Genomic DNA, 56,072 nt, shown 5'->3' on the forward strand with positions numbered 1-56,072 from the left:
GCCGGAGCTGCGGGCGCCGGTGCAGCCGCGGGCTCGGCCGCCGCCGGGGCGTCGCCGCCGCCGCCGTGATGAATCGACTCCGGCGGAATTTCGCCGACGACGTCGATGACCGCGAGCGGATCGCCGACGTGCGACACGGTGCCTTCGGCGACTTTCAGCTCGACGATTTTGCCGGTTACCGGGGACGGCACCTCGACGACCGCCTTGTCGTTTTGCACGTCCATAATGATTTGATCTTCTTTTATGTCATCGCCGGGCTTGACGTGCCATTTCACGATTTCGCCTTCGTGAAGACCTTCGCCGAGCTCCGGAAGTCTGAATTGCCAGATCGCCATAATGATGCCTCCTGTCGGATCGCCCGCGCGCATGCCGTTCGCGGCCTCCTGGGCCCGAAATCGAAATGCCGGGGCAATGGTTCGAAGCGATAACGGGCTGTTTCCGCTATGACCGGAATTCCCCTCTATTGTCCATCAGTTGCGAAACTTTATTCCGCTATCGGCCGATTTTCGCGCCGGCAGGCGGCGACGTCGCGCAATTAGCGGAAACCCGGTTCCATGAACAAATGGATAAACGGTTCCGGGCAGGCCGATGACGGAATCGGGTTCCGTGAATCGCGCCGCCGGAGCCGTAAACGATATCAGAAATTCAACACCTGGTTGATGCCGTCGATGACGCGGGCCGGCGTAGGCAGCCATTCGTCTTCGATTTGCCCGAACGCGTAAACGGTGTCCGGCGCGGCCACGCGCAGCACCGGCGCTTCCAGGTGCAAAATCGCCTTTTCGTTCACCTGCGCGATCACTTCGGCGGCGATGCCGGCCGTCTTCTGCGCTTCCTGAACGACGATGGCGCGGTTCGTCTTCTTGATCGACTCGACGATCGTCTCGATATCGAGCGGCATGAGCGTCCGCAGGTCGATCACTTCGACCGAAACGCCCTGCGATTTCTCGATGTCTTCGGCCGCCTTCAGCGACGTATGGACCATCGCGCCGTACGTCAAAATCGTAACGTCCTTCCCTTCGCGGACGACGTTCGCCTTGCCGATCGGCACCGTGTATTCGCCTTCCGGAACTTCGGCCCGGAATGCGCGGTACAGCTTCAAATGCTCCATGAAAAAGACCGGATCGTTGTCGCGAATCGCCGAGATGAGCAGCCCTTTCGCGTCGTACGGGTTCGACGGAATGACGACCTTGATGCCCGGCGTTTGCACGAGCATGCCTTCGAGGCTGTCCGTGTGCAGCTCGGCCGCTTTGACGCCGCCGCCGAACGGCGTGCGGATGACCATCGGCGCGTTGTAACGGCCGCCGGAGCGCCAGCGCAGACGAGCGGCTTGCGCGACGATCGAGTCCATCACTTCGAAAATAAAGCCGATAAACTGCACTTCCATAATCGGACGGAAGCCTTGCGTGCACAAACCTACGGCCAAACCGCCGATACCGGATTCGGCGAGCGGCGTATCGAACACGCGATCTTCTCCGAATTCCTTCTGCAGCCCTTCGGTGGCGCGGAATACGCCCCCGACATGGCCGACGTCTTCCCCGAAAATCATGACGTTCGGATCGCGCTGAAGCTCCACCTTCATCGCATCGTTAATTGCTTGAACCATCGTAAGCTGTGCCATGACTTACTTGCCCCCCTTGCCCGCGAACCATGCTTTTTGCTCTTCCAAATGCGCCGGAGTCGTTTCGAACATCGTGTCGATCAGGCCGGGAACGGTCATTTTCGCCGTTTCTTCGGCTTTTTTGATCTGCTCGTTCACGTGCTCCTTCGCTTCCTCGATCACTTTGTTTTCTTCCTCTTCGCTCCACAAGCCTTTGCCGGTCAAATAGGTGCGGAACCGGACGAGCGGATCGCGCAGCTCCCAATCGCCGGACTCTTCCTTCGTTCTGTATTTCGACGGATCGTCGCCCGACATCGAGTGCGGGCCGAACCGGTACGTGATCGCTTCGATCAGCGTCGGCAAACCTTCCAGCGCGTGAGCGCGCGCCTCGGATACCGCCTTGTACACCGCGAGGACGTCCATCCCGTCGACTTGCACGCCGCGAATGCCGGCTGCGACCGCTTTTTGCGCGATCGTTTCGGCCATCGTCTGCTTGGCGCGCGGCGTCGAAATGGCGTAGCCGTTATTTTGCACGAAAAAGACGCAGGGCAGCTTGAACGCGCCGGCGAAATTCATGCCTTCGTAAAAATCGCCCTGCGAGCTGCCGCCGTCGCCCGTGTAGGCGATCGCGATATTCGCTTTGCCGCGGCGCTTCAGACCCATCGCCACGCCCGGAGCTTGTACGATTTGCGCGCCGATGATGATTTGCGGGAGCAGCACATTGACGCCCTCGGGAATTTGTCCGCCGTGCTGATGGCCGCGGGAATACAGGAACGCCTGATACAGCGGCAGTCCGTGCCAAACGAGCTGCGGCATGTCGCGGTAGCCCGGGCAAACCCAATCTTCTTTGTCGAGCGCGAATTCGCTGCCGATCATGGAAGCTTCCTGACCGGATACCGGCGCGAAAAATCCGAGCCTTCCTTGACGGCTCAAACTGACGGCGCGCTGGTCCCACGTGCGGGTGAACACCATGCGGCGCATCAGTTCCTTCAGTTGATCGCCTTGCAAGTTCGGCAGAGCTTCGGGATTTACGATCTCGCCGCTCGGAGAAAGAACCGACAACGGCTTGATTTCGTCGATCCGAACTTCGGACAATGGCTTGCTCATCGCTTTTTTCACCTCTACATGTTTTTGCCTATCTTGTTATACAGAGTAGCTAACTGTTATAGTATAAGTCTCACTCTGTTTCATAACAACGACTGTTCCTCGGCTTAGCATCGCTTGCTTTGCGAGCAGCATCATATGTAACAGAGCACTTTCATTATATAGTACAGTTCAACAAAAATCTACACCGTACCGCAAACTTTTTCGTTCCGGGCCGGCCCGGAACGGGCGCCGCGGGCTAGTAGCCGGCAAGCCGAAAAACGCCGCCGGAGACGGCCGCGCCCGCTTGCTTTTCTTTTTCTTCCCTATCGCTGTTATAATTATTTTACACGTATCGAAGCAAATTCAACCGGAGGCGAACCCGCTGCATGGACGACACCCGCTATACGAAACGAACGATCGTGAAGGAGGATGTTCCTTCCGCCGTATTGAACGAAACCCGGAATGTGAAAATATACCTTCCGCCCGGCTATAACGAGCTGCTTTCTTACCCGGTGCTGTACTGCCAGGACGGAGAAGATTTTTTTAATTTCGGCCGCACCGCCACGCACATGACGAAGCTTATATTGGACGAAGGGCTGGAGCCCGCCTTGATCGTCGGGGTCGACGTCGACAAGAAGCTGCGGAACGACGAATATTCGCCGGAAGGCTCGCGATTCCGTACATACTGCCGATTTTTCGCCGAGGAGCTCGTGCCGTACGTCGAAGCGCGGTACCCCGCCAGAAAAGACGCGGCTTCGCGCGTCATCGCCGGCGATTCGCTCGGCGGAACCGTATCGCTGCATATCGCGCTCGATTACCCGGAGCTGTTCCGGCGCGTGCTGTCGCTGTCCGGCGCTTTTTTCCCGAGCAGCCGGGAGCGCATCGCGGAGGAAGACGATTTGTCGTGGCTGCAGCTGTATATGCTCGTCGGGCTGCAGGAAACCGCCGTCGAAACGTCGCGCGGGACGTTCGATTTTTTGGAGGAAAACCGGCGGACGCGCGAGCTGCTGGAATCCCGCGATGCCGATCTCGTGTACGAGGAGAAAGACGGCAAGCATCTATGGGGCTTTTGGCAGAAGGAGCTGCCGGGCGCGCTCAAACTGTTTTTCGGCTAAAACGGCCGGGGCCGCTCCCGAAACGGCCCCGGTTCCCGCCGCCCTTCGAAGTCGGGCGGCTGTAACTTTTCGCCGATACCGAACGTCTGTTATGTTATAAAACGTTATCGTCATTGTCAGGAGGACTTATACCGATATGAAAACGATGAGGCATACGGCCGCCGCCGTCGCATTGGCCGGCAGCTTGTTTGCGCTTGCGGCATGCGGGGGCGGCGGCGCGGCGCCGGCGGACGCGAAGCCGCCGGCCGATACCGGGACGGCGACAAGCCAACCGACGCCCGGCAATACAGCACCAGGCAATACGGCGGGCGGCGGACAGACGGGCCAGCCGTCCGGCGACAAATCCGGAACGCAGGCTCCCCCTTCCGGCAATGCGGCCGGCACAGGGGACGCGGGCAAATCCGGACCGGGCGAAGCGAACGGCAAAACGGGCGGCGCGGCGGCACCCGGCGGAACGAAGGCGGGCGGCGGAACGAACGCGCCCGACGGCAAAACGGTGCAGGTCGTCGGCAAGCCGGCCGATATCGCCGTGCTGGTCAACAAAACGTACAAGCTGCCCGACAACTACAAGCCGGACGATTTGGTCGAGCCGGACATCCCGTTTATTTTCAAGGAAAAAAGCGAGAAGCGGCTTATGCGCAAAGAAGCGGCCGGCGCGCTTGAAAAGCTTGTAGCCGCCGCCAAAAAGGACGGCATCGCGCTCGCCGGCGTGTCCGGCTTCCGGTCGCAGGCGACGCAAAAATCGCTGTTCGACAATTACGTGAAGAAGGACGGCGAGGAAGCCGCGCGCATGTATAGCGCCGTTCCCGGGCACAGCGAGCATCAGACCGGTCTGGCGATGGACGTCTCGGGCACCGACGGCAAATGCGCCGCTTCCGACTGCTTCGCGGGCACGAAGGAAGCGAAATGGCTCGCCGAGCACGCCGACGAGCACGGGTTCATCGTCCGCTATCCGAAAGGGAAGGAATCGATCACCGGCTATCAGTACGAGCCATGGCATCTTCGCTACGTCGGCGCGAAAGCGGCCAAGGACATCGCGGACAAAGGACTGACGCTGGAGGAATACGTGCTGAACGCCGTACCGGTGTCGAAATAAGAAATGCTTCCGTCGAAGCCTGTCGATGATGCGCATTCGTGTTCCGGCGGCAGCTTGTTCTTGGTACGGAAAGTCGCGTTCGCTTAATATTTTCAACGGACTTAGATTTTCCGTAACGATAAAAATACGCCGCCTCGTTCCCGGTTGTTTTCGGGCGGTGCGGCTTTTTTCGTGCCGATTCGCGGGTAATCGCTTCACTTTCCGCTTTCGGCAATCATTTTGTTGATTTCTTCCTCCGCTTTGGCAAGCGCCGTATTGACGTCCATCTGGTTTTCGAGAAACTGGTTGAAATGATTTTGCAGGATGGCTTCCGCTTTCGAGCGGAATTGCGAGGAAACCGGGTACTGCACCGGCTTGCTTTTGAAAATGCTCGCCAGCCTTTTGCCGCTCAAGTAAGGAACGTCCGATCCGAACGCCTTCTGAACGTCGGGATTGTTGACGGCCGGCATCCAGCCCTTTTTCGAGCTGATCATTTGAAATTCGTTCGACGTCACCATGTTGATCACTTGCATCGCCTGATCTTTATATTTGCTCGACTTCGTGATCGCCATCGCCTGCACGCTCGCGTTGCCGTACGTATTCGGCCGCTCCGGATAGCTCGGGTATTGGGCGATGTCCCAGTTCAAGCCTTCCGCCGTCGGCTTCTCCATTGCGCTCAGCATGTTCAGCTGAAGCTGCATGGCGAGCGTTTTGTCGTTCAGAAACGCATCCCCTTTTCGGTCGTTGCCCGGGATCGAATAAATCGCTTTCACCAGATTGAACACCTTTTTCCAATCCTCGGTATTGACGGACGCCTTCTCCTTGATCGGATCCACGGCGGCCGCCGACAACGGCTGCGCGATCCAAAGGACGCCGTTCCCCGTATCCAGGCCGCGGTATTGAACGCCGCCTTCGTTTCTCGTCACCCGCTTCGCCAAATCCAATGTTTGATCCCAGTTCATTCCGTCCTGCGGGTAAGGGACGCCGAATTTATCGAACAAGTCTTTGTTGTAGTAGAGCGCATGGAAGTTCAGGCTGAACGGCAGCGCGTAAATTTCGTCCTTCAACGACGCGATGCGGATGTCGCGAATGATGCCTGCGTCGAACCGGTTCAAATCGACGTTATGCGTTTTCAGCAGCGGCGACATGTCGTAAAGCAAATCCCGGTCCCGGTACGACAGCAAATTGCCGTTGAACGTGAGAATGATGTCCGGCGTCTCTCCGGCGACGATCAGCTCGTTCAGCGTCGTCCCTTTTACCGGCTGATAAATTTTCAGCGTTATATTCGGATGCTTCTGCTGCAATTGCTGCACGATCAGCTCCTGCAGCCGTTCGTGGACGCTTATGCCGTCGATCGCCGCCGTCAGCGTAACCGGCTCGCTGCTGATTGCGGGGACGCCATGTTTTTCGTCCGCGCCCGCCCCGCCGTCCGTTTTGCCGCATCCGGCCGCGACGGCCGCCATCATCGCCATCCCTATGAATAAAGCGCTTTTGTTCATGGTTGACCCTCCTTGCAAAATGGTTATCGAAGCCGGTGCAACCGGATATGAAGCGTTTTCACGTTTATCTTTGGTTCGCGGATCCCGTCCGGCTATGTCGCCGGCCGCTTTCGATCCGAGTCGAAAGCGGCCTTTTTCCGTTTCCTTCCCCTTATCGATACGTGAAAATCGCCGTCGCCCGCATGCTCCGGTCGGCTATGACCCGAACCCAATGCGCCGAATAGCCGGCCGGAAACGTCAGCTTGAACGTTTCGTTCGGCTGCACCGTCACCGTTTCGTAGCGCGACCAAACGCCGCTGGCCGCAAAATCGACCTCGATCGTGAAACGCGCCGCATCCGGCGAATTATGGCTCAGCTCGACGTATTTGTCCGAATACCCGGCCATCAAGTAAGGGTCCGACGGAACGCCGGCCTCTACCTCCGTCCGCTCCCACGGCCCGCCTCGCCCTGCCGGACGGCCGAATTTGCGCAAATCGTCGACATTGCCCAGCCATAGCCGCACCGCTCCGTCCTCCGAAACGATCGTATGACCGTCCGGCTCGCCGTCCGCCGGCAAGCCGGATAAAACGAGCATGCCGCGCCACGAGCAAAAATCGTAAATGAGCTTGTTATGCGTGCAGACGGGCTGCATTTTGCGAAAGCCGCCCGACCGTTCGTCCGGCAGCTCGTAGAACGAGCCGTGAACGTTCATCAGCTTGCGCTCCGTCACGACCTCGCGAATGCCGCGCCTTGGGCCGAATGCGGAGGGCCGGTCGAAATCGTCGTGACCTTTCGGAAGCCGGTACCGGTTGCCGGACGGATCGGTGACGACGACCGAGGCGGCGTCGACATCGAAGTCGCAAACGGGAGCGAGCCGGCCCGTCAGCGCGGCCATCGCCGCGTCGTCGTTCTTTTGGCGGAACGTCATGTCGCCCTGCACTTCGTAGAACCCGGTCTCGACGATGCGGCCCCGTTCGTCCAAGCGCGCGGCCGCCACGTGCAGCGGCAAGCTCATATCGGCCGAGGCGTACACGACGGCGTCGCTGCGTCCGACGCTCGTTCCGGCGTCGGCGAGCCGGCTCGTCATGTGCGGATCGGCGGCGTTCCCCTCGGCCGGACCGTAGGCGAATGCGGCGGATGCGGAAGAAACGGAGCTTTCCGCAGCGATGCGGACCCATTCGGCGGCCAGGTCGGCCGGGAATAGATAGAACGCATAGCCGCTCTCGGGTACGTCGATCGTCCGATGCGTCGTCCAGCGGCCGCTTCCGTCGTTGTCCGTTTCGATGCGGAACCGTACCGGGCGCCCCTCCCGGTGCGACAAATGAACGACCCGCCGGTCGAAGCCGGCGAACAGGAACGGTTCGGACCGCTCCTCCGCGCGGACGGGCTCCTCCGCCCAAACGCCGCCCCATCCGGCAGGTTTGCCCATCTGCCCCAGCTCGTCCGCGGACGCGAACAGCAGGTTGGACTGGCATCGCCCGAGCAGCTCGTTCCCCTGGATCGAGGCGTCGTTGCAGCCGAAAACGATCCCCCCGTTCCATCGCTCGAAATCGACGATCATTTTATGATGGACGGCGATCGGCCGTATGCCCGCCGTGCCGGCTGCGCCGAACGTCGGCGGAAATTCGTACAGCATGCCGAACATGTCCATCAGCCATCTGTCGCCGACGCTGCGAATGCGCGGCCATTCCGTAAACCAGCCGTCGTCGGCGCTGTGCGTGTAGCTTCCCATCGGCAAACGGAACCGCTTCCACTTGCCGTCCAGGCAAACGTTCAGCAGCACGGATTTGTCGTCCCAGCCGAGCGCCCAGAGCGGGGACGTCTCGTCCGGGGAGCCGTACAAGCCTCCCGGCCCGGTTATTTCCGTATACTTGTTCGCGTCGACGATCGTCCAATTGCGCGACTGCCCCGGATCGCCTTCGCCGGTCCATTCGGCGAGAACGCCGCCGTTCCCGTTGTTGGAAACGACGAGCCGCCCTTGCCCGCTGTACGCGCCTTTTCCGTGCTTGCCCGGCAGCAGCCTGAGGTCCTCCTTCGTTCCGTTCGGATCGGCGAACCAGACGCGCACGTCGAGCGAATGGACGTCCACTTCATACAGCCCGGATTCCATCGTGTAAAAAATCACTTTGTTCGCCGGATCCTGCAAATGCCGCGCCACTCCCGTCAGCCGTCCCTTCATCTTCTCGGGCGGCACGACCCGCACGTTCCCGGCTTCGTCGATAAAGTAAGGGCCGATAATAAGCTGCTTCGATTCGGCGTGAATCATTCGGCTCGCGTGCGTGCCGCCTACGCTGAGCGGATGCGCCGCGGCGTTCAAATCGTCGTCCAGCGAGTACAGCTTGTCGTGGCTGCCGCTGTAACTGTGCGGCGGATATGTCAAATACCACAGCTTTCCGGCCCACGCCACGACGGCACCGGCTCCGCATTCCCAGGCGCCGGCTTCTTCCGTCCCGTTCGTCCAGCTCAGATGCGGATAAATGCCGCTGTAGCTCCGCCGCTCCGTTTTTGCAAGTTTGCTCAAAATGGTCGCTTCCCCTTTCCGCTTACTCGTGTAAGTTCATTTGCAGTATAGCCGATTTATCGACCGCTGCAAAACGCCGTTTCGGACCGTTCCTCCGTTCGAACCGCCGTTTTTCTCCGGTTTGCTCGCGATTGCGAATCGGCTTTTACTTACTCGTGTAAATCGGCGTGTTGTCCGGCGTTTGCGTTTCTTGTACAATACAGGGAAAGAAGCCGAACGACGACGGGAGGACGCAATGACAACTCGTGAAGAAGTCGCCCGCAGGGCGGGAGTATCCGTGGCGGCCGTTTCGTATGTCCTCAACAATAAATCGGGCGTGAGCGACGCCACGCGCCAAAAGGTGCTGGACGCGATTCGGGAGCTGGACTACAAGCCCAGCTATGCGGCCCGAACGTTAAAAACGAAAAAAACGGACCATTTGACCGTATTCGTCAATTATTTGGGCGATCCGTTCGAAGCCGGTATTTTGAACCATATCGAGGAAGAAGCGAGAACCTTCGGCTATTTCGTCAATTTCCAAACGTACCGGCCGGAGCAGGAGGAGCAGCTGAGCCATTTTTTTCCCGGTCGGATCGACGGGGTGTTCCTGCTCGGGCAAAGTCTCCGTCCGGAAACGCTCGAGGCGCTGCACAAGATCAACATCCCGGTCGTCTCCATCATGAAGCCCGTGGAAGCCGGACCGATTACGGCGTACGTCGATATCGACTGGACCGGCTCGATGCGCAAGCTGATCCGGCATTTGAAGCGGGCGGGACACCGGCGCATCGGATTTATGGCCAACTTCAGCCCGGCGCATGCGCACGAGGCGAGAAGGCTGGCGTTTATCCGGGCGATGGAAGCGGAAAGCCTGCCCTGCGACCCGGACGATTTTCTCAGCGGCAGGGGGAGGCTCGAGCATGCGAAGCAGACGACGGCCGATTATCTGAAAAACGGTCGGAGCGACCGTTATACGGCGTTTGTGGCGGCCTCCGATTTGATGGCGATCGGGATGCTGACGGCATGCCGGGAGGCGGGCGTTGCCGTCCCCGGGCATCTGGCGATCGCGGGCTGCGAAAATATCCTGATGACGCTGCAAACGACGCCGACGGTGACGACGCTGCATTATCCCCGCCCCGAGGCGGCCGTGTCGGCCGTGCGCACGATGGTCGAGTCGCTGCGCGGCGAGCCGGCGGAAAGCAAGCTGCTGGAGGCCGAGCTGCTTGTGCGGGGATCGACCTCGCCGGAAGCATGACCCCGCGCGTTCGCAGGCCGAAACAAAAGGTGCGCCGTATGCCCGGGGGGCTTGCGGCGCACCTTGCCTTTTATTCGTCCTGCCCGCCGTCGCGCCGGTCGTAGCGGCCGCGCAGCGTCGCGGCCATCCGCTCCAGCTCCTGCATCGACGGCTTGTCCGGATGGCGGCCTACCGTGCCGCCCCAGGACGTCAGCGTCTCGATCAGCGCCTGGACGAACGTCCGTACGGTCGCGCCGTGGCCGCCCACTTCGGCAAGCGTCGCCATCGTCTCCGGCTCGATGCGCGGCACGTCCGCTTCGGCATTGCCGCCGGTCGCGACTTCATAAAAGGAGCGGACCAGCTCGCCGCGGCGGTACGCATGCCCTTCGGCGGCGATAAACGCGTTCACGATATACGCCTTCGTCTGCCGCCGCTGCGAGATGCCGCATATTTTGCGGCCGTTGACGCTGACATCGTATTCGCCCGGGCAATACGAGCCGCGCACTTCCCCTTTGGCCGCTTCCAGGCCGAGCTTCGCGAAGCTTTCGCGGATGAGCGCATACATCAGCTCGAAATCTTCCTTGAACTCCAGCCGCCCGCTCGGGTTCGGCATGACGATCGACACGTTGACGACGCCCGGATCGAGCGAAACGACCGCCCCGCCGGAATTGCGCACGCCGACCGCGTAGCCGTGCAGGCGCAGCCACTCCATCGCCTGCTCCACGTTCGGCAGCCGCCGGTCGCGCAGCCCGAGCACGACCGCTTTCTCGTGCCGCCAAATATGGACGAACGGCGGCGCCCCTTCGCCGATTTTGCGGCACAGCAGCTCGTCGTATGCGAACGGAAACAAAATATCCCCGACCAACGTCGTTTCGCTCGAATTTTGAATGTAAAAAGGAGACGGTATGCGTCCGTTCATCGTTCTCTTCTCCTTGTATGAAAGTGGACAAAAATTCAGTAAGAGAATACCACGAAACGGCGAATTTGTACAATTGGACGGCGTACCGTCGGCGATGGTGCGCTTTGGAGCGCTATCCCCGCCTTCCCTGCGACGGCTCGGGGCGGATAGCGCTCCTTCGAGCGCTATTTGCCTTCACCCGGCCCCTCCCCGGTCAGATCGAAACGCCTTTCGGCTTTTTGCCCGGCACCCAGGCGTGCTGATCATACCCGTTGCGGCCCCAGAAGCCGGTATGCTCCTCCGCGATCAGTTCGATCCGCTGCAGCCATTTGACCGACTTGTAGGCGTACATTTTCGGCACGATCAGGCGGACCGGGCCTCCCAAGTCGCGGACGATCGGCTTGCCGTCCATCAGCACCGCGACCATGACGTCGTCCAGCAGCGCCTGCTCCATCGTCAAGCTGTCCGTATATACGCCGTCGCCCGAGTAAAATTTGACGTATTTCGCGGCGCTTTTCACGTCGGCCAGCTGAAGCAGCTCCTTCAGCGGAATCCCTTCCCACGTCGTGCTGTAGACCGACCAGCCGGTGACGCAGTGGAAGTCGCTCACCTGCGCCTTACGCGGGATGGCCAGAAACTGCTCCCAACTCCACTCCTGCGGCTTGTCGACGAGCCCGTTCAGCCAAAACTTCCACGATTCCGACACGAAATGCGGCATGTCCACGACCGTGTAAATGCGAAACTCTCCCTTGCCCCCGCCTCCGATCGGCTGAAGCGATTCGGCCAGCGGCGTCGGGGCCGGAATCATCCGGTTGTCGTCGACGATCGGAGCCCCCGGCGACAGCGTGCCGGTCCCCGCGCCGGAAAACAGCCATCTGGCGAATTTCGGCCCGACGAGCGCGAGCAGCAGCCCGGCGAACGCCCATGTCAAAAAAGCGCGCCGCGTATACACCGTATCGCGCAGCCAGCCGCCCGCCCGGCCGAGACGGACGCGTATCGGCACGACCGGCAGCGGCTCTGCGGCGCGAACGGCGCCGCCGCGCTCCTTCGCTCCCGCCCCGGGCGTTTTGACGCGAAGCCAGCGGCTGCGGGTGACCGCGTGAAACGCCGCGTACGGCACGCCGACCCACGTCAGCAGATCGTGCGTCCAAAGCGCCGCGTTCGTCAGCGCCGGAGGAAGCGACCGAAACTGCCACAGCACGTTCCCGGAGACGATCCAGCCGGCAAGCAAAGCGAGCACGACGGCCAAATTCCACTGCTGCCGCCTTTTGCCCCGCAGCTGCTTCAAATGTCTACCCATCGCCGGTATGTACAACGCGACGACGACGGCCGAGACGAGGCCGAGAACGATATGCGACTGCTTGAGCGCCACGCGGACGACGCCGAAGTCGCCCCGCAGCGCCGGCACGAACAGCACGATTCCCGTAACCGCCAGCAGCAGCACGAGCCATCCGTTCCACGCGTGCAGCCGCAGCAGCTTTTTGCCGAGCGCCCCGTTTCGCTTGCTCCGATCCCGTTCCATCGCTTGCCCTCCTCGTTTCAAAAAGATTCGCGGATGCCGGTTTCCGGCCGTACCCCCTCTTTATTACAGGATACGCAAGCGAGCGTCATTCAGTTTTTGCCCGAGCCTCGGTCCGGGCGGGACGGGGCGGACGGCCGGAGCGGCGCCTATCGGTCGAATTCGGTCCGCCCGATCGGGATAAGCGGGCGGCATCGCCTGAAACGAATCGCCCGCTACATCAAGAAATGACGCGCTTCACCTTGACGATCCGCCCCTTCCAGCGGTCGTCCAGCTCGGAAACGACGACCCCGATGCCGGTCCGGTACGTATGCAAAATTTTGTTGTCGCCCAAATAGACGGCGACATGGCCGATCCGCTCGACGCCCGACTTGTCTTTCCGCTTCGGCGTCGTGAAGAAGATCAGATCCCCTTTGCGGATTTGGTCCAAACCCGTTTCGGCGCCGATTTCGCTCTGCTCGCGGGAGTTGCGCGGCAGCTTGACGCCGTTTTTGCCGAATATGTGGTTCATGAACGAGGAGCAGTCGAACGTCTCGGTTTGGCCGAGTTTCGCCCCGAAGTCGTAGGGAGTCCCCATATACGTCATGCCGAGCGAAATGATCGCGTCGGCCTTTTTCTCCCACGCGGGCGCGTCTCCTTGCGCGGGAACGTATTTGTAATTCGGATAGTTGCCGTTCGAGTCCGGCTGATCGGCCATCGGATCGTCTTCGTTTTCCGACGTCAAAATCGCCGTTTTCGTCAAATCGTTCCACTGCACGTTATACCCGAGCGACTGGGCGGCGAGACGGATCGGCACATAAGTCGTCCCCATATAGTTGAGGCTCGACGGCAGGCTGAGCTCCCCGTCTTTGTACGGCGTCTCCGAGCTGTACGTGCTGCCGCCGACGATCCAGCGGAACGGCACGACGTCCAGCTCCACCTTGACCGCGCCGGAAGCGAGAGCGATATTGGTCATAAGCGAAAGGCCGGCCACGCCGGACAAAGCGATCGTCATCCATCTTTTCTTCATTCGATTCGTCTCCCCGTCTGCGTTTCGTTGTCCGTAAAGCTTTCGGCTGCGGCAGGCGCTTTTCGGGAGTGAAGCGATTGGTATAAAATGGGCGCAAACAAACTCAGCGCCGGCGATCGGCATCATGGATGACGCGGAACAGCCGCTGCAGAAAATGCACAGCGGTCGTTTGACGCGCAGCCCCATCCGCCGGCGCGCTCGGACATACGGCTAACGAAACGTACAATCGTTATCGGAGCCAAAATGCGGAGGTTTGAACGGGGAACGAACCACAGTATCGTTATTCGCGGCAAATCGGATCGTTTTCTTCCGCTTTCGGCCCGATAACGCTACCCGGATTCGTTAAAATGGCAAAACGGTCGTTTTGCCGCCAATAAGAATAGTACGATTCGTCAGCCGCTCGCCGGAACCGCTCTGTTGCCGGGAAGCGCCCGAACGCTTCGTGGAAGCAAAGGATTGCCGGCAAATGAAAAGCCGCCCGAACGATCGCGTTCGGACGGACTTTTGCATGCCCGCTATTACCGGTCGCCGCCTTGCCCGTTGTTCACGATCAAGTGCGGCAGCTCCACGAAGCCGCTGCGGTTGCCGGCGGAATCGGTCGCGTAGGCGGCCGTTTTATGGACGCCCACGCCTTGCAAATCGAGCGCGATCGCCGTCGGCTCGCCGCCGAGGCCGACGCCTCGGCCGACCTCGCGATCGCCTTCCATAACCCGGATCGTCGCTCCCGCCTCCGCCCGGATCATGACGGTCGGCTGCCGGTCCGGCGACGATTGCGGCCTTGTCGGGCTTACGACGACCGGAGCGTCCGGCGCCGTCCGGTCGACCGTTACGACCGGCAGCTTCACCGGAACGCTGCGGTTGCCCCGCCCGTCGGCGGCCACGACCGTCAAGCCGTCATAGCGGCCTTCCGCCAGCGCCGTCAGCGCGATCGCGACCGGCTCGTCGCCTGCGCCCGCTCCCGAGCCGACCGTCTCGCCGCCGTTCATGACGAAGACGGTCGTCCCGGCCGCCGAACGAACCGTGACGGTCGGATTCGCCTCGTTCGTCGCAACCGGCCCGGTCGGCGAGACGACGGTCGGCGGCGCGACCGGGCTGCGGTACGTCAGACGCGCGTCGTCGTAATACGCCTTCGTCGTCCACAGCACCGAACACGACAGCATGACGCGCGCCGTTGCCGCCCCGGCCGGAGCCGCCGCTTTGACGGTTACGTCCTGCCACTTCCCGAGCCCGGTCTGAACGTGCGCGGCCTGCTCGCCGACCTGCTTGCCGGAAGCGTCGTAAAAGCGCAGCGCCAGGCTCGTTCTGCCCGTCTCGATGTACAGCTTGACGCCGGCCGTATACTCCACGCCCGGACGCACCGGCGCGGGACTGCTCAGCAGCGCCACGCCTTCGTTCGTCGCCGTATCGGTCAGCCGCAGGCTGTTCGAGCCCGAATAATACCGGTCGCCGTATACGGCATACCCGACTCTGGACGTCGAATTGGCGAAAAACGGCTCCCAGCCGGGCACGCCCGAGCCCGGCGCCGCCGGCTGCTCGAAGCCGGGGTTGGCGAGCGGAAGCCCGACGTCCCACCATTGCTGCGGAGGCGCGTCCCCGACGCGAATGCGCTTCAAGCGGGCTCCGTCCGTGTAATATACGTGCCCGTCCGCGCCGAGCGTCATAATCCCGCTTTGCGCGATCGTCCGATGCTCGAGCGTCGCCGGATCGACGACGACAATCGTCCCTCCGAGCGTCGTATACAGAAGGCCGTCGGCGCTCCATTTCAAATAAACCGGCCGCCACAAATGGTCGAAATTCCAGTTCGTCGGGACGATTTCCTTGCTTTTGACGACGGTCAGCGTCGCCGGATCGAGCACGAAAACGGTGCCGTACGCCGCTCCCCACAGCAAACGGTCCGGGCCGAACGCCAGCCCGCCGATCGCCTTCGGCTTGACCGCTCCGGGAAGCTGCGGCGTAAACTCGGACAGCTTTTGACCGGTGGCCGCGTCCATGACGAACATTTTCGCCTCCGCCTGCGTCGGTTCGATGCCGAGTCCGCCCCAGACCGAGGTCGAGCCGTATATTTTGCCGTTTTGGTAGGCGAGCCCGATCACGCTTTGATCCTGCACGACATTCCGGTACAGCCGCGGCGAAGCGGCGCCGTTCAGCGGCAAATCCATGATCGCCACCGCTCCGCCGAGCTCCCCGTACGTCGGAATCGTCCCGGCGATCAGCTTGTCCCCGCCGATCGTCATCGCGAACGGGCGGTCCTGACCGTCGCCGAGGTCGTACGCGACGCGCGGGTTCGCGTTCGTCTGCGGCGGCTTCGTCAAATCCATGTCGTGGATGACCGCGCCCGGGTAAACGCCGAAATACATATGAGTTCCGGCCGAAACCATCCCTTCCGCCTGTCCGATGTTAAACAGCGTTTTGGCGCCCGTGGCCGGATCGAGCTGCGCGCCTTGCGTCCCCATGTACCCGGTAACGTACAGCTTGTCGTCGCTGCCCCGCTCGAGCGATTGAATCGCGATCGGTTGGCCTTCGACGACGGCGGGGAGCGATTTGCTTTTGCCTGTCGTAAAATTCATGACGAACGGCTGGCCGCTGAACTGGATCGTGACGAGGCTTTTGCCCGGAAAATCGGGGTCGCCCGCCAGCTCGACCCATCCGGAGCTGCGGAAATACGTGCCGAACGCGATGCCGGTGTCGGCGATAGCGTGCGTCGACAAGTCGAACGATTTTACACGGCCGTCCGCGACGAAATACGTCTTTCCGTCCATTTCCGGGGACGTGTACAGCCCTCTGTAGTTTCCGATCAGCGTCGAAAGCCACGTCCCGGCTTCCATATCGTAGACGAGCAGCACGTTTTGCGCGCTGAGATGAACGAATAAATAACGGCCGGCCGTATTCAAGTCGTACACGAAGCCGGGATTGCTCGAGTCGTACCCGGGCAAATCCGGAAACGGCACGGCCGTCTTCGTTCCCGTGGCCGGGTCGAGCTTGACGAGCGAGCCGGCGGAGCCGATTCCCGCATACAGGCTGCCGTACCCGTACGCCAACGAGCGGACGTAATCCTGGCCCGGCTGCACGGTGCCGTAATCGCTGAACGTCCCGGTCGCGGGGTCGTACTTGAAGACAGTCGCTCCCGGGTAAACGCCGCCATATACATTGCCCGCCTCGTCCGTGCTCAACCCGTAAATCGCCTTCGCTCCGGGCGTAACGGCGCCGAGATCGGCAACCGTCTTCGTCCCGGGCGAATACCGGTACAGCTTGCCGGTTCCGCCTATGTACACGTTGCCGGACGCGTCCGTTTTATGCGTCCATACCGAGCCGGCTCCGTTCAGCGGAAACGAGCGCAGCAGCTTGTTTTGGCGAAGATCGACAACGTTGAATACGGCGGGAGTGCCGCTCGACGTCGTATACAGGACCGGGACCCCGTCCTCGACGCCGTATGCGGTATCGATCGTCGACACGCTCTGTACCATGACGCCGAGATCTTCGGGCTCGCCGTACGATTTGCCCGCAAGCGCCGAAGCCGCCTGCACGAGCCCCCCGCCCGCCGCCGGGTCCGCCGCGGCCGTCTGGGCCGCGCCGCCGAACGCCAGCATGCCGATCAAACATGCGGCAACCGTTTTTTTCAATTTGCATCTCCTCCTTGTAACGATCGAACTTCTTATAACGATCAAGGTCGAAACGAATCCGGTACACATCAACCGGAAACCAGATCAACCGAATACGGAATCATCCACCTCCATCCCGGCGTTAAAAGCTGCCAAACAGTGATATCCATCTGATGCACAAGTTCATCATAAAGAATGGAAGAAAGCGCTGTCAACAAATAACCTTCGACATTTGCAGACATCTAACTCCACAAAATCAGCCATCCCCGCATCGTTCGGCCTATCCCAGTCGAACGTTTCCGCGTGGGCAATAGTTCATTCCTCCTTCCTTTGGTAACCTATAAGTAACTCCGAAATTGGCTGCATGCTCGTGCCTTCGGTTCGTCGAACTATCGCGCGGCATCATACAAGCCGGCTGCTCCGGCACGTCTCACTTCCTACACATATTTGTATGTAAAGTTACAAAACTATTGACAAACCGCCGCCGATATTCCCATAATGGGGAAACGGCCAACGCGGACGAAACGCGTTCCGCGCCTCGGGCAATTCCTTTCGCCCCGACGCACGGACCTATGGATCCCACCTTATCGAGAGAGGCGAACGACATGAAACTGCTAGGCATATCGGGAACGATTATCGGCTCGAAGACGGCGATCGCCGTAAACGAAGTGCTCCGGGAGGCGCGCAGGCACGATCCGGCCGTCGAGACCGAGCTGCTCGACCTCAAACAATACGACGTCGTATTTTGCGACGGACGCGACCCTTCCGCTTATACGGGCGATACGAAGCGGGTTATCGACGCGATCACCGGAGCCGACTTTTTCGTCATCGGCACGCCGATTTTCCAAGCTTCGTTGTCCGGACCGCTCAAAAACGTGTTCGATCTCATTCCGGTTTCGGCGCTTCGCAAAAAGGTCGTCGGCTTCGTCGCCACGGGCGGCACGTACCAGCACTATCTCGTCATCGAAAACCAGCTGAAGCCGATCGCCGGCTTTTTCCGGTCGTACGTGGCTCCGAGCTACGTCTATTTGCACGACAGCCATTTCAACGAACGCAAAGAAATCGCCGATCCGGACGCCGCCGAGCGTATCGAACGTCTGGCGCACGAGCTCGTGTTCATGCATAAGCGATTGGGCGATGCCGGCGCGAGAAACGGGGAATCGGAATGAAGCTGAACGTAACCGACGAAGCCGTCCGTTGTTTCGCCGAAGAATGGGGATTTCGCGAAGGCGAGCATATACGCATTTACGTCCGATACGCGGGCGGCGGGGAAAACCCGTACGCGCTCGGCATAATGAGCGCGAAGCCGATCGATGCCGGGCTGCGGGCGACCGCCGGCGGCATGACGTTTTTTATGGAGGAAGCGGACGTCTGGTTTTTGGAGAACCGCGATTTGACGCTGGACGCGCAAGGCGAAGACATCTATTTTCAGCTGCCCGAATAAGCCCCTTTCCCTTTGCCGTATCCGAATGAACCGACTTCCAAGGCCGCATCGCCCGATGCGGTTTTTCGTGTTCCCGCCGTTTTGCAGCGGCATGCGCTCAAGAAAAAAGCTTCCGCGCCGTAACGGCGGGAAGCCCGGTTCGTATGGAAGCCGATGGTCAGCGCAACGTCCGCTTGGAGGAGACGTACTCCTGCAGCAGACGGTACAATTGGATCACCGAATCCTGGTTTTTGCAGAAACGGAACGAAATTTTCATCTCGCCCTGCCAATAAAAAATAAACAGATTGTTTTTGCGCCCGATGACCAGCTCGACATCCCATTTCGAATCGGTCAGCCGGTATTTGTCGCGGTTGAAAAACAGCTTCGGCCCTCCCGACGTGTCGTACATGCCGAAAAAATCGTCGCCCAATTTTACGTAAAATCCGCGCTCCGTTGAATTGAGCCGCTCGTCCATTAAAGTTCAGCCCCTTTGCTCCGTAAGTAATCGACCTGCTGCGTCCCCATCCATCCGTTTATCCAAAACAAAAAAACTTCAAACCGTTCGTTCGGCAGCTGGCTGGCATCGTCTCCGCTCGTCTTAGCCTGAGACTTTAGCCCCTGTAGCTTTGCGTCGCCGGCTTTCGCCGGGTTTGCCTTTATCGGGAAGCTTTCGAAGTTTTGGCTTCTATTTTATCGATTCCTACCTTAAGCATATAGAAGGGCTTGTCCGTCCGCATCCTCCTTTTTACCTATTTTTAGACATTAACGACTATTTTCGGACGTTTTTCGTTCCTTTCGACACGGCAGCGGAGGTCGAACGGAAAGCGAGGGGCGGTCGCCCGCCCCTCGCTCCGGATCGTATCGATGCTTGTTTCCGAACGCCTTTTCAGGACGATCAGATAAAGGCGCGGCTAACGATGACCAGCAAAATGAACAACACCAAAATGACGCCCGTCGAAGTAAACAGTCCGCCACCATAGCCGCAACCGGCACCGCCAAGGTATCCCATGTCCAGTCCTCCCCGATATCGAGTTGTTGCGGTCGATTCCCAATGGCGGCGAAGCGTATCGTCTACGTCCGCCGATTGCGAAATTAGGACCACACGATCTACGATATGAGACGGATGCCGTCTCGGACTGGATTTTTGTCCATATTGGCTTAATTTTTTAGGGTCATCGGCCGGAGCGTTCGTTTTTGATGACGAGCACCGGAATCGGGGAATGCTGTACGACGTAGTGACTGACGCTGCCGAGCACCAGCTCCTTGAACGTGCCGAGTCCCCGGCTTCCGATGACGATCAGGTCCGCGTCCATTTCTCCCGCGAACTCCAATATCGAAGCGGCCGGATCGCCCTGCAGCAGCGTAAACGTCGCGTCCGGCAGCCGGGCGGCTCGCGCCTTCGCCTCTTCCAAAATGCGCTCCGACTCCGACATTTCTTCAAGCTCGGTAAGGACCGGCGCTACCACCATCGCCTCGCCCACGACGAAATTCGGGAGCTGGAACGCGTGGGCGACCGTCAGCTTCGCTCCCGGAGCGCCGCGAACGAGATCGACGGCGCGATCCAGAGCCGTCTGCGATTGCGGAGACCCGTCATACGCGACCAGCACATGATGAAATGGCATACACTTACACCCCGCTTAGGATGGTGATAACCGTATGTGCAGCGTTCGTACGGTTCACCGGATTAGTTGGCGTCTCTTTATATTTGTACCCCAACTCAGTCCGGTTGAATCGTCGGCGGATGCAATTGATCGGTCGTTCGAACGAATTCGCCGTATGACCATATCCCGCTTTGCCGCGTTCCGTCCGGGTACGTCTTGCTGCCGCTGCCGTGCTCGAGGCCGCCGTCCCAGCCCCCTTCGTAACGGGTCCCGTCCGCCCAAACATAGACGCCGTTTCCGTGAAAGGTTCCTTCGCGCCATTCGCCGCTGTACGAATCGCCGTTCGCGTAACGTTTTTCGCCGGAGCCGTGCTCCAAGTCGTTGACCCACGTTCCCTCGTACGTCGTCCCGTCGGCCCATACGTACGTTCCCCGGCCGTGCTTCCACGGCCCCTTCGTCTCGCCGCGGTAGACGCCGCCCCGCTCGTCGGTCATGCCCTTCGCAGCGCCCGCCGCTCCGGCGCTTTCGCGCCATTCCGCCTCCCGTTCGGTGCCGTCGACGAAGACGATCGTTCGGCTTCCCGCTTCCTCCGCTTCGTTCATCCCGTTCCCGCGGACCGCCGGAGCGCGCGCCGCCGAATCGGGGGCGGCGATATAATACGGTTCGGGACGGAAATCGTCGTCGATATACGTTTTGTAATACCAGCAAACGAGATCGTACAAACCGAGCATCGTCCGCTTCACGCCGGAAACGTCGACGAGCAGCTCGCTCTCCCGCGGATCGGCAAGCTCGAGCCGCCTGAGCAGCGCGACGAAGGCCGGCATCAGCAGCTCCATGGCGTCCAGGTCCGCGACTGGATCGGCCGGCTCCTCTCCTTCGCCGAGCCGTCCTTCCCGGCGCATCATCTCCAACGCGAGCCAGCGGCCGACCGCTTTAAGCTCGCCCGGCGCGGCGGCCGGACTGACGGCAAATACATGTTCCGCCCGCGCCGCAAGCGCGTAAAGCTCGGGACACCGGCCCGCCAAAAAACGAAATTGCGAACGGTTCATGTCGAATCGCCCCTTTGGCTTACGGATCAACGGCCGACCGCTACGGCTTGCCGTTTTTACGCATATCCGCATGAATTCGTTTCCATCGCTCTTTTTCCTTTTGGCGCAGCGCGGCGTCTTCCTTGCGGGCCAAATAGGCGAGCTCCTTGCGGAGCTTCAAATAGCTGGCGTAGCGGTCGGCCGCAAGCTCGCCGGTGCGAAGCGCCGCCTGCACGGCGCAGCCCGGCTCGGTGCCGTGGCCGCAATCGCCGAACCGGCATAAGGCCGCCAGCTCCTCCACGTCGCGGAACCCTTGATCCAGCCCTTCGTCCGCATGCCACAGCTGCAGCTCGCGCATGCCCGGCGTATCGATCAGCACGCCGCCGCCCGGCAGCGGCACGAGCTCGCGATGCGTCGTCGTATGCCGGCCTTTATCGTCGTCTTCGCGAATATCGCGCACCCGCATGATCGTCTCGCCGTACAGCCGGTTGACGATCGTCGACTTGCCTGCGCCGGACGAGCCGAGCAGAGCGACCGTTTGGCCGGCGGCAAAATACGGCCCGAGCGCGTCCAGCCCTACGCCGGCCGCCGCGCTGATCGCATGAACGGGGACGCCGATCGCGGCCGCCTCCGCTTCGGCGATCCGTTCCCGCCGCTCCGCCTCGCCGCACAGGTCGGCCTTCGTCAGCACGACGACCGGATTCGCGCCGCTTTCCCAGGCAAGTATCAAATATCGTTCGAGCCGTCTCATGTTGAAATCCTGGTTCAACGCGTTGACGAGAAATACGGTGTTCACGTTCGCCGCCACGATCTGCTCGTCCGTCACGGAGCCGGCCACCTTGCGCGAAAATTTGCTGAATCTCGGCAAAATGCCGTGAATGACCGCCCGTCCGTCGGCTTCCCGGTAACGGACCGTCACCCAATCGCCGACCGCGGGATAATCGTTTCGGCCCCGAGCCTCGTGCCGCAGCTTGCCAGACACTTCGGCGAGCATATCGCCCCGAGGCGTGTAAAGGCGATATAGATGCGTATGTTCCAAAGCGACGCGGCCGTAGCCTTCGTCCGGTCCGGCGTTTTGGCGAAAATGCGATTCCAATTCGGGCGTCCAGCCCAAGCTTTCCATATTCAAAGCGGATTCCTCCCGTATGATGGCGGAAGCGGCACCCGCCCGAGCCGATGACATTACTCGAGACGGCACCGCTTCCGCAGTCCGATTGTATGTGCGGCTCGTTCCGGTACACGTCGTACCGAAACGGTTTCGACAAGGCTAAATGGCATATAACATCCGTCCTTTCCCGGCGCTGGTAGGTAGCGCTTCTCCGATTCGATTCGATTCGATGCGCGATCGCCGCCTGAAACCGCAAGCGGGACGATCGAAACGCCGGCCGCCGAAAATAGCGGCCGTCTTCATCTTATGGCATTGCGGCGCGCGGCGCACTAGGGCCGTATCGTTATAATTATTTTTTCGAAAGTGATACGGGTTCGGCCGACCTTGAGCTTTTGTCGACGGCCCCCCTAAAGCTCCGTCCGATAACCGTTTTTCTGAAAAGCGCTCGGACTGACGCCGTACCGTTTGCGAAATTGGTTCAAAAAATGGTTGTAGTTCGAGAAACCGACGTCGAGCGCGACCTCGGACGCGTTCCGGTCCGTATGCGTAAGCAGCAGCGCCGCCTGGCGCACCCGCATCAGGTTGAGCGCCTCCACGATCGAGCGGCCCGTCGTCTGCTTGAACAAGTGCGACAGCCTGGATGGCGACAGGCCGACCGCTTTGGCCAGCGTATCGACGCGCACCGTTTCGCGCATACTGCCGGACAGCAGCCGGAGCGTTTCCTCGATGCGCGGATCGACCGGCTTGCTCATTCGTCTTGCCAGCAGCAGCAATATTTCGCGCAGCGCATTTTCGCTGAGCTCGTGCCAATACGGTCCCCGTTCCCCGAAGTCGGCCAAAACCCGCTTGAACGCCCGGTACACGCGTTTGCGCATCGCGCCGCTTTCGATCCGGTGAACGATCAGCTCCCTGTCGGGCAAAAGCCCCGTCTCCATCATTCGCGAAGAAAAATGGGCCCAGACGAAATTCCATCGTCCCCCCTTCTCCGTCCCGTACTCGTGAGGCGTTCCCGACTTGAGCAAAACGAGATCCCCCGCCCCGCACAGCCGTTTGACGCCCGAAGTGACGAAATAGCCTTGCCCGCTCAGCGTATAGGTGACGAGCCAGTCCTCCATCCCTTCCGGGCGTCTCGTCACATACGAATCCGGATTGTCGAAATGACCGGCGATGACGACTCCGCCGGCCAAGCTTTCGCCTCCGGATAGGGCGTTCCCTTCTTTCGGCATCCGTCCTCTCCCTCCCCTCCTGCTTCCGAGGAAACAGAATCGTTCAGTTCCGCTTTCCCTCATCATACTCCAACATTCGTTCTGCGACAACGATCCGCTCGGAAACGATCGATACCGGCAGCAGAATCGTAGGAATATTCGGCACGATTGTGACTTCCCGCATCCGGACGGCGGCGGTATGATGAAGGAGAACGGACGGCGGCGGGACCGCCGGCCGACTTTACCGGACCGGAGGAATGCCATATGTTCGCGTTGACGGAAGAGCAGAAGAAGCATTTCGAAGAAGAAGGCTATCTCCTCGTGAAAGGACTGTTCGACTCGAACGATGTGGAGACGATCGAGCGGACGTTCGAGGAAATCGGCAACCAAACGATACCGGGCCATTTCGTCCCGGATTTGAATGCCGACGCGTCCGACCCGCTGAAACGGTATCCGCGCGTCATGCACCCCCATCGCTTCAACGAAACGGCGAAAGCGTACATGCTGCATCAACCGGTAATGGACGTGCTCAGAGACTTGTTCGGGGAAGAGCCGCTCGCCGCGCAAAGCATGTTTTATTACAAGCCGCCGGGCTCGCGCGGGCAGGCGCTTCATCAGGACAACTTTTATTTGAAGGTCGAGCCCGGCAACTGCATCGCCGCCTGGACGGCCATCGACGTCGTCGACGAAGAGAACGGCGGCTTGCTCGTCGTCCCGAAGACGAATACGTTCGATATCGTTTGTCCGGACGAAGCGGACCGGAACGAGTCGTTTACGACCCATTACGTCAAGCCGCCGAAGGACCGCAAAGCGATCCCCGTGGCGATGGACAAGGGCGACGTGCTGTTTTTCAACGGCAATTTGATCCACGGCTCCTATCGCAACAAATCGAAGGACCGGTTCCGCCGCTCGTTCATATGCCATTACGCCAACTCGTCCGCCGTTTCCATCGGCGCGCACTACCGTCCGCTGTATCGGGCCGACGGCTCCGAAGTCATGCTGGAGGCGAATCCCGACGGCGGACCTTGCGGCATCGAAGCCGCCAGCCCGTATGTCCATTGAAAACGCGCAGGACGCGGAAGCCGTTTCGGCCGCGAACGGCGAGCGCTTCGCTCGCCCGCGGCTTTTTTTGCCTTGAAGGGCGGCTGTCGTTTCCGACGGCTCAGGAACGGCCGGTCCGGCTTGCTCCCCGCCTGTTCCGGACAAGAGCGATCAAAAATAAAAGTACGGGAATGGCCAGGCGCACCGCCAGCGCGTAAAAAGCGAACGAAGTGCCCAAAAAATAGGAAAGCTCCTGCAAATCCGAGGCTACCCATACGCTCGTCGCCATTAATAAGAAGCCGAGCGGATAAACCAGCGGTCTATAGGCGTTCAACCCCAGCCACTGGGCTGTTCCCAGAACGATCACATAAAAATGCATGCAAATTTGAATGAAAGCGCCCAAAATCCAAATCGACATGACGATCGCTTCGATATGCTCGATAAATCCGGCAAGACTGACCTGCCGAACCGCAACCATGGTCGGATACGTGAGATCGGCCGTTATTTCGCCGAACAAAAACAAGGCGGCAAGATTCGTCACGACCATCGTCAGCATGACCGCGAAAACCGAAATCATCCCCCACTTCATCCCTTTGTCTTTGTCGCCCAGAAACGGAAACAAAAACGCAAGGGCGAAAAAGGAGCTGAACCAGTCCATCGGCGACACCGCTCCCCGGATGACCGGCATCATGCCGTATTCCAAAATCGGCAGCAAGTTTTTCGGCTTCATGTTCGGCAGCAGCAAAGCGGTAACGGCCGCGACCAGCAACACCAAGAGGACGATGAACGATTGGGAGCATCGGCCGAGCACTTCCAGCCCGGAGCGGATCGCGATCGCGCAGGCGAAGACGGTTATTCCCATAACGACGACCATCGGAGTTTTCAAAAAAAAGTTGCCGACGATAAATTCGCCGTATTGCCTGACGACTATCCCGCCGAGATGCAAATAAAAAAACAGGAACACGAAGCCGAGCGCTTTCCCCGGAATTCGTCCGGCGATATCGATGCTGTACTCCATTACCGTTTTCCCGGGGTAAAGCTTGCCCAGTCGGTAAGCGACGAAAACGAGCAAAAACCCGACCAAGGAAGCGACGATCGGCGATATCCACAAATTCCGCTCCGCATGCTTGGCCGTTATGGCCGGCAAAATGACGATACCGGTCGCGATCGGCATCGCATACAGCAGCAGCGCCATTTGGTATGACGATACTTTCCCTTGTTCGATCATGACGATTGGCCCCTCTTCTCCCATGTCTCAGCGACAAGACGATTATTCAAGACTTTTCCCGAGCGGACCGAAGATCGATTCGACCAGCTGCGTAGGGCCCGGCAGTTCGGGAACGAATACGAGCAGCACGGCGATCGCCCATCCGAGCGCCGTTATCGCCGCGAAAGCCGCTCGCTCTTTCCATGACCGTCGGGACCAATTCCGCCGATCCGACATCAAAACGGCCGCGGCCAGCAGCGTAATTCCTATAACCGACACAACGTTCATTCGGACTGCACCTCCTCTTTCGTCCGGAGCGCCCCCGGATCGGAAAGCCCTTGCCGCAATATTTTGACATCCGTTTCGATGACGGTTTTCACCCGCGGGAACATTTCGTCCCACCGGTCCTTTGCCTTGTTCCATTGCTTCGGATAGCTGCGGTGAAAAGCTTCCGAAAACCCGAAAATATCGGCGTTCATTTTGTTCTGGACCGTGCCGATCGCTTCTTTCATTCGGCTCGCGACCGCTTCGGCCAGCTCCCGTTCCAATTCGCCGGACAGCACCGGATTGCTGAAATCGACGTTCGTCGTATTTTGAAGCATGTCGCCTTCGGCTTTACTTTTAACCGTAACGCTCCACTCTCCGTGCTCGATTCGCGGAAGGAGCTCCGTTTCGCTGCGGACCAGCCTGACGGTAACGAAGCCGCGGCCCGTTCTCGCCGGAGTGACGGTTACCGTGGCCAAATCGATTTCGTTACGGATCCACATCGCCCCTCGCATCGTTTCTTCGTCGAGAAAGCCGATCAGCTTGTCTTTTTTCACGATGCCGGCTCCGTTCGGATACGGAATGTTTCCGTCGTTTTTTTCTTCCGACTTCCCGTACTGCACGAGCGGAACAACGGCCGCTCCCGCTTTGCCTGCCAGCATCTGGGACAACGAAACGATCGACGTCTCGATGCCGAGATGCAAATCGGTCAAGCCGCGCAGCATTTGGGCCGAACTTCTTTCGAGCGGTATCGGCAGGATCAACACTTGCTTGGCCGGGCCTTTGCTTATGAAAATATCGGCATTGTCCCTTATTTCCGGACTCCGGAGCAGGAAGTCCACATGCTCGCGAAATCCTTTCCGCGCCAGCTCCTCGCCGATGATGAAAATTTCGCCGTGCCCCCAAAAAATGTGCCGCGACAGCTTCATTTGAAGCTTGGACATCGCTTCCGCCATCGTGGCCCCGACTTCGGAGCGGACGATGACCTGACTGCCTTCGCTTACGCCGCCGGAGCCGCTCGAACCGCCCGAGCCGTTCATCGTTCCCTGCTGACCGCCGCCGGCGGTTCTCGGGTTGAACACTTGAACGGACAGCTCGATATTCGTATCGCCCGCTTTATCGATCGCCGCGGCCGTGATGACCGCCATATTGTTGACTTCCCTTCGGTCCCAGCAGCCCGTCAGCAGCACGGCTTCCATGAGCAGGGTCGTTAGAACGGCCAGCTTGGCCCCCTTCCCGAATCGCCCGTCTTTCATCGCTCTCATCGCCTGCGTTCATCTCCCTCGGACGGTTCGGGCATTTGTCCGGGCGGCATCCGCCTCCGTCTGTTTCGGCCGACGTACATGCTCGGCCTGGATCGCATCATCCAATGCGGAACGCGCATCAGGACGTCTTTCAAATCGCTGCCCTTCGTCGGAGCGATCGGAGACATGTAGGGCACGCCGAACGAGCGGAGCGAACACAAATGCACATAGATGACGATGAAACCGATCATGATGCCGAGCAAACCGAGAAAGCCGGCAAGCAGCATGATCGGAAACCGGAGCAGCCGCAGCGCGATCCCGCCCGAATATTGCGGAATGAGAAACGATGCGATTCCCGTAATGGCGACGACCATGACCATCGGGGACGAAACGAGTCCCGCAGCCGTCGCCGCCTGGCCGATAACGAGCGCCCCGACGATGCTGACGGCCGCGCCGACCTGCTTCGGCAGCCGAACGCCCGCTTCGCGCAGCCCCTCGAACGTAATTTCCATCAGCAGCGCTTCCGCCAAGGCCGGAAACGGTATTTCCTCCCGGGACTTGACGAGCGTCAGCAGCAGGTGCGAAGGGATCATTTCTTGATGGAACGTGACGACGGCTACGTAAAAGGAAGGGGCGAGCAGAGCGACGATGACGAAAAAATAGCGAAGCCAGCGGATAACCGAGCCGATCGTATATCGCTGATAATAATCTTCCGGCGACTGCAGCAATGCAAAAAACGTAGTCGGCGCAATGAGAACGAAGGGGGTTCCGTCGACCAAAATAAGCACGCGGCCTTCCAGCAGCGCGCCCGCGGCCACGTCGGGCCGCTCCGTCGTGGAAAGCTGGGGAAACGGGGACGACGGATTGTCCTCGATCATTTCCTCGATATAGTTGCTTTCCAAAATGCCGTCGATTTCGATGCGCCCGATCCGTTTGGCCGTCTCCTCGACAAGGGCGGGCTCGGCGATTCCTTCGATGAAGGCGACGATCACTTTCGTTCGCGTATACGTGCCGACGAGAACGCTTTTCATTTTGAGCCGATTGCTTTTGATTCTTCTGCGCAGCATCGACGTATTGACCCGCAGCGTTTCCGTGAACCCTTCGCGCGGACCGCGAACGACCGATTCGGCCATCGGCTCGTCAATGCCGCGTTTTTCCCATTTGGCGAGGCCGAACGCCGTCCCCTTCGGACTGTGCTCCGGCAAAACGACCGGGTTTCCGTCCGAAACTTGGCCGACGAGCTCCGCTATCGTCCGCACGTCGGACGTTTGCGCAACCGTCGTTATTTCTTTGACGGAACGACATTCGCCGTCTTCGGACATTGCATCTTGTTTCATTAAAGGCGCCAGCACGTGCTGATCGATCAGCTCGACGTCGGACAACCCGTCGATGTAAACAAGAACGGCATCGAGTATGCCGCCGATGCGGAAACGATGTATGATGACGTCCGAACAATTTTCGTAAACGGCATCCAGCATCGACAAGTTGGCGTCCAAGCTTTCCGTTAGCGGGGATTGCGGCAGCGGCGCCTCCGGTTGTTCGCGTTTAGGTCCGTTATGTGTCGAATTCACGCTCGTAATAGCACCTGCCCTAACCGGATAGTACCCCTATTTTTGGCAACATTGCCGCAGTTTATCCTTGGGAGGCATTTGCGGCCATAGCCGGGTTTCGTCCCGGCACGGACACCGGACGCGGGATAAGCATTCGGTGCCGCCAGGCCGGGGCGGCGCGGGCGCAGCGGCTTCAAAATGGATAACTCTGCCTGCCGCCTCTCCCCCGATAACGGCAAAACGCCGAAAAGGCCGGATAATGCTCAAAAGAGCACGATCCGGCCATCTCTCCCGCTCCCTACGCAGCAATAGCGCTCAAAAGCGCACGATCCCCGCCACCGTCGCGTCGCAGCAACACGGAAAAGGCCGGATAATGCTCAAAAGAACACGATCCGGCCATCTCTCTCGCTCCCTACGCAGCAATAGCGCTCAAAAGCGCACGATCCCCGCGTCCGTCGCGTCTCCCCGACGCGACGCCTCCTCATTTCGTTCCGCGCCGCTCCCGTCCCGCGTACTCCCCCGGCGTCATGCCGCTGTACGCCTTGAACAGCTTGATGAAATAACTTTTGTTGTCGTACCCGAGCCGGTAAGCGATTTCGTGCACCGTGTAACGCGACGTGTCGAGCAGCTCCTTCGTCTTCTCCATCTTCGTCCGGGTGACGAAGTCGACGAACGTTTCGCCCGTCTCCTTTTTGAACAGCCGGCTGAAGTAGCTCGCGTTCAAATGGAGATGGTCCGCCACTTCCTCGAGCGATATTTTGCGATGCGCGTTCAGCTCGACGAACCGCTGCGCCTCGACGATTTCCGGCCGCGACGCCTGCCCGGCGAGCGCCTCCGCCCGCCGGGCCGCCTCCCGCAATTCGCCCGCGGCGACGGCCGCCAGCTCGTCGAGCCGGTCCGCCTCGAGAATCGTCCGGTGCAGCGCCTCGCGCGAGTAAGCTCTCGGCTCGCGCTCCATCGTCTCGAACTTCAAATGCAGGTCGAGCAGCAGCTTCATGAACCACTGCTTCACCGACTCGGGCGCATAGCGGCGTTCGCGGATCCGTTCCGCCCATTCCCGGACGGCCGGTTCGATCGCCTCCGTCTGTCCGCGCAGCACGAGCTGCCGAAACCTCTCCAGCGCCTCGGAATACGACGCGAACACGTCGTCGTCCGCAAAGCCGACGTCCGTTCGAACCGCTATCGTCCGGCCCGGCATGTAAAACAGCTGCGCGCGGTCTTCGACGAGCCGCTGCATGTTCGAGCGAAGCCGAATCGGATCGATCGCGTCCTTCTCGCCGACGACGATCGAGACGGATAACCGCAAATAGTCCTGCAGCGCGTCGCGAATGCGCCGCAGCAGCGAGTGGACGCGGTTCATGCCGAGAAACGGCCGCTCCCCGCCATCCGCGGAGCCCGGCCCGAGCAGCAGCAGCAGCTCCCGGCCCGAGACGCGGAACGAAGCGCCCTGAACGTCGTGGCGTTCCAGCAGCTCGTCGGCGACGTTTTGCACCGCGAACGCGCAGTTGTCTTCGGATACGAAGCGCGCCTTCGCCTCGGCGAATTTGTCGATCGTCAGCAGCGCGGGAACGTACGGCACCGAGCCGAACCGGATGCCGAAGGCGGCGGCCTCCTGCTCCCACGACGCCGGGTCGGCGATCGGATGGTACAGCAGCGAGCGGATGAACCGTTCCTTGGCGATGGAACGGTCCGAATCCGGCTTGGACGCCGCCGCAAGGCCCGCTCCCGTTCCCGTTCCCGCCCCCGCGCCGCCGTCCGCCGCCTCGTCCCGCTCGTTCAGCCGCGCGGCGATGCGCCGCAGCAGCTCGCTTAACGAATCCGGCTGCACCGTCTCCTTCAAAATATAGTCGTCCACGCCGAGCTTGATTGCCTGCTGGGCGTACTTGAACTCGTCGTGGCACGATAAAATGACGACGGCGACGTCCGGCTTCAGCCGCTTCGCCTCGGCGATCAGCTGCAGGCCGTCCATCTGCGGCATGCCGATATCGGTCACGAGAATGTCCGGCAGCCGCCCGCCCGCATCCGCGCCTGCGCCCGCCATATACTCGAACGCCCTGGCGCCGTTTTCGAACGCGCCGGCCAGCCGCAGGCCGAGCTCGTCCCAACGGATCGCCTGCCGCAAAAAATCGAGCACCGGCACGTCGTCGTCGACAATGATGACGCTACGCATCGGCTTCCACTCCTTCCTTGACCGGAATATGCAGCGTGAATCGCGTGCCCTCGCCCGGAGCGCTGCCGATATCGACGCGGAACGATTCGCCGTAGACGAGCTTCATCCGGTCGACGACGTTTTTGACGCCGATGCCGGTAAGTCCCGCCCCGTGCCGCTCTCCCGCCGCGATCGGACGGTCCAGCTTGCCGCGCAGCGCGTTCAGCCGCGCCTCGTCCATTCCTTTCCCGTCGTCCTCGATGCGGACGATCAGATGCGAGCCGGCCAGCCAGGCCATAATCCGGATCGTCCCTTTGCTTTGCTCCAGCCCGTGCAAAAACGCGTTTTCGATCAGCGGCTGCATGAAAAAGCGCGGCACCGGCACGTCCAGCGCCTCCGGCGACAGCGAAACGACGAGCGCGATCTGCTCGTTGTGCCGGAAATTCATCAGCTTCACGTAATGGCCCCCGATGTCCGCCTCCTCGCGAAGCGGGATCAGCTCGTTGCTCCGGTTGATCGTCATCCGCAGCAGCACGGCCAGCGAGCTGATCAGCATGGCGCTGTCCGCGTCCCCCTTGATCATGTTGCGCATGCGGATCGAATTGAGCACATTGAACAAAAAATGCGGGTTGATTTGCGCCTGCAGCATCTCGAGCTCGGCTTTCCGCTTCAGCGTCTGCTCCTCGCGGATTTGTCCGATCATCGCCTCGATCCGGTCGAGCATTTGATCGAACGAGCGGCCGAGACGGCCGATCTCGTCGGGGCCGCGAATATGCGAGCGGACGTCCAGCCGTCCGGCTTCGACTTGCGCGGCCACGCGCCCGAGCCGGTTCATCGGCTTCGTCAGCCGGCTGATCAAGGCGACGAGCACCGCGAGAAACGCCGTGAACGCGACGAGCTGCACGACGACGGTCGTTTGCTGGACGACCGTCATTTTGCCGACCGCCTCGGCGTACGGCACCGTGCTGACGAGCTGCCAGTCGGCGTAAGCGAGCTTATGGCGGACGAGCAGGGACGTCTCCCCGTCGATATCCGCCATTCCCGACTGCCCCTCGGGCGGCAGCAAATGCATATAGGCGAACGGCCGCCCGATCCGCCCCTCGTCGCGGTGCGACTGGACGAGCCCGCGCGAGTCGATCAGCGAAATGTCCTGCTTCGACACCTTCGAGCTGAACACTTGGCTGACGTGCTTCTCGCCCAGGCTGACGATGATCGTGGCGAGCGGCTCGGCGGACGAGTTGCGGATCGTCCGGGCGATCGTAATCACGTACGGGTTGTCCGCTTTGTCGTACTGCAAATAGTTGCGGTGGATGCCGATCCAGAACGCGTCGTAGCTTCTCATCGCGTCCGGCTCCGGAAACCACGGCTCGCCGCGGAACTGGCGGGGATCGTACTCCGCCGACGGATAGTTCGTGAAAAACGTGCCGTTCGGCAGCACGACGGACATATGCATCCGTTCGTTCGGAAACGAAATCGCTTCCAATTTTTGCGTCATTTTTTTGACGTGCCCGACTTGCGAGACGACGTCGAGCGGCTCGCCGCTTTTATAGGCGTTCCAATTTTCGGAAACGATCGAGGAAACCTCCGCGTCGAACTGCAAGTAATTCGTCACATAGATCATTTTGTTGACCAAATTCGTGACGTACCGGTCGACGACCTCGAGCGAATCGGCGGCATTCGTCGCGGCCTGCTCCCTCAGCACGTCCTGGGTCAAATAACGCGTGGCGATCAAGGCGGACAGGACGGGTACGATAAGACAAAGGACGGATGTCACGAGCAATTTTTGCCGGAGGGACAAGCTCCACGTTCGTCCTTCCCGCCGCAGCCGGTTCCGTTTCGGTCGATAGCCGATCATGCTGCTCCAGCCTCCATTTTGCGCTACGATCGAATGAACTACGACCAGTATACCAGACCGCGGCCGTTTCGGGGAAAACGGACGGCGCCCCCGTCGACCGGAGCCGCGAAGCATCCCGCTCCCCGCTTCCCGAAAGCGCGGCGCAGGGAACGAACCGAACGGTCCGTTCCCCGGCGTTTATTTATTGGCGTTGACGAGCTTTTGCAGCTTGTCTTTGGCGGCCGCGATCGTCTTGTCGATGTCCTGCTGGCCGAGCAGCATTTTTTCGACTTCCTCCTGATACGCTTTGTACACTTCCGCCTGATACGGCAGCGCCGGCGGCAAAGTGACCGGCTTCGTATTGTTCAGGACGTACAGCAGCGATTCCTTGTCGACGTTTTGCGGCGTTTTCGTGGCGCCGATAATCGCGTCGAGCAGCTTGCCCGTATCTTCCTTTTTCCACGACGTCGTATATTTCTGCATCATCGCGAGCCCTTCGGTCGAGAAAAAGCGCATGAATTTGTACGCTTCCTCCTTATGCTTCGACGTCGAGGCGATCGCCAAATAGTTCGACGAGGACATCGCGTGCCCGGTCGGATCCGACTTCTCGTTGCGCGGAATCGGCGCGAAAACGGTTTTGAACGTCGCCGGGAACTGGTCGGTTCCGCCGACTTCGCCGATCATCCAGGAGCCGATCGCCATCATGCTGATGTTTTGGTTGAAATAGAGCGGACGGTACGTCAGCTTTTGCGAGATCGAGTCGGCGTACGGGATCGCCGATTTGTCGATCATTTCCGACCGCTGGCGAATGTCGAGCGATTTGCGCACGCCCGGGTGATCCATATTGACCGTTTTGTCCGTCCAGACGATGTCGTTTTTGCCCGGCTGGTTCCACATGCCGAGCAGGAAGTAGTCCGCCCACGAATGGTAATACGTGCCGTACCGCTTCGAGGCCCCTTCGCCCTTCGTCAGCTTTTTGGCGTAGTCCAAATAATCGTCCCACGTCCAGTCGACGGTCGGCACCTTCAGTCCGGCTTCGTCCAGATGGTTTTTGTTCATGATGACGAACCATTGGTTGAACGTGCCGGGAAGCGCGTAATACGAGCCGTTCCATTTCGTGTCCGTCTTGTACTCGTCCGCGAACTTGAAGCCTTCCTTCTCGATATATTTGTCCAGCGGCTCGAGCATGCCGTTCGCGGCGCGCTGCGAATAGCTGCGGGCGTCCGCCAGCAAAAACACGTCGAGCGGCTCGCCGGAAGCGGCCAGCAGGTCGATTTTTTTCGTCACCTCGTCCGACGTCGGCTCCGTCATCCCGACGAAGTCGATTTTGATGCCCGGATGCTTTTCTTCGAACTTGGCGATGACCGGCGCCATCATCGTTTTATCGAACGTCACGTTTTGCGCATGGAACCGAACCGTCACGTTCCCCTTCGCGCCGCCGGCGTCGCCGCCCTGGGCCGCCTTCTGCTCGTCCCCGCCGCTGCCGCATGCCGCGACCGTTCCCGCCGCTACCGCGGCCGTCAACGCGACGGCGAATGTTTTTTTCCACATGTGCGTTCCCCCCTGATTCGTTTCGGTTCTCGTTCCTCTGCATCATAGCACGCCTTGAAAACGTTTGAAGGAAACTCGTTTTACCCGTTTCGAAATATTTTTACCCTTTTACGCCGCCGAGCGAAATGCCCTCGATCACCCGCTTCTGCCCGACGACGAAAATGATCAGCAGCGGCACGATCGCCGATACGGAGGCGGCCATCATCAGCGAGTAAAATTCGCCGTACGCGTCCGCGAACTTTTTGATGCCGAGCGGCAGCGTGAACAGCGCCGGGCTTTTCAGAAAAATAAGCGGGTTCTGGTAATCGTTCCACGTCCAGATGAACCGCAGAATCGCGTAGGTCGCGATCGCCGGCTGCACGAGCGGAATCCCGATGCGCCAAAACGTCCGGACGTGCCCGGCTCCGTCGATTTTCGCCGCCTCCATGAACTCGTTGTTGATGCCGAGAAAAAACTGCCGCAGCATGAACGTGCCGAGAACGCTGAAGCTGTTCAGCAGCACGAGCCCGACATGCGTGTCGAACAAGCCGAGCTGGCGGTAAAAAATAAACTGCGGCACCAAAATCGCCTGCGACGGAATCATGTACGTGGCCAGCACGATCATGAACATCGCCCCGCTTCCGGCGAAGCGGATTTTGGCGAACGCATAGGCGGCCATGCAGGACACGAGCACCGACGTAAACGTCGTGATGAGCGTAACCTTGATCGAATTCCAATAGTACGCATAAAACGGATACTGCCCGCGCCAAACGTCCGAATAGTTTTTGACGGCCTGGATATTTTCCGGAATCCAGCGGATCGGATATTCGAACACGTCGGCCTCCGGCTTCATCGAAGCGGAAATCATCCAGGCGAACGGCAGCAAAAAAACGATGCCGAACGCGAGCATGACGATCGTGACGATCAGCTTGCGAATGTTGAACGTAGCGGTCATGGCGCGCTCCTCCCTAATAATTGACCCATTTGCGCTGACCCCACCATTGCAGCAGCGTAACCGCGAATATGGCGGCGAACAGGAACAACGCCATCGTCGACGCATAGCTCATTTTCAAATTGACGAACGCCGTTTCGTACAAATGAAAGACGACGACCGACGTCGAGCCGGCCGGACCGCCCTTCGTCAGCACCTGAATGAGGTCGAACACTTTGAACGTTCCGATAATGCCCGTAATCGTCAGGAAAAACGTGGTCGGGGACAGCATCGGCAGCGTAATGAAGCGGAACTTGTCCCACGGCTTCGCGCCGTCGATGTCCGCCGCCTCGTAATAGTCCTTCGGAATCGACTGCAGGCCCGCGGTGTAAATGATCAAATTGTAGCCGATCGAAATCCATACCATGATCATCATGACGCTCGGCAGCGCGAAGTGGAGGTCGGCGATCCATTTCGGCGGGTCGTCGATGCCGACCGACCGCAGGAAGTTGTTGACCGGTCCGTAGGACGGATGAAACAGCACCTGCCAGACGATGGCGACCGCCACGACGCTGGAAATGTACGGCATGAAGTAGACGACCTTGAACAAATCCTTGAAGTAGACGTACCGGTTGATAATGACGGCCAGTGCGAGCGACAAAGCCAGCGAAATCGGCACGACCAAAATAAATACGAGATTGTTCCGAAGCGATTTCCAGAACGTCTCGTCCGCAAACAACCGCTCGAAATTGTCCAATCCGACGAATTTGATTTTTTGAAAGCCGAGCAGGAAATTCCATTCGGTGAAGCTGAGCGCGAACGATGCGAGGATCGGCAAAATGGTGAGCAGCGTGACGCCGATCAGCATCGGCGATATGAAGGCGTACCCCGTCAACGTTTCTTTCCACTGCTGCTTGCTGCGCCTGGGTCGCGGCCGAGCGTCGGCCGGAGCGGTCGGTTGTGGCTGCAAACTGGTCTCCTCCCGTCGATGTCGATACGGCAATGCTGCCGTCTGCAAGCTCCATTGTAACGAACCGTCCGGGCCGGCCGTAATCGACTGCATTGACCGAAATGAAAATATTTTTACTTTTTCGCCCGGGCGGTCGTTCGGGGCTCGTTCGTCCCCGCCGCGACATGGGCACCATTTCGCCGCAACGCGCATATTGTTGAAGCATCGAGCCGCGATTCGGCGAAGCGCCGGGTTCGGCGTCGAGCAGGCATGCCCGATTTATTACTTTTTCTGATCGATATCGAAAAAGTTCATTATGAACGGAAGGTGACAAGCCGACGATCGAAATTAGCAGATCTCCGACCGGAATACCGCCCATTACAGCGCCGATTGAGGCGACTTTTAACCAAAATAACATAATCGAGACGCCGTATTGACACCTTTCTCCAGCGGTGATACGATTGCATCCAACATAATACCTACTATGTTCATAGGATTAATTGGTCAACCGGACAGCCGGAGACTTTTTCCAAGCCGCTTCGGCTTGGCACATACACCTATATTGATGAAAAAAGGGAGTTCGAAACCGATGAAAAAACCGATCCTGCTGTCCGTCCTGTCCGCCGTTCTGCTCGTTGGACTTACCGCTTGCGGAGGAGGCGGCGCCGCATCCGGCTCGGACCAAACGCCCGCTTCGCCTTCGGGCGGCGGAGACGCCAAAGCCGCGGCGAAGCCGCCGGTCGAGCTGCTCAACGTATCTTACGATCCGACCCGCGAATTGTACGAAGAATACAACAAGGCGTTCGCCAAATATTGGGAAGGCAAAGCGAATCAAAAAGTGACGATCAAGCAGTCGCACGGCGGCTCCGGCAGCCAGGGGCGCTCGGTCATCGACGGCATCCAGGCCGACGTCGTCACGCTCGCGCTCGCCTACGACATCGACGCGATCCAGGAGAAAGGACTCATCAACGCCGACTGGCAAAAACGGCTTAAAGACAACAGCTCGCCATATACGTCGACCATCGTCTTCCTCGTCCGCAAAGGCAACCCGAAAGGCATTAAAGACTGGAACGACCTGATCAAGCCCGGCGTCAGCGTCATCACCCCGAACCCGAAAACGTCCGGCGGCGCGCGCTGGAACTACTTGGCCGCATGGGGCTACGCGCTGAAGCATAACAACAACGACGAAACCGCCGCCAAAGATTTCGTGACGAAGCTGTTCAAAAACGTGCCGGTTCTCGATTCCGGCGCCCGCGGCTCCACGACGACGTTCGTCGAACGGGGCATCGGCGACGTGCTGCTCGCCTGGGAAAACGAAGCGTTCCTGTCGCTGAAGGAGTTCGGCCCGGATAAGTTCGAAATCGTCGTGCCGTCGCTCAGCATATTGGCGGAGCCGCCCGTGGCCGTCGTCGACAAAGTGGTCGACAAAAAAGGAAGCCGCGAAGTCGCCGCGGCCTATCTCGACTATTTGTATTCCGAAGAAGGCCAGGAAATCGCCGCCAAAAACTTTTACCGCCCGCGGCTCGAATCGGTCGCGAAAAAGTACGAGAAGCAGTTTCCGAAAATCGAGCTCATTACCGTCGACACGCATTTCGGCGGCTGGGCGAAAGCGCAAAAAACCCATTTCGCGGACGGCGGCACGTTCGACCAAATTTACAAGCCGTCCAAATAACGCAAGGTGACAGGAGTGACCTGAGCCTATGGCTTCATCCGTCAAAAAACGTTCCGTCCTGCCGGGCTTCGGCTTGTCGATGGGATTCACGATTTTGTATCTCAGCCTGATCGTGCTGTTCCCGCTCGCCGGCATCGTCGTCAAGTCGACGCAGCAAAGCTGGGACAAATTTTGGGAAACGGCGACCGATCCGCGCGTCCTCGCTTCGATCGAGGTCAGCTTGACGACATCGCTGTGCGCCGCCGCCGTCAACGCCGTATTCGGGCTTATCGTAGCCTGGGTGCTCGTTCGCTACAGCTTTCCGGGAAAACGGCTGATCGACGGCCTCGTCGATTTGCCGTTCGCCCTCCCGACCGCCGTCGCCGGCATCGCCCTGACCGCCATTTACTCGCAGAACGGGGCGCTCGGCAGCTTTTTCGCCAAGTTCGATATTAAAACCGCCTATTCGCCGCTCGGCATAACGATCGCCCTGCTGTTTATCGGGCTGCCGTTCGTCGTGCGCACGATCCAGCCGGTGCTTGAAGATTTGGAGAAGGACGTCGAGGAAGCCGCCGCTTCGCTCGGCGCCTCCCGGTGGCGCACGTTCCGGCGCGTCATTTTCCCCGCCGTGCTGCCGTCGCTGCTTACCGGATTCGCGCTCGCCTTCGCCCGGGGCCTCGGCGAATACGGCTCGGTCGTCTTCATCTCCGGCAACATGCCGATGAAGACCGAAATCGCGCCGCTGCTCATCCGGACGAAGCTGGAGCAGTACGATTACACCGGCGCGACGACGATCGCCTTTCTCATGCTGATCCTGTCGTTCGTTCTGCTGCTCGTCATCAACCTGCTGCAATGGCGCGCCAGCCGCCGCACGATTCAAGCCTAAGGAGGGAGTCACCATGGCAGGATCCGTCGCCGCCCGCACCGCGCCGCCGCCGGCCGGCCGTCCTACCGCTGCCGCCACGAGCGAATCGGCCGCGGTCAAATGGCTGCTGATCGCCGTCGCCTTGCTGTTCATCGGCCTCGTTCTCATACTGCCGCTCGTCACCGTATTTACGCAGGCGTTCAAAAAAGGCGCCGACGTCTTTCTCGCCGCCATCGTCGAGAAGGAGGCGCTGTCCGCCGTCCGGCTGACGCTGACGACCGCCCTGATTGCCGTTCCGCTCAATACGGTGTTCGGCATCGCCGCGGCTTGGGCGATCGCCAAGTTCAGCTTTCGCGGCAAGCAGCTGCTCGTGACGCTGATCGATTTGCCGTTCGCCATATCTCCGGTCATATCCGGCCTGATCTTCGTTCTGCTGTTCGGCGCCCAAGGCTGGTTCGGACCGTTTTTCATCGATCGCGGCATACCGGTCATATTCGCGCTGCCGGGCATCGTCATCGCCACCGTGTTCGTCACGTTTCCGTTCGTCGCCCGCGAGCTCATTCCGCTTATGCAGGCGCAGGGCAGCCAGGAGGAAGAAGCCGCCGTCAGCCTCGGCGCGAGCGGATGGACCGTCTTTTGGCGAGTGACGCTGCCGAATATCAAATGGGGGCTGCTGTACGGCATCATCTTGTGCAACGCCCGCGCCATGGGCGAATTCGGAGCGGTATCCGTCGTCTCCGGCCATATTCGCGGCGAAACGAACACGATGCCGCTGCACGTGGAAATTTTGTACAACGAGTACCAGTTTGCGGCTTCGTTCGCGGTCGCTTCGCTGCTCGTGCTGCTCGCGCTCGTGACGCTCGTCGTGAAAAGCGTCGTCGAATGGAAGCATCATCAATCGACCGTACAAACGGAATAGTCCCGGTCGGCGTCCCCCCGAAGGCGAAGCATCGCTTCGATGCTCCTTCCCGGACCTTTTGGGGGAGCCCCCGGGAACAGGAGGGAACGGAACGGATGTATATCGAAGTGAAGCAATTGGTCAAAACGTTCGGGGACTACACCGCCTCGGACAACGTCAGCTTCGGCATCGAGAAAGGCCGGCTGATCGGCCTGCTCGGACCGAGCGGCGGCGGCAAAACGACGATTTTGCGCATGCTGGCGGGGCTGGAAACGCCGGACTCCGGCGATATTTTCATCGACGGCAAGCGGGTCAACGACGTGCCCGCGCAGCGCCGCGGCATCGGCTTCGTGTTTCAAAGCTACGCTCTCTTCCGCCATATGACCGTCTTCGACAACATCGCCTTCGGCTTGACGATCCAGAAACGTTCGAAACGCGACATCAAGGCGCGCGTCACGGAGCTGATCGAGCTGACGGGGCTGAAAGGGCTGGAGCGGCGATATCCGAACCAGCTGTCCGGCGGGCAGCGCCAACGCGTCGCCTTTGCCCGCGCGCTCGCTCCCGAGCCGCATTTGCTGCTGCTCGACGAACCGTTCGCGGCCATCGACGCGAAGGTTCGCAAGGAGCTGCGGTCGTGGCTGCGGGCGACGATCGAGCGGATCGGCATTACGACGATTTTCGTGACGCACGACCAGGAGGAAGCGGTCGAGGTGGCGGACGAGATCATGATCATCAACGAAGGCAGGCTGGAGCAGAAAGGCTCCCCGGTCGACATTTATAAAAACCCGCATACGCCGTTCGTCGCCGGCTTTATCGGCGAGTCGAGCCAGCTGGACAATCCGGCGAGCCTGAAAGGCTTCGAGGACGAGCTGCCGGACGCGAAGGCGATCATCCGGCCCGAGTTCGTGGAAATCGGCAGGCCCGGCGAAATTACGACGCCGCTGGCGGCGGAATCGGGCGTCGTGCGCGGCGTGTTTTTCCGCGGCAGCAGCTGGCAAATCGAGGCGCAGATCGGCTCCAAATCGGTTTCCGCGTACCGCTCGCTGGAGAAGGCGCCGCTGAAAGCCGGGGACGAGGTGCTCGTGCTCATTCACCGGCTCTATTTGTTCAACGACAAACAGTCGCGCATCGTCGAGAACGCGATGAAATCCGATCCGATGCCGTACAGCATTTGAGGCGCGGAGCCGGAATACGCCGCGAAGCTTCACGTCACTTTTTGGGGTCTTTTCGGGGCTCCCCGAAAAGTACTCGGAATACGCTACAACGCTTCACGTCACTTTTTGGGGCTGTTTCCGGGGTCCCCGAAAAGTACTCGGAATACGCTGCAACGCTTCACGTCACTTTTTGGGGCAAAGTAGGAGGGATCGGGAATGAGCACATCGGTGCAATTGGACGACGTTTGGACGGAACGCATTTTAAGCAGCGTGTCGGGCTTGGAATACGGCAGCGTGCAAATTATCGTGCACGACGGCAAAATCGTGCAAATCGAACGGACCGAACGGAAACGGTTCGAAGCCGCCCATTCGGACCAAAACCGGCAAAACAAACCGAAGCAGCAGCAAAACCGCCGATCCGCACCGGGGACGAACGGAAAGCTGGCGCATTGGAAAAAACGAACCGAATAAAGCCGTTCGCGGCACAAACAAGCTTCCGTCGCCCGTTTCCGTACAGCGGCCGGAAGCTTGTTTCGTTTGCCTGCCTCGCTTATGCCCGCGGCTCGTACCAGGCGATGACGTCGCCCCAGTCGTACGCTTCGTAATACGAATCCGCCATGTCGACGGCGGAAATGTACGGCCGCGCATCCGCGCCGTCCGCGCCGGCGAGCCATACGGCCGCCCGCGTCCGGTCGGTCCGCACCCAGGCGAGCTTTTTGCCCCGCTCCAGGCTGGCCGGATCGAAATCGCCGCTGCCCTCCGGCGGGTACGTCAGCTGCTTCCGGTCGTTGTTGTGCACGTCGACGCGCACTAACGCCGGCAGCGGCCGCGCGGCCGGATCGTTCGACCATTCCGCCTCCTTCGACCTGGAGACGACGATGAACCGGTCGTTTTCCCATACGAAATCCCGGTCCGCGTACCCTTTCGGCGTGTAGGGCACTCGGCGGATAACCGGAAACTCCTTCACCTGCAGCTGCTTGTTTTGGATGGCGAACCGGCCTTCGCCTTCGATGTATCCGAGCAAATTTCGCGACGGCGCCCACCGCTGCCACTCGTTCCGCCGGATCATGACCGCGACCGTTCGGAACGTCTTGCCGTCGGCGGACAAGACGCACAGCGTATCGCTGTCGGCCGACAAGGAGGCGGTCGGAATCGCCAGAAACGAAATCCATTTGCGGTCCGGCGACCATTTGAAGCTGCTCGTGGTCACGGCGAAAAAGCTGTCGGATTGGGCGGGAAGCGTGAAAAACGGCTTCGCCTTCGCCGGGTCCATGCCGGCGTCCGCCGGTACGACAAACAGCCGGACGCGGCTCCAGCCGGACGGAAGCAGCTCCGCCGGGGACGAGACGAGAAACCCGTTCCCGTCCGGAAGCCACGAATAGCTGCCGACGCCCCCCGTCACGTTGCGAAACGGCTTCGCTCCGCCCCGCTCGATGTCGGCCACGTTCAAAACCGCGTCTATGACGAAGGCGAGCCGGTTCCGATCCGGCGACCATTCGTATTGGGCCGCGCCGCCGGCAACGGAAAACGCCCTTCCGCTCTCCAGGCTGTATACCCAAAGGTCGGTCCCGTTATCGCCGCCCGCGTAAGCGACGAACCGGCCGTCCGCCGACCATTTCGGGGCGCGCGCGTTCGCTCCGTTCGTCAGTTGCCGCTCGTCCGCTCCGTCCCGCTTCATCCACAGCTCGCCGCCGCGAATGAACGCCGCCTGAAGCGCGCGGTCGCGGGCCGGCTCGGCATGCGTTTCGCCGCCCGGCAGCACGCTCAGCAGCACGGCCAGCAGCGCAAGCAGCGCGCCGGTCATCGTTCTGATCAAAGGCGATCCCTCCTTATTCGAATTCCATAAGGAGTATTATTTTCCATCGGGGCGTCCGGTATACGTTCCCCTCGTCGCAAGCAAACGTCCGCTATCCCTCGACTTACCGGAAAAAAAGAAGAGCGGAAGGGAAAGGGCTTACCTTTCCGCTCCCGCCAACAGCAAAGTACATTCATGGGTATGTCCTCATCGTATCGCAATAACCATACATTGTCAATATGTAAGTTTAAAATGTTTCGCGCCTCTTCTAAGCCGGCCCGCCCTCGCGAATCAGCCTTCGCACGACGCGCGCGAAGTCATATTGCCTGCGCTCGAGCGTCCAAGCGTCCGGCGAGCCGAACGGCGGCGTTCGCCAGCCTGCCGCTTCCCTGATTTCCGTCAGCCAGTAGCTGTCTCTCAGACGTCGGTATGCGGGCCTCGCCTTCTGCCTACGGCGCGAACACCCGCTCCCCTCCGTTATCCGACAGCACGAAATAGATCGGCTTCGCGTTAATGGCCGCCACCTCCGATGTTCCCCGCAAAAATGTCGCGACTTGCCTGCAGAAGCTCCGCCTGCGTCTGCCGCAGCGCCGACATTTCCCGGGGAATGGCCAGCCACGGCGCATCGGCCCCTTCCGGATCGCCGTTCATCGCGCGGCGCAGCTCGTAACGTCCGAACACGCGCAGCACGTCGCGGGCGTCCTGAATGTCGCTTACGTCTTCGCCGACCATTCGTCTGCACGCATACGACAGCCGGTGCCGGTTCCGGACCGACTCCGGCGCGCATGCGATCCGCCTGGCGGCAGACGCGTCGTCCAGCGATTTCCATGCGTTGAACCGGTCGGCGATATGCCGGACGCCTTTCCGCTCGGCCAGCCGCTCGAATCTCGACCCGAGACGCGCAAACGAGTTGTCCCGTTCCCCCCAGCTTTCCAGCAAATACGTCCGCAGCAGCTCGACCGCCTCGTTCATGAAATAGGCCGCCGCCGACCGCCGGCCGAGCGCGATCGCTTCGTCCAGCAGCGAACCGTTTTCCGCGTAGCGCTCCTTCAGTTTGGCTTTCCGCATGCCGGCGATTTCGGCGTCGAACCGGTTTCGCCGAATCCAGTGCGCGACGTCGCGGCCGATCCCGTCGGGATCATATACGGCTTGTCCGTTGTAAGCTTTATCCACGATGTGATACACGGAGCGGTCCCCCAGAAGCCGTTCGGCGGCGCCGGCATCGGCGCGCGCGAGCTCCTTCGCCGTCGCCGCGGATAAATAAAGCGTCCCGACGTCCAGAGCGGTCCGCCATCCTTCCCGTTCCCACGCCTCGATCAACGCCGTTCTCAGCTCTTGAATGCGCCCGTTCGCTTCGAGCTCGCGACCGTCGTCGTAAATCGGAACGATATCGATATCCGAAAGCGGCCACGGCTCCCCTCCCCCGAGACTGCCTCCGAGCAGCAGCGCCTTAACGCCGGCGACCCCGCCGAACGTTTCGGCCGCCTGCGCCGCTCTGCGCGCAAGCACCGATCGCCAATTCGCCAAATACGCGCTTTCGTCCATCCGGCCATCCCTCCGTTTTGCAAATCGGTTGCGTTTGTATCCCCATCATACACGGATCGAATTTCGCCGAAGAACGGATTGTTTCGATGTACCGAAAAATTCCTTCCCGACCCGCGAAGCCAATCTGCCATTTTGAACGAAAGCGCCGCCGGCGCCGGTCCACCCGCGCGGAAAAGACAGTCCGCTCGGCCCTCCGTCCTTTGCGGACAGCCGCCTTTCCTTCATTCCAACAACATCTCCGAATCGGATTGACAGCGTTCCGAAGCGATGTTACGATGCCTACATAGTATTCCAACTACATTTATAGGAATAGTCAGAAAGAGCGGGGCTATACCCGAAAGCCGAACGGATGCGGCTTCGATTTCGAGCCGACCGATCGATGCGGCTCCGGGATACGCCAATGTTCCAGCCATCAATCGAATCCATCGAAAACGGAGGAATGAGTTATGAGCAATGCGGTTCAAGTGGACGACGTGTGGGCGGATCGCATATTGAACAGCGTGAGGGGACTGGAATACGGCAATGTGCAAATTATCGTGCACGACGGCAAAATCGTGCAAATCGAACGGACCGAACGGAAACGGTTCGATTCGCTTTCCTTGAATCAAGCCCGGAACCGCTCCGACGCTTTGAAACAGCAAACCCGCTAAGTCGACCGAACGACCGGAGGCTTTCGCGCGGCGCCCCGCTTTGCGGCGTCCTGCGTCGAAAGCCTTTTTTCGATTCCCGCAAATATCCATTACGCAGAAAGCTGGTGTTTCCTTATGGCTCGTATCGTCATCGTATCCGGCAGCCCGACGCCGACCTCCCGGTTGAACGGCATACTCGATTACGCGCAAACGGTTTTGGAGCAAGGCGGCGCTTCCGTCGACCGGCTGCTCGTCCGGGATTTGCCCCCGCACGACCTCGTTCACGCCCAATTCGACAGCCCCGACGTGCTGAAAGCCGTCGCCCTGGTCGAGCGGGCCGACGCCGTCCTGATCGCCACGCCGGTTTATAAGGCGGCCTACACGGGGCTGCTCAAAACGTTTCTCGATTTGCTGCCGCAAAAGGCGCTCGCGCGCAAAACGGTGCTGCCGATCGCCATCGGCGGGACGATCGCGCATCTGCTGTCGATCGACTACTCGTTGAAGCCCGTGCTCTCCGCTCTTGGCGCAACCCGGCTCCAGGCCGGCGCTTTTATCGTCGATTCCCAAGTGCTGCGGGACGACGAAGGCCGCTTGACGCTCGAGGAGGGGGCGAGCAAAAGGCTCCGCGACGCGCTGCAATCGTTCCTCGACGAAATCGAGCCGGCGCGGCAAAACGCATAGGCTCGCCTTATGCCCGATTGGAACAACAAATGGTTCGTTTACGCTTACGCCGTCGCGCTGATCGTACTCGGCTTCGCGCTGATCGGCGGCTGCGGGGACGACGGCGCGGCGGAGTCCGCGGAATGCCGTCCCTCCCTCCAAGCGGCAACCGTCGCCGGCGGGACATAAAGCAAAAAAACGCATCGCTCCGGCATTTCGGAGCGTGCGTTTTTTGCTGCGACGGCCGTCAATCCCCGCCGCCGCCTCCGCATCCGGACGAGCAGGAAGACGAGCTGCACGAGGACGAGCCGCCGGAGCCGCTGTCCGAGCCGCCCGCGCCGCCATCCGAGCCGCCGTCGGAACGGTCGTCGGCGCCGCCGTCTCCGGCATAGGACGCCGAGCATCCGGAGCTTCCGCACGCCGACTGGTTCTTCCTCTCTTCCTCCGGCATGACTTCCTCCATATGCCGCTCGTAACCGAACGGGTCAACGACCGAGAACAGCATCATCGACGTAGCGAGCATGCCGAACGCGGTCGCGCCGGACATCGCGTCGGCAGACGCCGGGCGCGACGACCGAAGCCGCTCCATATGCGCGCGCAGCCGATCCGGACTTTCCCCGGCCGCACCGGCCTGCGCGATCTGCTCCTTCGCTTTCCCGATCAGCAGGGCGATCGTCCGCTCCACCTCGGGGTTGTATTCGGCCGCCTTCGCGTTAAACAACGCGGCCACGATCGCTTCCTCCGAATCGCCCCCCAGCGTCCCGACAAGCCGCTTGTCGAGCGGATAGCGGAAAAAGCCGCGCCATATTCGGCCGCTGTACGGCGTAGGCGTATACAGGGCGCTGTACACCCAATCGAACCAGGCCCGCTCTCCCGCCATCTCGACCGGCTCCCCGTGCGGCGCATGGTGCACCGTCCGGCCGTTCCAATGTCGGCAAAACCGTTCGTACTCCCGGGTGAACATGAGCATCTCGTGCCATATGACGTCGACCTCGGGACTGAACATCGGAACTTGCTTCAACACCGCGTTCATGAGCATATACCGTTTGAGCTCCAGCAGCTTGCATTCGTATTCGGCTTCCGACATCCGCGGATGGTTGCCCAGCACGCGCCGCTTCAGCTGCGGGCCGAAATTTTCCTCGAAAGCGAGCTCCAGCTGTCCGGCCGTCTCCTCGAGCGGGATGCCCGGCGCGAGTCCGAGACCTGTCGGCAGACCGTCCGTCCCGTAAGGTCGCGGAGCTTGACCCGGAGCCGGCACCTTCCGCCCGGACGACTGCCCGCCGCCGGACATGCCGGCCGCGCGCTTCTTCCTCCCCGAAGCGCTTGCCGCCACCGCCAAAACGGCGATCGCGACGACGACGATTACGACGATTGCTTCCATGCTTCCGTTCTCCTCCCAAACGTTCTTCTCGGCCTGCGCGTTCTCTCGGAATAGGCTTCGAAGCCCGTCCCCGCTTTGCGGGGGCCCTCGCGCCCGTACCGCCGATTGCGTTCATTATCCGCGCCGCCCGTTTTCTGATATGATAGATACGATCGAACGACCGACTATATCGCCTTATAAAAAAGGAGATTGTTGATGCGCAGCAAACGAATGCTGATTCTCGCCGCAGTCGAGCTCGCGATCGCCGTCGCGTTCGCTACCGCCTCGGCGCTCGTCCTGCTCTACGAAAGAGACGATGTATGGCTGCAGCTTGTCCTCGTGTTCGGAGGAATCGCCGGGCTGCTGAACGGAGCCTACTTGCTGAAATTGCGCAACCGGCAGCCGTCGCGCGGACGGACCCGGCCGCCCGGCGCTCCGAAAACACGCCGTTAGGCGGAACGTCCCGCCACAAAACAAGACGGCCCCGCTTTCGCCGGGGACCGTCTCATTTGTATGCCGCCGCTTTAATATGCTTGCTCGCCTTCTCGATCGCCTCGTCTTCCGTAGGGGCGGTGACGTATCGGCCGTTGACGAAAATGAACGCCGCGCGCGAGCAGGGGCCGCAGTACGACTTGCAGCCGACCTTGATGTCCGCGTCCGGCGCAAGCTTCCGCAGCTTCGGCAGCGCCGTCTTCATTTTCATATGCTTGCATTTGTCGCAAATGCGTATATCGTTCGCCATATCCCGGTTCCTTCGCAGGCGCCGATTAATGGTCGCCGGTATTTCCTTTGCTCGGGTTCGTGATGAAAAACCCTTCGTTCGGCAAATACAAATAGTCGATTTTGACGCCGTCGAGCATCGGCTCGTTTTTCTCCAAAACGACGTCGATGCCTTTGTCCGTCGCGACGACGATATCGTCCTCGGTAGGCTCGTCCAATCCGAGCGCGTAATGCACGTGGTTGCCGTGCGTAAAGTCGACTTTGACCCGTACCTTCAAGCCGTTGTTTTCTTCCTGCGCCAATTCGTTTAGCAGCACCTTCGCCGCGTTTCTCGTAATTTTGACGTTCATCCGTTCCACTCCTTGTTATGCTTGCCTTAGTCCACTCTCAAAATGATACCACGTTTTGCGGGCATCGTCTAACTTTTGTGGACTTCCCCTGCGCAAAACGATAAAATGTTGGAGAATAATCCCTTCGCCGAGGTGCCGCGATGCTATCGTTTTATAAAAAATATTACAAGACCGCGTTCGACATAGCGCTCATGGCGCTGACCGTTTACTTGTTCATGCTGGCGTTCAGCTATTTGTACCGGATCGCGACCCCGATTTTCCTCGCGCTCGTCATCTATGCGATGATCGAGCCGCTGGCGAGGTTTTTGAACCGGAAAGGGATGAAGAAAACGCTCGCGACGACGATCTCGACGCTGCTGTTCATTTTGATTTTGCTCAGCGTCATTATCGGCGCGGGCGCGATTTTCACGGCGCAGCTGTACCAGCTCATTCAAAAAATTCCCGAGTACGCGCTCGTTCTTCAGCATCAGATCGTCGGCAATATGGGGTATTGGCAGTCGAAGCTCGAGGCGCTTCCGGCCGATTGGGTCGACCGCGCGAAAGAATATTCGACGATCGTCACCGATAAGGGCGCGAAGCTGGCGACGACGTTTCTGGGCGGATTGTTCGGGATGCTGACGTCCGTCTCCTCGTTCGTGTTCAACTTCGTGGTCGGCATCATTCTCGCCTACTTCCTCAGCATCGAAATCGAATCGTGGAAACGGCTCGCGAACGAAAAGACGCCGCGGACGTTTAAAACCGCGTTTTTTTTCCTGAAGGAAAACGTGCTGAAAGGAATCGTCACTTACGTGAAGGCGCAGTCGAAGCTGATCGCGCTGACGTTCGGAATCGTCTTCGTCGCCCTGCTGCTGCTCCGCGTCGACAACGCGTTTTCGATCGCGCTGCTGTCGGCCGTCTTCGACGTGCTGCCGCTGCTCGGCGTATCGACCGTGTTTATTCCGTGGATCATCTACTTGTTCGTCGTCGGCAATATCAAGCTGGCCATATGGCTTATCGTGCTGCTCGCCTTCGTCGTCGGGACGCGGCAAATTTTGGAGCCGAAAATTACCGGGGATTCGCTCGGCGTGTCCGCCTTCACGATGCTGTCGTTCATGATCGTCTCGCTGTCGCTGTTCGGCGTGGCGGGCGTCATTTTGTCGCCGGTCCTCATCATTTTGGTGAAGGCGCTGTACGACCAGGGCTATTTGCGCAAATGGATCCGGCTGCCCGAGGAAGAATACGACAAACATTTGCAGTAAGCCCGCGTCCGGCGCGCCGCCTTCCGGCTCGCTTCATTTTCGTTCGTCGTGCAAGCCGGCGGCGCCGGTTTCGCCGTATTTGCGCTCGGCGCGCGCGGCGAACCAGTTCATCGCGATCATCGTGATGGCGATATCGTCGAGCGGGAGAAACGGCAGCGCGTCGGGCAGCACCCAGTACAGCAGCACCGGAATGCCGAACAGCAGCTTTTCGCGGACCGGCACCGACCGGGAAGCGAGAAGCCGGATAACGCGCCGCGCGACGCCGCTCCAATGTTTGTACGACAACAGCTTGCGGATCATGCGCCTTTCGTCCCTCCCGTTCGTCTCCTCGCCGCGACCGCCGGCTTACCGCCCATATATATAAAGGAGTTTTGCAATCGTGCCTGCGCTGCTTCTCGCTTGCGGAGATTTGCTCGTTCTTTTTGTATTCGTGCTCGCCGGCCGCGAAGACCACGACCTGGCGTTTTCGCTTTCGGCCTCTTTGCAAACCGCTTTCCCGTTCGCGATCGGCTGGATCGTCGCCCTGCTCGTTTGCCGCACCTACCGGTTATCCGCCGTGGCGGCCCCGGGCAAAGCGGTTATGTACGCGCTGCTGACTTGCTTGGTCGCCGTACCGGTCGGCCTGCTCCTTCGTTCCTTCCTGCTCGGCAGACCGCCCGCCGGAACGTTCGCCGTCGTAGCTTTCCCGCTAATCGCCGCCTTTATGACCGTCTGGCGACTCGTATGCGTATGGCTGTTCCGACGGGCCCGCCAAGCCAAGCCTTGACGCGACAAAAAACGAACAGGCGCCGCGAATCGTCGCAGGCGCCTTGCTTTCGTCCGTATGCGATTGTCACGAACCGGATAAACGGGTCATCTGCCAAAATACGGGCGACACTTTGATCTGCTCGCCGAGCCATTCGAGCGCGATCGCCTGAAACGTCCCCGGGTCGCCGCTGCAAAAAAAACGGTGCACCGGAACGGCTCCCGACTGCTCGAGCTGTCCGCGATGATGCAAAATCGTGCTGATTTCCCGGGCCGTTTCGTCGGCCGAGCTGATGATCGCCACCCGCGGCCCGAGCACTTTGGAAATGATCGGCGCGAGAAACGGATAATGCGTACAGCCGAGTATCAAGCAGTCGATCGGGCTGCCGAGCAGCGGCTGAAGCGACTTCCACACCGCCTGCCCGGCCTCCTCCGACCGGTACATCCGCTTCTCCACGATCGGCACGAGGCTCGGACAGGCGAGGCTGACGACGCGGGCGTTCGGATTGATCGCCAGAAGCGACCTCGGATAAGCGCCGCTCGCTATCGTATTTTCCGTGCCGATGACGCCGATGAAGCCGGTTTTCGTCGCCTTGATCGCCGCGCGCGACCCCGGCTGGATGACGCCGACGACCGGGATGTCCACCTGCGAACGGATATGGTGGAGCGCGATCGCGGTCGCCGTATTGCATGCGATTACGATCATTTTCGGATTGAACTGAAGCAAGTAATCGACAATTTGTTCCGTAAAGCGTAACACTTCATCCGCGGCTCTCGGACCGTACGGCGCCCTCCCGGTATCGCCGAAGTAGACGATTTCCTCCTGAGGCAGCTGCCTCATCACTTCTTTGGCGACCGTCAGTCCTCCTACCCCGGAATCCAATATGGCGATCGCTTGACGCACGATATCGCTTCCTTTTCCTCGGCAGATGAAGACTACATACTACAATATGAGCGGGCCGAAGGAAACGTACCGGGTGACGGGCGTCCGGGAGCGGCATGCGATGCGCCTTATTTTTTCTGCAGCTCGTCGAGCGTGCCGAATTGATAGCCTTCCTTTTTGATCTCCTTCAAAATGCGGTCCATCGCTTCGATGTTTTCTTTCGACGCCTGATGCATCAAAATGATGTTGCCGTCGTGCAAATTGCCGATAATGTCGTTATAGGCGTCGTCCGCCCCGTTTTTGCGCGGCTCCCAATCTTTCATCGCGGTCGACCAGAAATACGACGTATAGCCGAGGTCCGACAGCAGCGTCAGCAGATGCGGGCTGTATTTGCCGTAAGGGAAGCGGAAATATTTGATCTGCTCTTCGCCCGTAATGCTTTTGTACAGCCGTTCGAACTCCTCGATTTCTTTCTTCACCTGCTCGTCGGTCAGCGTCGTGAAATCCTTGTGCGTCATCGTATGGTTGCCGACGGTATGGCCTTCCTCGCGCAGCAGCCTGATATAGTCCGGATTGTTTTTCAAATTATAGCCGGTGACGAAAAACGTCGCCTTGACGTCGTTGTCCCGCAGCGCCTTAAGCAGCGTCTTGTAATCGAGCAGCTCTCCGCCGACGTCGATCGTCAAGTATACTTTTTTCCCTTCCCCGACCCATACGGCCTTTTGCCCCGGCTTCAGCTGCTTTACCTCGGCGGGAAATCCGGGCACCTCGCCTTTTTTCTTCTTCATGTAGTACCAGGAAACCCCTTTTTTGTCCGCGACCGTCGGTTTGGCCGTTTGCTTCGGCGGCTGGTACGTTTGCGACTGCACCGTTTGTCCGGCGGGCGCCGTGTCCGGCTTCGCCGCCTCCGGCTTCGCCGCCTCCGGCTCTTTTTTCGGCTCCTCGAGCGGCTTGCTTTCCTTGACCGGCTCGGACGCCGGCTTGCCCGGATCGGACGGCGACTTGCTTTCCGTCTGCGGCTGAACCGGCTTCGTTTCCGGATTCGGTTGCGGGACGCCGGCGCCTTCCTCCGCGGTCTTCGAGCACGCCGCAAGCAGCGTGGCGGCCGCGAGAGCGGCTGCCAGTAACGAACTCCATTTGCGCATGCGATCCCTCCTCGCGTTGCTACGTATTCGACGGCGAAGGGACGTATCCCTGTAGGCCGGTTGTCCTTATTTCGGCGATTATGCGTTCTTGGTCCGATCGATGCGCCAAAGAACGAGATGAATGGCCGTAATGAGCGTAAACGCGGTCAGCGCCAAAAACGGGATCGTCACGAAGCCGAACCAGTTGATATACTGCGCGTCGCAAGGAACGATGCCGCACGAGAACGAGTTCGACGGGAACAAGTCGGTCTTTTCCATCAAATAATGATAGAGCGAAATGCATCCCCCGAGTATCGTCATCGGCAGCACGTACATGTACACCTGCTGCTTGCGTACCGCGGCGATGCCCAGCAGGAATACTTGCGGATACATCAAAATGCGCTGATACCAGCACAGCTTGCAAGGCAAGTAGCCTTTGACCTCGGAAAAATACAGACTCCCCAGCATGGCGACCAGCGCGATCGCCCATGACAGATGAAGGCCGTTTTCGGCCATGAATTTGCGCATGTTACGCGTGCTCTCCTCTCCAACCTTTCTCCCTTTCGCACTCCTTCTCTATTATAGAGGATCGAAGCTCCGTTTGGAAACCGACGCGCAGCGCCGCCGAAGCGGGCCGAAAGGAGGAGACGCCGCGATCGATTTGAAACTTTTTGTCGATTCGTACGTCAATTGTATTGAACTCCCAAACCGGTATTAGAAAGGAATTTCGATGAATCCGAAACCTGTGCAGCGCACGACCGCGCCGCCGGTGCCGCAGCGTTCGAGAAAACGGAAAAAAAAGCGGCGGGCATGGCGGTTGCTGCGAAACTTGACGATTTTGACGGCGATATCGGGCGCGCTGTTCGGCGGCTGGTTTTTCTTGACCGCATCCGGCACCGAGCTTCGCTATATGATGGCCGATACGCTTATTACGACCCAGCACCGGCATTGGGCGAAATATTTGATCGGTCAGGAAGGGCTCGACCGGCAAGTCGCCAAATATACGGAGCAATTCGCGAAAATGTCGGAAACGACGAGCACGATCAGCGTCCAAGTGCCGACGCCGCGGGAGGAAGCGAAAAAGCCGGATGAGCCGCCCGTCAAGATCGAGGCCATCGAAGGGCCGAAGTTCAAAGGCCACCTGCTTATCGTCCGCGACCCGAAAAAAATTCGTCTCGCCGTTCCGGACAAAGTCGGCAAGGGCGAGAAAGTGTCGAGCATGGTAAAGCGGACCGGGGCGATCGCCGGCGTCAACGCGGGCGGGTTCGTCGACCCCGAATGGAAGGGCAACGGCTTTCAGCCGACCGGCATCGTCATTTCCGGAGGCAACATTTTTTACAACGACGGCTCGATGACGACGCCGACTTCGATCGTCGGCATCGACAAGGAAGGGCGGATGGTCGCCGGCCGGTATACGCCGAAGCAAATGCTCGAGATGGGCGTGCAGGAGGCGGTCACGTTCACGCCGAAGTTCATCAACGACGGCAAAGGGCTGATCAAAAGCCCGGCGGACGGCTGGGGCATCGCACCGCGCACCTGCATGGCGCAAACCGCCGACGGCACGATTTTGTTCGCGATCGTCGACGGGCGCCAGCCGCACAGCATCGGCGCGACGCTGTACGACATCCAGCAAATTTTTTTGGAGAAAGGCGCGATTATCGCCGCGAACCTGGACGGAGGCTCCTCGACCGTGCTCGTTCACAACAACGAGATCGTCAATAAACCGGCCAGTCCGTACGGCGAACGGTATTTGCCGACCGCGTTTCTCGTCTTCGACGATCCGGCGCACGCGCCGATCCGCAACATTTGGGAAGGGCTCGACATCAGCAAAATCGACCCGTCCAAATGGTAATGCCGCGCCGTGGTGTCCGTTAAACTTTGAAAACGGCCGCTTTCGACGAATTAGCGTCCCCGGCGTCCGTTCGAAATTGTCCGGCTCGCCGGTTTTTTCCGCATTCGGCCCTCCGCGCGAAAACGTTGAAAAAGCAGAGGCCCCGGATCCCGGGGCCTTTTTTTCGCGCCTTCGCGTCTATTTCAATTCGCGCCGCACGAGCACGTCGGCGTCGGCCGGCATCATTTCCTCTTCCGCAGCGGTCGCCGTCTCTTTGCGCGCTTCCTTCCACGCCTTCACTTCTTCCGATACGGACTCGACGACTTCCTTCGCTTTTTGCACCCATTCGCCGGTTTGCTCCGACACTTGCTTGGCGATCACCTGCGTCTTGCTGCCGACCGTCTCCGCCAGCGCCTGCGTTTTTTCGCCGAGCAGGTGCGCCTGCTCGGAGATGTCCGCTCTCAGCTCCTTGCCGCTTTTCGGAGCGAGCAGCAGCGCCGTTACGGCGCCGAGAACGCCTCCGACGATGGCGCCGAGCAAAAAATCTTTCCCTCTTCCGCTATGTTCGGACATCGCTATCATCCCTTTCGTTTCGTTTTGACGGCCGCGATTCGCTTTGCTGTTTTCGGGATTGCCATTTGCGCCACAAATGGACGGCGAGCGACGCCCATTCCACCAGCTCCGCGGTCGTATTCCGCTCCTTGACCGCCTTCTCCCCGGCGAGTCGGACCGAATTCGATACGGTGGCGGACACTTGCTTGACGGAAGCCGTAATTTGATGGACCGATTCTCCGACCTGCCCGATGGAATGAAACAGCGTATCCAGCGATTTCATTTTGCCTTGCACGTCATCGGCGATTTGCTGCGTCTGCCGCATCAGCTTCACGGTTTCGCCGCTGATCGCGTCCATTTTCGCGTCGATGTGGGCGAGCGTCTCGTTCACTTGCTTCAAGGAAGCTCTGGCGGATTGCAGTGCGGCGACGAGAAAGACGACCAGAACGATAAAGGCGGCGGCTATGCATGCTACGCTTATTTGAATGATCATGACGGCTTCACCTCTCTTGTTACCCGCGATTCGATTCCCGAAAGTCCGGCGAGCGTCCCGCTCACGGTCGCATGGTGGATGGGATACATCCCGGAGTTTGCTGCCAGGGCGAATGCCCAGTTCTAAGTTTATTATAAGTTCATCGGCATTCGTTTGACACAGCCGATCGCAAAAAAAATCGTAAAAATTGTCGACGCTCGTCACGACCCGGCCTGTTTGCGCCGAATATTCGGGAGGGCCGAGGCCGTCGCGGCGCCGCGCATTAGACGGCTTCGCCCGGTCAAGCTATAATAGAGAGCATAGTGTCCGTCCGAATATGCGACAGCCGCGTGCAGCGGTCACATTTTACGCAGAAGGGGTAAAGTCATGGAACGCGAGCAAGGATTGTCCGAAATCAGTCGCACCCGCATTATCGCCATTGTCCGCGGCGTTCGCGAAGCCGATGTCGAACGGCTGGCCGAAGCGCTGCTCGAAGGCGGCATAACCGTACTCGAAATTACGCTCAATACGCCGGGAGCGCCCGGTATGATCCGCCGGCTGCAGGACGTTTGCGGCGACCGGATGTTTATCGGAGCCGGCACCGTCCTGGATACCGACGATTTGCAAACCGCTCTGGAGGCCGGGGCCTCGTTCATCGTCACTCCGAACACGGACGAAGACGTCATCCGGCGATGCCGCGATGCCGGCATCCCGATTTTCCCCGGCGCAATGACGCCCTCGGAAGTCGTGCGCGCCTGGAAAGCGGGCGCGACGGCCGTCAAGCTGTTTCCGAGCGCGAGCCTCGGGCTCGAATACATCAAGGAGCTGCAGGGGCCGCTGAAGCATATCCCGATGGTCGCCGTCGGCGGCGTCAACACGGAAAACATCGCCGACTTTATCGACATCGGCTGCCATGCGGTCGGCATCGGCAGCTATGTCGTCAACCTCAACGAAATCGCGGCGGGAAACTTCGATTGGGTCCGGCAGCGCGCCGCGCAGCTGATCGCCAATGTGCCGGCCCCGCGGAATTGAATAAGGCTTGCGACAAGGCGCCTCGCCTGAAGCCGCCACTTGCGCGCCGCGAAAGCAAAAACACCGGCTGCCCGTCCGAAGGACGGTGTTCGCCGGTGTTTCGCGTTTACTTCCCCTTTTTATCGGCCGCGATATGGTAGACGCACTTGCCGCCGCCTTTGGCCAAACATTCGGTCCGCTCCACCTTCGTCTCGAGCAGCTCCTCGAACAGCTGCTGCTCGCATTCGCAAGCTTCGCCGTATTGTCCCGCCACCTGCGAGATCGGGCAATTGAACTCCTGGAGCACGAAACCGCCCTCGGTCCGCTCCCAGTTCGCCATATACCCGCCGGCGTTTTGAATATCCGCGAGACTTTCGACCTTCTCCTCCAGCGTCTTGCCTTCCATGATCGGCTCGTAC

The 56,072-nt window shown here is 60.0% G+C and carries 55 protein-coding genes and 1 riboswitch (1 of these 56 running past the window's edge); of the genes, 19 read left to right on the forward strand and 36 right to left on the reverse strand.

Annotation, left to right across the window (positions count from 1 at the left end; all coding sequences use genetic code 11):
• The 3 genes from PV407_RS10840 to pdhA all read right to left on the reverse strand — a co-directional run.
• Positions 1-335, reverse strand: a 335-nt coding sequence (locus PV407_RS10840) for a biotin/lipoyl-containing protein (protein WP_332089934.1), incomplete at its 3' end; no start/stop codon positions are given.
• Between the two features lie 302 nt (positions 336-637).
• Positions 638-1,618 carry an alpha-ketoacid dehydrogenase subunit beta gene (locus PV407_RS10845; protein ID WP_332089935.1) on the reverse strand — a complete coding sequence of 327 codons (981 nt, stop codon included), beginning with the start codon at positions 1,616-1,618 and terminating at the stop codon, positions 638-640.
• Between the two features lie 3 nt (positions 1,619-1,621).
• Entirely contained in the window at positions 1,622-2,704 is a 1,083-nt protein-coding gene (pdhA, locus tag PV407_RS10850) for a pyruvate dehydrogenase (acetyl-transferring) E1 component subunit alpha (protein WP_332089936.1), read from the reverse strand.
• A 365-nt stretch (positions 2,705-3,069) separates the two neighbouring features.
• Between pdhA and PV407_RS10855 the strand changes: the two genes are divergently transcribed.
• Both PV407_RS10855 and PV407_RS10860 read left to right on the forward strand, forming a co-directional pair.
• Entirely contained in the window at positions 3,070-3,798 is a 729-nt protein-coding gene (locus PV407_RS10855) for an alpha/beta hydrolase (protein ID WP_332089937.1), read from the forward strand.
• 136 nt (positions 3,799-3,934) lie between these two features.
• The gene (locus PV407_RS10860) at positions 3,935-4,894 is read left to right on the forward strand and encodes a M15 family metallopeptidase (RefSeq protein ID WP_332089938.1); all 960 of its coding nucleotides are present in this window, start codon (positions 3,935-3,937) and stop codon (positions 4,892-4,894) included.
• Between the two features lie 194 nt (positions 4,895-5,088).
• On the opposite strand, the gene PV407_RS10865 is transcribed toward PV407_RS10860, so the two are convergent.
• Both PV407_RS10865 and PV407_RS10870 read right to left on the reverse strand, forming a co-directional pair.
• Positions 5,089-6,372: an ABC transporter substrate-binding protein gene (locus PV407_RS10865; protein WP_332089939.1), complete on the reverse strand. Its 1,284-nt coding sequence runs from the start codon at positions 6,370-6,372 to the stop codon at positions 5,089-5,091.
• A gap of 151 nt (positions 6,373-6,523) precedes the next feature.
• Positions 6,524-8,872: a hypothetical protein gene (locus PV407_RS10870; RefSeq protein WP_332089940.1), complete on the reverse strand. Its 2,349-nt coding sequence runs from the start codon at positions 8,870-8,872 to the stop codon at positions 6,524-6,526.
• A 235-nt stretch (positions 8,873-9,107) separates the two neighbouring features.
• Between PV407_RS10870 and PV407_RS10875 the strand changes: the two genes are divergently transcribed.
• Positions 9,108-10,103 (forward strand): LacI family DNA-binding transcriptional regulator, encoded by a 996-nt coding sequence (locus PV407_RS10875; RefSeq protein ID WP_332089941.1) that lies wholly within the window; start codon positions 9,108-9,110, stop codon positions 10,101-10,103.
• A 70-nt stretch (positions 10,104-10,173) separates the two neighbouring features.
• Here the strand turns inward: PV407_RS10875 and PV407_RS10880 are convergent, their stop codons facing one another.
• The 4 genes from PV407_RS10880 to PV407_RS10895 form a co-directional block, all read right to left on the reverse strand.
• Positions 10,174-11,001, reverse strand: coding sequence for a lipoate--protein ligase family protein (locus tag PV407_RS10880; protein WP_332089942.1), 828 nt, complete (start codon positions 10,999-11,001; stop codon positions 10,174-10,176).
• Between the two features lie 193 nt (positions 11,002-11,194).
• Positions 11,195-12,502 carry a molybdopterin-dependent oxidoreductase gene (locus PV407_RS10885; RefSeq protein WP_332089943.1) on the reverse strand — a complete coding sequence of 436 codons (1,308 nt, stop codon included), beginning with the start codon at positions 12,500-12,502 and terminating at the stop codon, positions 11,195-11,197.
• 217 nt (positions 12,503-12,719) lie between these two features.
• A complete protein-coding gene (locus PV407_RS10890) occupies positions 12,720-13,508 on the reverse strand; it encodes a C40 family peptidase (RefSeq protein ID WP_332089944.1) in 789 nt (262 codons plus the stop codon).
• 518 nt (positions 13,509-14,026) lie between these two features.
• Positions 14,027-17,128 carry a hypothetical protein gene (locus tag PV407_RS10895; protein ID WP_332089945.1) on the reverse strand — a complete coding sequence of 1,034 codons (3,102 nt, stop codon included), beginning with the start codon at positions 17,126-17,128 and terminating at the stop codon, positions 14,027-14,029.
• A 584-nt stretch (positions 17,129-17,712) separates the two neighbouring features.
• Between PV407_RS10895 and PV407_RS10900 the strand changes: the two genes are divergently transcribed.
• Positions 17,713-18,276 (forward strand): NADPH-dependent FMN reductase, encoded by a 564-nt coding sequence (locus PV407_RS10900; protein ID WP_332089946.1) that lies wholly within the window; start codon positions 17,713-17,715, stop codon positions 18,274-18,276.
• Complete coding sequence (locus PV407_RS10905) at positions 18,273-18,551, forward strand: HesB/YadR/YfhF family protein (RefSeq protein ID WP_332089947.1); 279 nt, start codon at positions 18,273-18,275, stop codon at positions 18,549-18,551. The genes PV407_RS10900 and PV407_RS10905 overlap by 4 nt, the downstream gene beginning before the upstream one ends.
• Positions 18,552-18,708: 157 nt before the next feature.
• Here the strand turns inward: PV407_RS10905 and PV407_RS10910 are convergent, their stop codons facing one another.
• The 6 genes from PV407_RS10910 to PV407_RS10935 all read right to left on the reverse strand — a co-directional run bounded on the left by PV407_RS10910 (position 18,709) and on the right by PV407_RS10935 (position 23,493).
• On the reverse strand, positions 18,709-19,005 hold the full coding sequence (locus tag PV407_RS10910) for a hypothetical protein (RefSeq protein WP_332089948.1): 297 nt from the start codon (positions 19,003-19,005) through the stop codon (positions 18,709-18,711).
• A 90-nt stretch (positions 19,006-19,095) separates the two neighbouring features.
• Positions 19,096-19,195: riboswitch (cyclic di-GMP riboswitch) on the reverse strand.
• Between the two features lie 230 nt (positions 19,196-19,425).
• Positions 19,426-19,539 (reverse strand): YjcZ family sporulation protein, encoded by a 114-nt coding sequence (locus PV407_RS10915; RefSeq protein ID WP_332089949.1) that lies wholly within the window; start codon positions 19,537-19,539, stop codon positions 19,426-19,428.
• A 163-nt stretch (positions 19,540-19,702) separates the two neighbouring features.
• On the reverse strand, positions 19,703-20,152 hold the full coding sequence (locus tag PV407_RS10920) for a universal stress protein (protein WP_332089950.1): 450 nt from the start codon (positions 20,150-20,152) through the stop codon (positions 19,703-19,705).
• A 95-nt stretch (positions 20,153-20,247) separates the two neighbouring features.
• Complete coding sequence (locus PV407_RS10925; protein ID WP_332089951.1) at positions 20,248-21,180, reverse strand: MORN repeat-containing protein; 933 nt, start codon at positions 21,178-21,180, stop codon at positions 20,248-20,250.
• Between the two features lie 40 nt (positions 21,181-21,220).
• Positions 21,221-22,282, reverse strand: coding sequence for a ribosome small subunit-dependent GTPase A (gene rsgA / locus PV407_RS10930; RefSeq protein WP_442951645.1), 1,062 nt, complete (start codon positions 22,280-22,282; stop codon positions 21,221-21,223).
• A gap of 392 nt (positions 22,283-22,674) precedes the next feature.
• Complete coding sequence (locus PV407_RS10935) at positions 22,675-23,493, reverse strand: helix-turn-helix domain-containing protein (RefSeq protein ID WP_332089953.1); 819 nt, start codon at positions 23,491-23,493, stop codon at positions 22,675-22,677.
• 243 nt (positions 23,494-23,736) lie between these two features.
• Here PV407_RS10935 and PV407_RS10940 point away from each other — a divergent pair, with 243 nt between their 5' ends.
• A complete protein-coding gene (locus PV407_RS10940; RefSeq protein ID WP_332089954.1) occupies positions 23,737-24,534 on the forward strand; it encodes a phytanoyl-CoA dioxygenase family protein in 798 nt (265 codons plus the stop codon).
• A gap of 100 nt (positions 24,535-24,634) precedes the next feature.
• Here PV407_RS10940 and PV407_RS10945 read toward each other — a convergent pair whose 3' ends face one another.
• The 9 genes from PV407_RS10945 to PV407_RS10985 form a co-directional block, all read right to left on the reverse strand.
• A complete protein-coding gene (locus PV407_RS10945) occupies positions 24,635-25,741 on the reverse strand; it encodes a GerAB/ArcD/ProY family transporter (protein WP_332089955.1) in 1,107 nt (368 codons plus the stop codon).
• A 42-nt stretch (positions 25,742-25,783) separates the two neighbouring features.
• On the reverse strand, positions 25,784-26,008 hold the full coding sequence (locus PV407_RS10950; RefSeq protein WP_332089956.1) for a hypothetical protein: 225 nt from the start codon (positions 26,006-26,008) through the stop codon (positions 25,784-25,786).
• The gene (locus tag PV407_RS10955; RefSeq protein WP_332089957.1) at positions 26,005-27,249 is read right to left on the reverse strand and encodes a Ger(x)C family spore germination protein; all 1,245 of its coding nucleotides are present in this window, start codon (positions 27,247-27,249) and stop codon (positions 26,005-26,007) included. The genes PV407_RS10950 and PV407_RS10955 overlap by 4 nt, the downstream gene beginning before the upstream one ends.
• The gene (locus PV407_RS10960; protein WP_332089958.1) at positions 27,246-28,799 is read right to left on the reverse strand and encodes a spore germination protein; all 1,554 of its coding nucleotides are present in this window, start codon (positions 28,797-28,799) and stop codon (positions 27,246-27,248) included. The genes PV407_RS10955 and PV407_RS10960 overlap by 4 nt, the downstream gene beginning before the upstream one ends.
• A 460-nt stretch (positions 28,800-29,259) precedes the next feature.
• Positions 29,260-30,948: a helix-turn-helix domain-containing protein gene (locus PV407_RS10965; RefSeq protein ID WP_332089959.1), complete on the reverse strand. Its 1,689-nt coding sequence runs from the start codon at positions 30,946-30,948 to the stop codon at positions 29,260-29,262.
• On the reverse strand, positions 30,941-32,782 hold the full coding sequence (locus tag PV407_RS10970; protein ID WP_332089960.1) for a sensor histidine kinase: 1,842 nt from the start codon (positions 32,780-32,782) through the stop codon (positions 30,941-30,943). Before PV407_RS10970 ends, PV407_RS10965 begins: the two co-directional genes overlap by 8 nt.
• Before the next feature lie 177 nt (positions 32,783-32,959).
• Positions 32,960-34,312 (reverse strand): extracellular solute-binding protein, encoded by a 1,353-nt coding sequence (locus tag PV407_RS10975; RefSeq protein WP_332089961.1) that lies wholly within the window; start codon positions 34,310-34,312, stop codon positions 32,960-32,962.
• Positions 34,313-34,412: 100 nt separating this feature from the next.
• Entirely contained in the window at positions 34,413-35,246 is an 834-nt protein-coding gene (locus PV407_RS10980) for a carbohydrate ABC transporter permease (protein ID WP_332089962.1), read from the reverse strand.
• 13 nt (positions 35,247-35,259) lie between these two features.
• A complete protein-coding gene (locus PV407_RS10985; RefSeq protein WP_332089963.1) occupies positions 35,260-36,192 on the reverse strand; it encodes a carbohydrate ABC transporter permease in 933 nt (310 codons plus the stop codon).
• A gap of 568 nt (positions 36,193-36,760) precedes the next feature.
• Here PV407_RS10985 and PV407_RS10990 point away from each other — a divergent pair.
• From PV407_RS10990 to PV407_RS11010, 5 genes are all read left to right on the forward strand, one after another.
• Positions 36,761-37,843: a sulfate ABC transporter substrate-binding protein gene (locus tag PV407_RS10990; protein ID WP_332089964.1), complete on the forward strand. Its 1,083-nt coding sequence runs from the start codon at positions 36,761-36,763 to the stop codon at positions 37,841-37,843.
• Between the two features lie 28 nt (positions 37,844-37,871).
• Positions 37,872-38,708 (forward strand): sulfate ABC transporter permease subunit CysT, encoded by an 837-nt coding sequence (gene cysT / locus PV407_RS10995; protein ID WP_332089965.1) that lies wholly within the window; start codon positions 37,872-37,874, stop codon positions 38,706-38,708.
• A 13-nt stretch (positions 38,709-38,721) separates the two neighbouring features.
• Positions 38,722-39,606 carry a sulfate ABC transporter permease subunit CysW gene (gene cysW / locus PV407_RS11000; RefSeq protein WP_332089966.1) on the forward strand — a complete coding sequence of 295 codons (885 nt, stop codon included), beginning with the start codon at positions 38,722-38,724 and terminating at the stop codon, positions 39,604-39,606.
• 95 nt (positions 39,607-39,701) lie between these two features.
• The gene (locus tag PV407_RS11005) at positions 39,702-40,760 is read left to right on the forward strand and encodes a sulfate/molybdate ABC transporter ATP-binding protein (RefSeq protein ID WP_332089967.1); all 1,059 of its coding nucleotides are present in this window, start codon (positions 39,702-39,704) and stop codon (positions 40,758-40,760) included.
• A 195-nt stretch (positions 40,761-40,955) separates the two neighbouring features.
• Complete coding sequence (locus PV407_RS11010) at positions 40,956-41,210, forward strand: YezD family protein (RefSeq protein WP_332089968.1); 255 nt, start codon at positions 40,956-40,958, stop codon at positions 41,208-41,210.
• 79 nt (positions 41,211-41,289) lie between these two features.
• Here the strand turns inward: PV407_RS11010 and PV407_RS11015 are convergent, their stop codons facing one another.
• Both PV407_RS11015 and PV407_RS11020 read right to left on the reverse strand, forming a co-directional pair.
• A complete protein-coding gene (locus tag PV407_RS11015; RefSeq protein ID WP_332089969.1) occupies positions 41,290-42,555 on the reverse strand; it encodes a TolB family protein in 1,266 nt (421 codons plus the stop codon).
• 489 nt (positions 42,556-43,044) lie between these two features.
• Positions 43,045-44,079: a hypothetical protein gene (locus PV407_RS11020; protein WP_332089970.1), complete on the reverse strand. Its 1,035-nt coding sequence runs from the start codon at positions 44,077-44,079 to the stop codon at positions 43,045-43,047.
• A gap of 446 nt (positions 44,080-44,525) precedes the next feature.
• Here PV407_RS11020 and PV407_RS11025 point away from each other — a divergent pair, with 446 nt between their 5' ends.
• The 3 genes from PV407_RS11025 to PV407_RS11035 all read left to right on the forward strand — a co-directional run bounded on the left by PV407_RS11025 (position 44,526) and on the right by PV407_RS11035 (position 45,557).
• On the forward strand, positions 44,526-44,729 hold the full coding sequence (locus PV407_RS11025; protein WP_332089971.1) for a YezD family protein: 204 nt from the start codon (positions 44,526-44,528) through the stop codon (positions 44,727-44,729).
• Positions 44,730-44,843: 114 nt separating this feature from the next.
• A complete protein-coding gene (gene ssuE, locus PV407_RS11030) occupies positions 44,844-45,389 on the forward strand; it encodes an NADPH-dependent FMN reductase (protein ID WP_332089972.1) in 546 nt (181 codons plus the stop codon).
• 9 nt (positions 45,390-45,398) lie between these two features.
• On the forward strand, positions 45,399-45,557 hold the full coding sequence (locus PV407_RS11035) for a hypothetical protein (RefSeq protein ID WP_332089973.1): 159 nt from the start codon (positions 45,399-45,401) through the stop codon (positions 45,555-45,557).
• A gap of 58 nt (positions 45,558-45,615) precedes the next feature.
• Here the strand turns inward: PV407_RS11035 and PV407_RS11040 are convergent, their stop codons facing one another.
• Positions 45,616-46,749 (reverse strand): hypothetical protein, encoded by a 1,134-nt coding sequence (locus PV407_RS11040; RefSeq protein WP_332089974.1) that lies wholly within the window; start codon positions 46,747-46,749, stop codon positions 45,616-45,618.
• 195 nt (positions 46,750-46,944) lie between these two features.
• Here PV407_RS11040 and PV407_RS11045 point away from each other — a divergent pair, with 195 nt between their 5' ends.
• Positions 46,945-47,181: a hypothetical protein gene (locus tag PV407_RS11045; protein WP_332089975.1), complete on the forward strand. Its 237-nt coding sequence runs from the start codon at positions 46,945-46,947 to the stop codon at positions 47,179-47,181.
• Between the two features lie 52 nt (positions 47,182-47,233).
• Here the strand turns inward: PV407_RS11045 and PV407_RS11050 are convergent, their stop codons facing one another.
• Positions 47,234-47,470 (reverse strand): DUF1450 domain-containing protein, encoded by a 237-nt coding sequence (locus PV407_RS11050; RefSeq protein ID WP_332089976.1) that lies wholly within the window; start codon positions 47,468-47,470, stop codon positions 47,234-47,236.
• Positions 47,471-47,495: 25 nt separating this feature from the next.
• Positions 47,496-47,798, reverse strand: a complete 303-nt coding sequence (locus tag PV407_RS11055; RefSeq protein WP_332089977.1) for an iron-sulfur cluster assembly accessory protein — start codon at positions 47,796-47,798, stop codon at positions 47,496-47,498.
• A 140-nt stretch (positions 47,799-47,938) separates the two neighbouring features.
• On the opposite strand from PV407_RS11055, the gene ytvI reads away from it, so the two are divergent.
• A complete protein-coding gene (ytvI, locus tag PV407_RS11060) occupies positions 47,939-49,036 on the forward strand; it encodes a sporulation integral membrane protein YtvI (protein ID WP_332089978.1) in 1,098 nt (365 codons plus the stop codon).
• A gap of 33 nt (positions 49,037-49,069) precedes the next feature.
• On the opposite strand, the gene PV407_RS11065 is transcribed toward ytvI, so the two are convergent.
• A complete protein-coding gene (locus tag PV407_RS11065) occupies positions 49,070-49,336 on the reverse strand; it encodes a hypothetical protein (RefSeq protein ID WP_332089979.1) in 267 nt (88 codons plus the stop codon).
• 79 nt (positions 49,337-49,415) lie between these two features.
• On the opposite strand from PV407_RS11065, the gene PV407_RS11070 reads away from it, so the two are divergent.
• Positions 49,416-49,802: a DUF3054 domain-containing protein gene (locus PV407_RS11070; RefSeq protein WP_332089980.1), complete on the forward strand. Its 387-nt coding sequence runs from the start codon at positions 49,416-49,418 to the stop codon at positions 49,800-49,802.
• Positions 49,803-49,868: 66 nt separating this feature from the next.
• Here the strand turns inward: PV407_RS11070 and racE are convergent, their stop codons facing one another.
• From racE to PV407_RS11085, 3 genes are all read right to left on the reverse strand, one after another.
• The gene (gene racE / locus PV407_RS11075) at positions 49,869-50,684 is read right to left on the reverse strand and encodes a glutamate racemase (protein WP_332089981.1); all 816 of its coding nucleotides are present in this window, start codon (positions 50,682-50,684) and stop codon (positions 49,869-49,871) included.
• 107 nt (positions 50,685-50,791) lie between these two features.
• On the reverse strand, positions 50,792-51,808 hold the full coding sequence (locus PV407_RS11080) for a polysaccharide deacetylase family protein (protein ID WP_332089982.1): 1,017 nt from the start codon (positions 51,806-51,808) through the stop codon (positions 50,792-50,794).
• Positions 51,809-51,886: 78 nt separating this feature from the next.
• On the reverse strand, positions 51,887-52,315 hold the full coding sequence (locus PV407_RS11085) for a disulfide oxidoreductase (protein WP_332089983.1): 429 nt from the start codon (positions 52,313-52,315) through the stop codon (positions 51,887-51,889).
• 202 nt (positions 52,316-52,517) lie between these two features.
• Between PV407_RS11085 and PV407_RS11090 the strand changes: the two genes are divergently transcribed.
• Positions 52,518-53,639 (forward strand): phosphodiester glycosidase family protein, encoded by a 1,122-nt coding sequence (locus PV407_RS11090; RefSeq protein WP_332089984.1) that lies wholly within the window; start codon positions 52,518-52,520, stop codon positions 53,637-53,639.
• A gap of 177 nt (positions 53,640-53,816) precedes the next feature.
• Here PV407_RS11090 and PV407_RS11095 read toward each other — a convergent pair whose 3' ends face one another.
• Together PV407_RS11095 and PV407_RS11100 are read right to left on the reverse strand one after the other, a co-directional pair.
• Positions 53,817-54,191 (reverse strand): YtxH domain-containing protein, encoded by a 375-nt coding sequence (locus PV407_RS11095; protein ID WP_332089985.1) that lies wholly within the window; start codon positions 54,189-54,191, stop codon positions 53,817-53,819.
• Entirely contained in the window at positions 54,178-54,663 is a 486-nt protein-coding gene (locus PV407_RS11100; RefSeq protein WP_332089986.1) for a DUF948 domain-containing protein, read from the reverse strand. The genes PV407_RS11095 and PV407_RS11100 overlap by 14 nt, the downstream gene beginning before the upstream one ends.
• A gap of 366 nt (positions 54,664-55,029) precedes the next feature.
• On the opposite strand from PV407_RS11100, the gene PV407_RS11105 reads away from it, so the two are divergent.
• On the forward strand, positions 55,030-55,674 hold the full coding sequence (locus PV407_RS11105) for a bifunctional 4-hydroxy-2-oxoglutarate aldolase/2-dehydro-3-deoxy-phosphogluconate aldolase (RefSeq protein ID WP_332089987.1): 645 nt from the start codon (positions 55,030-55,032) through the stop codon (positions 55,672-55,674).
• A 106-nt stretch (positions 55,675-55,780) separates the two neighbouring features.
• Here the strand turns inward: PV407_RS11105 and PV407_RS11110 are convergent, their stop codons facing one another.
• Positions 55,781-56,072: the 3' portion of a helix-turn-helix transcriptional regulator gene (locus tag PV407_RS11110; RefSeq protein WP_442951646.1), read on the reverse strand. It continues 329 nt past the right edge of the window; the window shows 292 of its 621 coding nt (coding positions 330-621); its start codon lies off the right edge, out of view; its stop codon occupies positions 55,781-55,783.

The sequence above is a fragment of the Paenibacillus sp. GYB003 genome, assembly GCF_036577625.1.
In the GTDB taxonomy this organism is placed as follows: Bacteria; Bacillota; Bacilli; order Paenibacillales; family NBRC-103111; genus Paenibacillus_AB.

Bases quoted from the DNA above. Each gene is read 5' to 3' on its own strand.
- PV407_RS10845 (WP_332089935.1), bottom strand. From the start codon at position 1,618: ATGGCACAGCTTACGATGGTTCAAGCAATTAACGATGCGATGAAGGTG.
- pdhA (WP_332089936.1), bottom strand. From the start codon at position 2,704: ATGAGCAAGCCATTGTCCGAAGTTCGGATCGACGAAATCAAGCCGTTG.
- PV407_RS10855 (WP_332089937.1), top strand. From the start codon at position 3,070: ATGGACGACACCCGCTATACGAAACGAACGATCGTGAAGGAGGATGTT.
- PV407_RS10860 (WP_332089938.1), top strand. From the start codon at position 3,935: ATGAAAACGATGAGGCATACGGCCGCCGCCGTCGCATTGGCCGGCAGC.
- PV407_RS10865 (WP_332089939.1), bottom strand. From the start codon at position 6,372: ATGAACAAAAGCGCTTTATTCATAGGGATGGCGATGATGGCGGCCGTC.
- PV407_RS10875 (WP_332089941.1), top strand. From the start codon at position 9,108: ATGACAACTCGTGAAGAAGTCGCCCGCAGGGCGGGAGTATCCGTGGCG.
- PV407_RS10880 (WP_332089942.1), bottom strand. From the start codon at position 11,001: ATGAACGGACGCATACCGTCTCCTTTTTACATTCAAAATTCGAGCGAA.
- PV407_RS10885 (WP_332089943.1), bottom strand. From the start codon at position 12,502: ATGGAACGGGATCGGAGCAAGCGAAACGGGGCGCTCGGCAAAAAGCTG.
- PV407_RS10890 (WP_332089944.1), bottom strand. From the start codon at position 13,508: ATGAAGAAAAGATGGATGACGATCGCTTTGTCCGGCGTGGCCGGCCTT.
- PV407_RS10900 (WP_332089946.1), top strand. From the start codon at position 17,713: ATGAAACTGCTAGGCATATCGGGAACGATTATCGGCTCGAAGACGGCG.
- PV407_RS10905 (WP_332089947.1), top strand. From the start codon at position 18,273: ATGAAGCTGAACGTAACCGACGAAGCCGTCCGTTGTTTCGCCGAAGAA.
- PV407_RS10910 (WP_332089948.1), bottom strand. From the start codon at position 19,005: ATGGACGAGCGGCTCAATTCAACGGAGCGCGGATTTTACGTAAAATTG.
- PV407_RS10915 (WP_332089949.1), bottom strand. From the start codon at position 19,539: ATGGGATACCTTGGCGGTGCCGGTTGCGGCTATGGTGGCGGACTGTTT.
- PV407_RS10920 (WP_332089950.1), bottom strand. From the start codon at position 20,152: ATGCCATTTCATCATGTGCTGGTCGCGTATGACGGGTCTCCGCAATCG.
- PV407_RS10925 (WP_332089951.1), bottom strand. From the start codon at position 21,180: ATGAACCGTTCGCAATTTCGTTTTTTGGCGGGCCGGTGTCCCGAGCTT.
- rsgA (WP_442951645.1), bottom strand. From the start codon at position 22,282: ATGGAAAGCTTGGGCTGGACGCCCGAATTGGAATCGCATTTTCGCCAA.
- PV407_RS10935 (WP_332089953.1), bottom strand. From the start codon at position 23,493: ATGCCGAAAGAAGGGAACGCCCTATCCGGAGGCGAAAGCTTGGCCGGC.
- PV407_RS10940 (WP_332089954.1), top strand. From the start codon at position 23,737: ATGTTCGCGTTGACGGAAGAGCAGAAGAAGCATTTCGAAGAAGAAGGC.
- PV407_RS10945 (WP_332089955.1), bottom strand. From the start codon at position 25,741: ATGATCGAACAAGGGAAAGTATCGTCATACCAAATGGCGCTGCTGCTG.
- PV407_RS10950 (WP_332089956.1), bottom strand. From the start codon at position 26,008: ATGAACGTTGTGTCGGTTATAGGAATTACGCTGCTGGCCGCGGCCGTT.
- PV407_RS10955 (WP_332089957.1), bottom strand. From the start codon at position 27,249: ATGAGAGCGATGAAAGACGGGCGATTCGGGAAGGGGGCCAAGCTGGCC.
- PV407_RS10965 (WP_332089959.1), bottom strand. From the start codon at position 30,948: ATGCGTAGCGTCATCATTGTCGACGACGACGTGCCGGTGCTCGATTTT.
- PV407_RS10970 (WP_332089960.1), bottom strand. From the start codon at position 32,782: ATGATCGGCTATCGACCGAAACGGAACCGGCTGCGGCGGGAAGGACGA.
- PV407_RS10975 (WP_332089961.1), bottom strand. From the start codon at position 34,312: ATGTGGAAAAAAACATTCGCCGTCGCGTTGACGGCCGCGGTAGCGGCG.
- PV407_RS10980 (WP_332089962.1), bottom strand. From the start codon at position 35,246: ATGACCGCTACGTTCAACATTCGCAAGCTGATCGTCACGATCGTCATG.
- PV407_RS10990 (WP_332089964.1), top strand. From the start codon at position 36,761: ATGAAAAAACCGATCCTGCTGTCCGTCCTGTCCGCCGTTCTGCTCGTT.
- cysT (WP_332089965.1), top strand. From the start codon at position 37,872: ATGGCTTCATCCGTCAAAAAACGTTCCGTCCTGCCGGGCTTCGGCTTG.
- cysW (WP_332089966.1), top strand. From the start codon at position 38,722: ATGGCAGGATCCGTCGCCGCCCGCACCGCGCCGCCGCCGGCCGGCCGT.
- PV407_RS11005 (WP_332089967.1), top strand. From the start codon at position 39,702: ATGTATATCGAAGTGAAGCAATTGGTCAAAACGTTCGGGGACTACACC.
- PV407_RS11010 (WP_332089968.1), top strand. From the start codon at position 40,956: ATGAGCACATCGGTGCAATTGGACGACGTTTGGACGGAACGCATTTTA.
- PV407_RS11020 (WP_332089970.1), bottom strand. From the start codon at position 44,079: ATGGACGAAAGCGCGTATTTGGCGAATTGGCGATCGGTGCTTGCGCGC.
- PV407_RS11025 (WP_332089971.1), top strand. From the start codon at position 44,526: ATGAGCAATGCGGTTCAAGTGGACGACGTGTGGGCGGATCGCATATTG.
- ssuE (WP_332089972.1), top strand. From the start codon at position 44,844: ATGGCTCGTATCGTCATCGTATCCGGCAGCCCGACGCCGACCTCCCGG.
- PV407_RS11035 (WP_332089973.1), top strand. From the start codon at position 45,399: ATGCCCGATTGGAACAACAAATGGTTCGTTTACGCTTACGCCGTCGCG.
- PV407_RS11040 (WP_332089974.1), bottom strand. From the start codon at position 46,749: ATGGAAGCAATCGTCGTAATCGTCGTCGTCGCGATCGCCGTTTTGGCG.
- PV407_RS11045 (WP_332089975.1), top strand. From the start codon at position 46,945: ATGCGCAGCAAACGAATGCTGATTCTCGCCGCAGTCGAGCTCGCGATC.
- PV407_RS11050 (WP_332089976.1), bottom strand. From the start codon at position 47,470: ATGGCGAACGATATACGCATTTGCGACAAATGCAAGCATATGAAAATG.
- PV407_RS11055 (WP_332089977.1), bottom strand. From the start codon at position 47,798: ATGAACGTCAAAATTACGAGAAACGCGGCGAAGGTGCTGCTAAACGAA.
- ytvI (WP_332089978.1), top strand. From the start codon at position 47,939: ATGCTATCGTTTTATAAAAAATATTACAAGACCGCGTTCGACATAGCG.
- PV407_RS11065 (WP_332089979.1), bottom strand. From the start codon at position 49,336: ATGATCCGCAAGCTGTTGTCGTACAAACATTGGAGCGGCGTCGCGCGG.
- PV407_RS11080 (WP_332089982.1), bottom strand. From the start codon at position 51,808: ATGCGCAAATGGAGTTCGTTACTGGCAGCCGCTCTCGCGGCCGCCACG.
- PV407_RS11085 (WP_332089983.1), bottom strand. From the start codon at position 52,315: ATGCGCAAATTCATGGCCGAAAACGGCCTTCATCTGTCATGGGCGATC.
- PV407_RS11090 (WP_332089984.1), top strand. From the start codon at position 52,518: ATGAATCCGAAACCTGTGCAGCGCACGACCGCGCCGCCGGTGCCGCAG.
- PV407_RS11095 (WP_332089985.1), bottom strand. From the start codon at position 54,191: ATGTCCGAACATAGCGGAAGAGGGAAAGATTTTTTGCTCGGCGCCATC.
- PV407_RS11100 (WP_332089986.1), bottom strand. From the start codon at position 54,663: ATGATCATTCAAATAAGCGTAGCATGCATAGCCGCCGCCTTTATCGTT.
- PV407_RS11105 (WP_332089987.1), top strand. From the start codon at position 55,030: ATGGAACGCGAGCAAGGATTGTCCGAAATCAGTCGCACCCGCATTATC.